Genomic DNA, 40597 nt, shown 5'->3' with positions numbered 1-40597 from the left:
CGAACATCGCCGCCGACAACCAGTCGGCCGCCCTCAACGACCACTCCGCGTGGTCGGACGCCCAGTCGCACGCCGCGCAGACCATCAGCGTCAAGCAGTAGCGCCGGCGCCGCGAGAACGGCCCCGGGGGCGGACCGCACCCATGCGCGGCGCGGTCCGCCCCCGGCGCCGTGCCGGGGGGGAAGCGGCGAGGACGTTGGGGGGGAGACCACAGATGACGGTGCTGGGAGACGGCACCTCCGCGCTCTACGACACCGGCCCGCAGCCCGGGCCCGGTGGCTGGCCGGTGACGTACGAGCAGGTGGCGACCGGCACCGTGCCGATCGTCGGGGTACCGGGCCGCCCGGTACCCCGGCTCAGCGCGGGACTGCGGCTGCACGGTGAGTACCAGGGTTCGGGCTTCACCGAGCCGAAGTACATCGCCCGTCGGGGGGACGGGCAGGTCGTGCAGCTGTCACGGCTGCTGTACCTCGTGGCGTCGTCCGTCGACGGCGTCCGGGACATGGACACGATCGCCCACCGGGTGAGTGCCCGGTTCGGCCGTGAGGTCAGCGGAGAAAACATCCGCTACCTGGTCGAGAACAAGCTCGAACCGCTCGGCGTGACCGTGCCCGAGGGGCAGGAGGGCGACGAGGTCGACGCCCCGCGCTCCGACCTGCTGCTCGCCCTCAAGGGCCACCGGGTGGTCTTCGACGAGCGGCGCACGGAGAAGATCGCACGGGCACTGGCCTGGCTGCACCGGCCGGCCGTGGTCGTGGCCGTGCTGCTGTCCGCCGTGGCCATGGACGTGTGGCTGTTCGGCTTCTTCGGGGCGATCGAACCGGTCCTGGAGGTCCTGGACCAGCCGCTGCTGATCCTGATCGTCTTCGTCCTCACCGTGGCCTCGCTCGTCTTCCACGAGTTCGGCCACGCCTCTGCCTGCAGATACGGCGGTGCCCGGCCCGGGTGCATCGGCTGCGGGCTCTTCCTCATCTGGCCGTCGATGTACACCGACGTCACCGACGTCTACCGGATCGGCCGCGCCGGCCGGATCCGCACCGACCTGGGCGGGGTGTACTTCAACGTCGTCTTCATGCTGGCCATGGCCGGGGCCTACTTCGCCACCGGGGCGCAGTTCTTCCTGGCCGCGGTCTACCTCGGGCACTTCGAGATCCTGGAACAGCTGATGCCGGCCGTCCGGCTGGACGGCTACTACATCCTGGGCGACCTCGCCGGAGTGCCGGACCTCTACGGCAAGATCAAGCCGATCCTTCTCTCCCTGATGCCCGGCGCCAAGGGGCGGGCGGCCCGAGCGGAGGTCGCCGGGCTGAAGAAGTCCGCGCGCACCATCGTCGCCACCTGGGTGCTGACGATGGTGCCGCTGATCGTCGGCGAGATGGGTTACGCGCTGTGGAACCTGCCGCGGATCCTCACCACGATGACGCGCTCGCTGACCGAGCAACTCCTCGGCACCGGCTCGGCGTTCGCGCACGGGCAGATCGTCGAGGGGCTCGTCGGGACCATCGGCACGATCATGCTGCTGTGCCCGATGGCGGGCGTCGTCTACCTGTCCGTGAAGATCGGCGGCCGGCTCCTGCGGGCCGCCAAGCGGTCCACGGCCGGGCGGCCCCGGCTGCGGCTGGCGCTGTCCGCCCTCGCCCTCGCCGGGCTGGCCGGGCTCAGTTACGCCTGGGTGTCCGGGATGACCCCGCAGCCGTTGCCCAAGAAGCCGCCGATCGCCCCGCTCCTGCAGCCCGGTGTGCCCACGCACGAGCCCGCGCCGCCCGACGCCTCGACGCCGGACACCGGCGGCGACGGCCCCTCGGGCCGGCCGGGCGCCGGATCCGGGTCGCCGTCGGCGGCTGCGGGGGCATCGGCACCGGGGACGTCCGCCGGGCCGTCGGGCGGGGCCTCGGACAGCGCCTCCGCATCGGCGTCGGCGTCCTCCTCCGCGCCGGGCGTCCCGGCCGGACCGACCGGTAGCGGCTCCCGGCAGCCCGAGTCCGCCGGCACCGGCTCGGCGGGAGCGTCTCCGCCGGCGCCGTCCGGACCGGCGCCCGAGCCCTCGCCGACGCCGTCGGAGAGTGTGCCGGTGTCGCCGCCGGCCAGTGTGTCGCCGCCGCCCAGCGAGTCACCGGCTCCGGTGTCGTCCTGACCCGGGCGCCCGCGCCCTCACCTCACTTCACCCTTCCTCAGGAGAGCACATGAGCAGTCATCGAAAGGAACGCTCCACCGGCCGCCCCTTCGTCCACCGCGTCGCGCGGATAGGGGTCTTCGCCGCCGGAGTGGCCGGAATGGCGACCGCCGTCCCGGCCCAGGCGGCAACCGGCCCGGCACACGCGGCCGTCGCCTCGGACCACGTGTTCAGCCACGCCGACCGGGCGCACCACACCGAGGCACGGGACTCCTTCACCGTCCGGCAGTTCGGCACCGTGAACGCCGTCGGGGTGCGCAACCAGGCCAACGCCGTCTCCGCCGGCTGTTCGGCGGACGACCACTGCCGCTCGGTCGCGCTGTCCTTCCAGATCGTCACGGTCGCCGGGGAACACACCCACCTGAACGCCGTCAACCTCAGCGACGCCGCCAACAAGGAGTGCACCGGCTGCCAGACCCTGGCCGGCGCCTACCAGTTCGTCGTCTCCACGCCGGCACCGTTCAGCCTGAACAGCGCCAGCCGGCACAAGCTGGACGACATCCACCGCAGGCTCGACGCGCTGAGCCGTTCCTCGCTGCCCGCCACCGAGCTGAGGACGCGCGTCGACGGGCTGGCCGCCGAGGTCACCGCCGTGCTGGACGACGCCGTCGCGCACGCCCCGAAGCAGCACGCGAAGCCGGCGGTCACCCTGCACCGCCACCTGGACGGCTGGCCCGGCCACTGACCCGAGCCCTGCCCGTCCCGGGCCGGCCGCCGGTTCCGCGAGCGCCCCGCCGCGGAACCGGCGGCCGGCCGTCACTCCACCCGGCGGCCGGCCGTCACTCCACTCGCTCATTGACATCGCATGTCCCCCGGCGCAGACTCGACGCCCGATCAGTGCAGAAAAGTTCACCTGGCGAACATCTGCGGGATGGCGCCCAGCCGGAGGGACAGACCGATGCGTACCACCGTCGGGATCATCGGAGCGGGGCCGGCCGGACTGCTGCTGGCGCGGCTGCTGCACCGCGCGGGCATCGACTCGGTCGTCCTGGAGAGCCGCGACCGCGCCCATGTGGAGCACCGCCAGCGCGCCGGGATCCTGGAGCAGGGCACGGTGGACGTGCTGCGCGCGGCCGGTGCCGGGGAGCGGATGGACCGCGAGGGGCTGCGCCACGACGGGATCGAGCTGCGCTTCGGCCGGCGCCGCCACCGCGTCGACTTTCCCGCACGCACCGGCGGACGGTCCGTCATGGTCTATGCCCAGACCGAGGTCTGCAAGGACCTCATCGCCCTCCGGTCGGCCGACGGCGGGCCGCTGCTGTTCGAGGCGGAGGCCCTGGCGGTCGAGGACGCGACGGGCGACCGGCCGCGCGTGCCCTTCCGGCACCAGGGCCGCGAGGACGTGCTGGAGTGTGACTACGTCGTGGGGTGCGACGGCTTCTGGGGCGTGGCCAGGAAGGCCTTCCCGGCCGCCGTCTCCCGGGTGTTCGAACGGTCGTACCCCTATGCCTGGCTCGGGATCCTCGCCGACGTCGCCCCCTCCCACGACGAGCTGGTCTACGCCCGCCACGAGCGCGGCTTCGCCCTCCTGTCCATGCGGTCCCCGTCCGTCTCCCGCCTCTACCTCCAGGTGCCCGCCGGGACCCGGGCCGAGGAGTGGACCGACGACGCGATCTGGTCCGAACTGGAGCGGCGCCTGGAGACCGACGACGACTGGACGCTGGAGCGCGGCCCCCTCACCCGGAAGTCGGTCACGCCCATGCGGTCCTTCGTGCACGAACCGATGCGCCACGGCCGGCTCTTCCTCGCCGGTGACGCCGCCCACATCGTGCCGCCGACGGGGGCCAAAGGGCTGAACCTGGCCGTCGGGGACGTCGTCACCTTCGCCCGGGCGCTCATCCACGCCGAGGAGACCGGCTCCGCGGACCTCCTCGACGCCTACTCGGCGACCTGTCTGCGCCGCATCTGGCAGGCGGAACGGTTCTCCTGCGACATGACGGTGCTGCTGCACTCCGCCCCGGACGCCACCGCCTTCGACGTCCGCCTCCAGCTGGCCCGGCTGGAGCGGATCGCCTCCTCCCGCGCGGCCGAGACCGACCTCGCCGAGGCGTACACGGGCTTCCCGCTCACCGTGGCCGGGAACAAGCCTTCCGCGTAGCGTGTTGCGCAGCACGGCGGGGGAAAGATCCTCCTCAAGTAGTATGCTCGATCCTTTGCCAATCCATTACTCTTGAGCCAAGGCTGCGCACGGCAGCCATGGAGGAGTGAAATGAGGAGCAGTAACCCGGTCTTCTCGCGACGGGGGTTCAGCCGCGACAACGGCTACGCCGGCTTCAACGCCGCACCGCAGGCCGGGTACGCACAGGGCAACCCCTACGCGCAGAATCCGTACGGGCAGAACCCTTACGCCCAGCAGGGTGTGCAGTACGGCGCTCCGCCGCAGGCCCCGGCCACCACCGACCGGATGACGATGGACGACGTCGTCATGCGCTCGGCCCTCACGCTCGGCACGGTCGCCGTCGGCGCCGTCCTCGCCTGGACGCTGCTGCCGGTCTCGGGGACCAGCTTCGGCCTCGCCTTCGGCGCCGCGATCGTCGCGATGGTGCTGGCGCTGGTGCAGAGCTTCAGGCGCACCCCGTCGCCCGCGCTGATCCTGGGTTACGCCGCCTTCGAGGGCGTCTTCCTCGGCGTCATCAGCGAGATGTACAACAGTCGCTGGAGCGGCGCCCCCTTCCAGGCCGTGCTCGGCACCCTGGCCGTCTCCGCCGCCACCCTGCTGGTCTACAAGGCCGGCTGGGTCCGCGTCACGGCCCGCTACGCCCGCATCGGTACGGCCATCGCCCTCGCCTTCGTGCTGGTCATGGCGGTCAACCTGTTGCTGGTCGCGTTCGGCGTCGCCGCGGACGGCGGCCTGCGCAGCTTCGGCCCGCTCGGCGCGATCGTCGGCATCATCGCCATCGTGCTCGGCGCGTTCTTCCTGACCCTCGACTTCAAGCAGATCGAGGACGGCATCGCCTACGGCGCCCCGCGCAACGAGTCCTGGCTCGCCGCGTTCGGCCTCACCATGACCCTGGTGTGGATCTACGTGGAGATGCTGCGACTGGTGGCGATCTTCAGCAACAACGACTAGCCGACGCGCCGGTCGTACGAGAGGGCCCCGGATTCGACCCGGGGCCCTTTCGGCGTCTCAGAGCAGCTTCCGGGCCGCCCTCCTCAGGTCGTATTCATGAACGATCGCCTTGGCGTGGCCGTACGCGAGGTCGTACTCGTGCCGGAGCCAGCTGACCTTCTCCTCGAAGCGGAACAGGGCGGGGCCTTCTTCTACGGTGCGCAGCCAGTCGGAGACTTCACGACCGGTGCAGTGCGGGATGCGGGCGAGCAGATTGCGGTGGGTCTCCTCGGAGAAGAGTTGGGACATCGGCGCCTCCGAACGCAAAGGGGATGTAAGCCGGTCCTTCACGTCACCGTGCCTGAGCGTTCGCGTATTGGCAACAGTGCGGCGCGTTACGCTCGGCGCGTGGTTGATACGACGCCCTTGACCCGAGCAGTGGAACACTTCGCCGACCGGTTGCGGGCCGCTCCGCAGAGCCGGCTGCAACGCGGCGCCGCCGCCGAGGCGCTGGCGCTGGCCAGGCAGTTGGCCCGGTGGACGCAGCGTGTGGAGGAGCCGGCCACCGAGCCGCGGGAGATGCCGGACGCGGGGATGTTCGCGGCCGCCGACCAAATTCTGGTGGCCGCGCACGACTTGGCGGTGGTGCTGGAGAGCGAGGATCAGGTCGCCGAGGCGGTGGTACTGGTGGAGGAGGCACGCAAGCGGGCGGGGGTCTGAGCGCCTCCCGCGGGTGCGGGGGCGCCGGTCGCGCCCATGCGGCGGATGCCGCGCCCGCACGGCGGGTGCCGGTGCGGCGGGGCCGCACCGTCCACGCGGCCTCGCGCCCCTTCCGGGGCGCGCTTCCCTACAGGGACGCTATGACGCGGTCCGCCAGGATGTAGACCGTCTCGTCTCCGCAGGTGAAGGTCAGGGCGTAGGCGCCGGAGATGCCCGAACCGCCGAGGAGGTACGGGGTTTCGCCCTCGCGCAGGGCCTCCGCCAGGCGCTCGGCCGTCTCACGGTGGCCCGGGGTCATGCACAGCGTGGTGCCGTCGGCGAAGACATAGACGTCGAGGGTGCCGAGGGGGCCGGGGCGCACGTCGGAGAGTTCGATCTGGTCGGCGGCCAGCTGCTCCAGCGCGGTCACCGTGCGCTCGTGGTCGTTGACGACCGGGGACTGCACCGGGACGAAGTCGGGGTGCGAGGGGTGGCGGCGGCGGGCCGCGGCCAGTTCGGCGGACTCCCCGGCGGGCTCGTCCGTCTCGGTCGTCGGCTCGGCGACCGGCTCCAGCGGCTCCAGGCCCGCGAAGTCGGCCTGGCGGGGCATGAAGGTGTCGGTGTCGGCGAGACCGAACAGCGTGGGCGCGTCGGAGGCGTCACGGGCCTCCTGGGCGGCCCAGAACGCGCGGGCCTCGGCCAGTTCCCGCTCCCGTTCCTCGGCGAGCGCCTCGGCCACGGCCGTGCGTATCTCGTCCGTGTCGGCGGCCCTGCGGGCCGCGGGCAGCAGCGCGCCCATGGCGGCCGCCTGGTTCTCGGCGAGCTGGGCCTGCAGGTCCGCGAGCTGGCGGCGCAGCTTCAGGACGGTGCGCAGGACGGCGACGCCCACGGCGCCCGTGGCGGCCGTGGTGAGCAGCAGGGCGATGGGCATGGCGCTCACTGACGTACTCCCAGGTTCAAAGTCGACCCCCGACTTCCTACATCAGCTTGAAGGGCGGACTAACCAGCTGTCAGTGCGTAACGTCACGAACCGGACAGGTCTTTGGTCTTGGCGTTCCCCCGCCCACGGCGCTGACCTGCATGGATGTCTCCGGTGAGGGAGATAGGTCACACCTTGAGGGAGATTGGATCACAAAAGGGCCCAGAACCCAGGAGTTTTCCGGGTTCCGGGCCGTTTGTGCACCTGCTGTGCCCGAGCCGCTACCGAGGGTGGATCAGCTGAGGCGCTCGATGACCATCGCCATGCCCTGGCCGCCGCCGACGCACATCGTCTCCAGGCCGAACTGCTTGTCGTGCCACTGCAGCGAGTTGATGAGGGTGCCGGTGATGCGGGCGCCGGTCATGCCGAAGGGGTGGCCGACGGCGATGGCGCCGCCGTTGACGTTCAGCTTGTCGAGGTCGATGCCGAGGTCGCGGTAGGAGGGGATCACCTGGGCGGCGAAGGCCTCGTTGATCTCGACGAGGTCGATGTCGTCGATGGTCAGGCCGGCACGGCGCAGGGCCTGCTTGCTGGCCTCCACCGGGCCGAGACCCATGATCTCCGGGGACAGGCCGGAGACGCCGGTCGACACGATGCGGGCGAGCGGGGTCAGGCCCAGCTCGCGGGCCTTGGTGTCGCTCATGATGACGACGGCGGCGGCGCCGTCGTTCAGCGGGCAGCAGTTGGCGGCGGTGACCAGGCCGTCCGGGCGGAAGACCGGCTTGAGGCCCGCCACGCCCTCCATCGTGACGCCGGCGCGCGGACCGTCGTCCTTGCTGACGACCGTGCCGTCGGGGAGGGTCACCGGGGTGATCTCGCGCTCCCAGAAGCCGCTCTTGATGGCCTCCTCGGCGAGGTTCTGCGAGCGGACGCCGAACTCGTCCATGTCCTGGCGCGTGATGCCCTTCATGCGGGCGAGGTTCTCGGCGGTCTGGCCCATCGCGATGTAGGCGTCGGGGACCAGCCCGTCCTCACGCGGGTCGTGCCACGTGGTGCCCTCCTGCTGGGCGACGGCGACGGTGCGGGCCTCGGCCTCGGCGAAGAGGGGGTTGTGCGTGTCCGGGAGGCCGTCGGAGCTGCCCTTGGCGAAACGGGAGACGGTCTCGACACCGGCCGAGATGAAGACGTCGCCCTCGCCGGCCTTGATGGCGTGCAGGGCCATGCGGGAGGTCTGGAGCGAGGAGGAGCAGTACCGGGTGACCGTGCAGCCCGGCAGGTGGTCCATGCCCATCTGTACGGCGACGATCCGGCCGAGGTTGTGGCCCTGCTCGCCGCCGGGGAGGCCGCAGCCGAGCATCAGGTCGTCGATGTCCCTGGGGTCCAGCTCCGGGACCTTGGCGAGTGCCGCCTGGATGATCGTCGCCGTGAGGTCGTCGGGGCGCAGGTCCTTGAGGGACCCCTTGCCGGCGCGGCCGATCGGAGAACGGGCGGTCGAGACGATGACGGCTTCGGGCATCACGGCTCCAGTGGCTTCCGGGGGTTTGCAGGACCGGTTGGGAAATTACCCGTCCGTACCTGCGAGGTCATCGGTGTCGGGGTGTGACACTGACCGCAATTGTCTAAGCGCTTGCTTGGCTCGTCCACCACTATTTTCCCACTCACCTCCCCGACCCGGTGGACAGACAGCCCCCACACGCCCTGGCCGAGCACCGCCCCCAACAAAAAGAGACGCACCACCAAGGCCGGGGAAGGGGACCGGGGGCGGGGGTTCGGTCCTCGCCTCTCGGCCGGGCGAGTCGGGTGGGTGGGTGGGCGGAGGGGTGAGTGAAGGGGGCCGGAGTCCCCGGGGTCAGGGGGACGGGGTGGCCGGCTCGGCCTCCGGCACGCGGCGCCGGCGGCGACGCTTCAGCAACGCCCACGGCCCCCGCGGCCCCGTCGGCATCGCCGCCGTGACCTCCGTACCCGCCTCGGACGCCGCCTCGGCCGCCGCACGGGCCACCGGCAGGAACCCCTCGCGCCGCGACACGTCCGGCCGCTCCTCCTCCGCCGGCCACAAGCCCAGCGCCGCACACACCGTCGGCAGCACCGCCATCGCCGCGGTCGCGTACCCCTCCGCCGAGGGGTGGTAGTTGTCCGGCCCGAACAGCTCCCGCGGATTCGCCTCGAACTCGGGCCCGAGCAGGTCCCCCAGCGACACCGTGCGCCCGCCCTGCTCCACCGCCCCGATGGTCTGCGCCGCGGCGAGCTGCCGCGAGGCCCGCCGGGCCAGCCACCGCAGCGGCTGCTGCACCGGCTCGATGGTGCCGAGGTCGGGGCACGTGCCGACGACCACCTCCGCCCCGGCCGTCCGCAGCCGCCGTACCGCCGCCGACAGATGCCGTACCGAACGCGTCGGCGGCATCCGGTGCGTCACGTCGTTCGCGCCGATCATGATCACGCAGACGTCGGGGGCGGCGAACGAGGGCGACAGGACCAGCGCCACCTGCCGGTCCAGGTCGTCCGACTGGGCTCCGGGAAGGGCGACGTTGCGCAGCTGGACCGGCCGTTCCGCCACGGCCGCGAGGCCCGACGCCACCAGCGCACCCGGGGTCTGGCCCGCCCGGTGCACCCCCTGCCCGGCGGCCGTGGAGTCGCCGAGCACGGCCAGTCTGAGGGGCGGTTCACCGGGGACGTCGTAGACATGGCCGTACACGCCGTCGGCCACCGGGACCCGGCCGCTGCTGCCGTTGCCCACATGGCGCCGGGCCATCTGCAGCTCGGCCAGCAGCAGGCCGACGGCGGCGGCTCCGGCCAGCCCGACCCCGCCGCCGCCGTACGCCGCACCGGCCGCGATGCGCCGGGCCACTCTCGCCCTGGACATGCTCGTCATGCCTCGCCGCCACCTCCTCGTAGCCGTACATCCACTCCTTGCCCCGTACTGCCCGTTCGTCAATCTCAACGGGGAGTGAACGCCCGCCCCGACGTCACCCGGGGGCCTTAGGCTGGCGGCACCACTACAACCACTGTTTTTGCAAGCAACCGGAGACAACGGTGCAATTCCACGACTCGATGATCAGCCTCGTCGGCAACACCCCGCTGGTGAGGCTCAACAGCGTGACCCAGGGCATCCAGGCGACCGTCCTGGCCAAGGTGGAGTACTTCAACCCGGGCGGTTCCGTGAAGGACCGCATCGCCCTGCGCATGATCGAGGCCGCCGAGGAGAGCGGAGCGCTGAAGCCGGGTGGCACGATCGTCGAGCCGACCAGTGGCAACACCGGTGTGGGCCTCGCCATCGTGGCCCAGCAGAAGGGTTACAAGTGCATCTTCGTCTGCCCTGACAAGGTGAGCACCGACAAGATCAACGTGCTGCGTGCCTACGGCGCGGAAGTGGTCGTGTGCCCGACCGCCGTGGACCCCGAGCACCCGGACTCCTACTACAACGTCTCCGACCGCCTCGTCCGCGAGACCCCCGGCGCCTGGAAGCCCGACCAGTACTCCAACCCCAACAACCCGCTCTCGCACTATCACTCGACCGGCCCCGAGCTGTGGGAGCAGACCGAGGGGAAGATCACCCACTTCGTGGCGGGCGTGGGCACCGGCGGCACCATCTCCGGCACCGGCCGCTATCTGAAGGACGCCAGCGACGGCAAGGTGAAGGTCGTCGGCGCCGACCCCGAGGGGTCCGTGTACTCGGGCGGCTCCGGGCGGCCGTACCTGGTCGAGGGCGTGGGCGAGGACTTCTGGCCCACCGCCTACGACCGGACCGTCGCCGACGAGATCGTCCCGGTCTCCGACAAGGACTCCTTCCAGATGACCCGCCGCCTCGCCAAGGAGGAGGGCCTGCTGGTGGGCGGCTCCTGCGGCATGGCCGTGGTGGCCGCGCTGCGGGTCGCCGAGCGGCTCGGCCCGGACGACGTCGTGGTCGTCCTGCTGCCCGACAGCGGCCGCGGCTACCTCAGCAAGATCTTCAACGACGAGTGGATGGCCGACTACGGCTTCCTGGAGGACGAGGGCCCCAGCGCCCGCGTCGCCGACGTCCTGAACGACAAGGTGCACGGCGCCATCCCCTCCCTGGTGCACATGCACCCGGAGGAGACCGTCGGCCAGGCCATCGAGGTGCTGCGCGAGTACGGCGTCTCGCAGATGCCGGTGGTCAAGCCGGGCGCCGGTCACCCGGACGTGATGGCCGCCGAGGTCGTCGGGTCGGTCGTGGAGCGGGAGCTGCTGGACGCCCTGTTCTCCCAGCGGGCCTCGCTGGAGGACCCGCTGGAGAAGCACATGTCGGCCCCGCTGCCCCAGGTCGGCTCCGGCGAGCCGGTCGGCGACCTGATGTCGGTGCTCGGTTCGGCGGACGCGGCGATCGTCCTGGTCGAGGGCAAGCCGACCGGTGTGGTCAGCCGGCAGGACCTGCTGGCCTTCCTGGCCAAGGGTGGGAAGCAGTAGCGAACGTGCGGTGAACGGCCCGTGCCGGCGGCGAACTTGCGGTGACCGCGGCCGTTCGTACCGTCGCGGAAGTGGTACGAGCGTGTCACGTGCGCGCAGCACCCGCTTAACACGGGTCCGGCACATTAGGGGGTGTCGGCAGGGCGGGAGCGGCTCCCCGCCCAGGCCGGCGCCGAACGGCGCCAAGGACCTCCGGAGCGGCTCCCGGACCTCCATGGACGCCATGGACGCGCAAGCCCGGCCCTGACCCGGCCCGCGTCCCTCGCGGGGACCGCCGTCGTCCCGCCCCCCGGCAACGGGGGTGCGGCGGTCCCCGCGCAACTCTTCTCAGCGGGCGGTGCTCGTCTCCCAACTGCCCAGCAGCGCTAGCCGCTCCGCCGTCTCCGAGCCGGGCTCGGGCGTGTACACCACGATCGTCTGCTCCGGGTCCCCCGGGACCGTCAGGGTCTCGTACGGCAGGGTCAGCAGGCCCGCCACCGGGTGCCGTAGCGTCTTCACGCCGTAGGCGCACTCCTTGACCTGGTGGTCCGCCCACAGGCGGCGGAAGTCCTCGCTCTTCAGGGAGAGTTCGCCGACCAGGGCGCACAGCTCGCGGTCGTCGGCGTGCAGGCCCGCGTTCAGCCGCAGGTGCGCCACCGTCTGCGCGGCGACCGCGGCCCACTCCGGGTACAGCTCCCGGCCCGCGGGGTCCAGGAAGACCTGCCGGGGCATGTTCCGCTCCTCCGGTGCCATGCGGCTGAAGCCGTTGACCGCGTCGCCGAGCGCGTTCCACGCCAGCACGTCCATCCGGCGGCCCAGCACCAGGGCCGGATGGCGTTCCATGCCGTCCAGCAGCGTCTGGATGCCCGGGCGCACCCGGGGCGTGCCGGACCGCTCGGACCGCCGCCGCCGGCGGGGGCGGGCCACCGTGCGCAGGTAGGTGTGCTCGGTCTCGTCCAGCCGCAGCACCCGCGCGATCGCGTCCAGCACGGCATCGGAGACGCTGGGTCCCCGGCCCTGCTCCAGCCGGATGTAGTAGTCCACGCTGACCCCCGCGAGCTGCGCCACCTCCTCGCGGCGCAGGCCCGGTACGCGGCGCCGCCCGTGCGCGGGCAGCCCTACTTCCTCGGGCCGTATCCGGGCGCGGCGTGAGCGCAGGAAGTCGCCCACTTCTCCTTCGGTCCAGTCCCCGTTCATGGGGCGATCGTAGGTCAGGGACGGGCCGCGGAACCTGGTACCGGCAGACCCAGGAAAAGCCGTTCCCTGGGTAGGACGGCCGGGCCCGGCGAAGGTGGTGTCAGCCGCCGGGGAGCCGCCCCGGCCACCGCACCAGGGGGAACACCCATGTCGTACGAGAACCTCTCGGGCCGTACCGCCGTCGTCACCGGAGCCGCCAGCGGCATCGGCGAGGCCGTCGCGCTGCTGCTCGCCGCGCAGGGCGCCCGGGTGGCGCTGTTCGCCCGGCGCGCGGACCGGCTGGAGACCGTCGCCGAAAAGATCCGGGCCGAGGGCGGCGAGGCGCTGGCGGTGACCGCCGACGTCACCGACGACGCGTCGGTCGAGGCCGCCCGCGATCTGGTCCACGAGGCCTTCGGGCCCGTCGACCTGGTCGTCAACAACGCCGGTGTGATGCTGCCGAACCCGGTCGACGACGGACGGCTGGACGAGTGGCAGCGGATGCTCGACACCAATGTGACCGGGGTGCTGCGGGTGATCCGCGCCTTCACCGCCGACCTGGTGGCCGCGGCCGCCGGGGGCCGCACCGCCGACCTGGTGAACATCTCCTCGGTCGGCGCCCACATGGTCTTCCCCAACTACGCGGTGTACGGCGCCACCAAGGCCGCCGTCACCTTCCTCTCGCAGTCCCTGCGCGCCGAGTTCGGGCCGCGCGACGTGCGGGTCACCAACATCGAGCCGGGGCTCACGGAGACCGAACTGAAGGAGCACGTCGACAGCGAGGAGCTGTCGGGGCAGCTGGACGGCATGGTGGAGGCGATCGGGACCCTCTCGGCGGCGGAAGTCGCGGACGTCGTCGCCTACGTGGCCGACCGCCCCCGCCACGTCAACCTGCGCCAGATCATGGTGCTGCCGACCCGGCAGGCCTGAGCCGGGTCACTTCTCCCAGTCGCCGTCCTGGGCGGCGGACCCGCGCCGCCGGGTGCCGAACAGGCCGGGGTGGGTGCGGGCGGCCTGTACGGCGTTGACGCCGACGATGCCGCCCCAGGTGACCAGCAGACCGGCGAGATGGGCGTTGTAGGCGCCGATCGCGGACAGCGGGACGGCCAGCACCAGCGAGACGATGGCGAAGCCGAAGCGCTCGGCCCAGGAGTCGGTGGCCTTCGGCGCACGGGAATCACGGGCGACCACCATCTGTGCCTCCGCCATCTGCCGCCGCACCCGCCGCTCGACCGAGCCGTCGATCCGCTGGTCGACCTTCTCCAGGAACGAGTCCACCAGGGCGGATTCGTACTCCTCGCCCAGCTCCCTGCGGGCCTGCAGGGTTGCGTTGAGTTCCTTCTTGAGGTCGGCGTCCCGCGCGTCCATTGCCGTCATACGCCTCACGTTAGAGAGTCGGGGCGCCCGCCGCACTGGGGATAGCCCCCCTGTTCGGGGTGGGGGCCGCCGGGAGGACGCCCAGTGACTCCAGCACCCGGCGGTGACCGTGCCCGACCCCGCTGATGCGGACCTCGACGCCCTGCCCGCGCAGCTCGGTGACCGCGTCCTTCAGCGCCAGTGCCCCGGTCGCGTCCACCGCCGTCAGCCCGGACAGCCTGAGGTCGACCGCCGAGACGCCGTCGTGCAGGTCGTCCAGGCTGCGCCGGAAGCGGTGAGCGGCGGCGAACAGCAGCGGGCCGTCGAACCGGTAGGCCACCGTGCCCGCCTCGCCCGGGAGTTCGTCGGCGGCGGCCGGGGTGAGCCGGGTGCCGCCGACCGCGGCGCGCAGCGCCAGCAGCACCGAGACGCCGAGCCCGATCAGCACCGCCCGCACCAGGTCCAGGGCGAGGGTGGCGCCGGCGGTGAGGACGAGCACCAGCGCGTCGCCGCGGGTGGCCTTCGCCATCGCCCGGACCGCGTCCCGCTCCACCATCCGTACGGCGGTCGCCAGCAGCACTCCGGCCAGTGCGGCCAGCGGGATGCGGCCCACCAGCGGGGCGGCGAGGGCCGCGATCGCGGCGAGGAACACGGCGTGCGAGAGCGCGGCCAGCCGGGAGGCGGCGCCGGTGCGGACGTTGACCGCCGTGCGCGCGATGGCGCCGGTCGCCGGGACCCCGCCGAACAAGGGGGCGGCGAGGTTGGCGATGCCCTGCCCGAACAGCTCCTTGGACGGGTCGTGCCGCTCGCCGGGCCGCAGCCCGTCGGCGACCGACGCCGACAGCAGGGACTCCAGGGCGGCGAGCGCGGCCACCGCGGCGGCCGGGGCGAGCAGGGAGGGGAGCCGGGACAGGTCCAGGAAGGAGAGGGAGGGCGCGGGCAGGGACGCCGGGAGCGTGCCGATGCGGGTGACGGGCAGCCGCAGTGCCTCGGCGGCGGCGGTCGTGGCGACGACGGCCACCAGGGAGAAGGGGACGGCAGGTTTCCAGCGGGCGCCGGCCAGCACGACGGCCGCCGCGCCCGCCGCGAGCAGCAGGGCCGGCCAGTGCGGTGCGCGCCCGAACTCGCGCGCCGCCCGCGCGGCGATCACGGCGACCTGCTCGCCGCGCGGGGTGGGCACGCCGAGCGCGGCGGGCACCTGCTGGAGGGCGATCACACCGGCGATGCCCAGGGTGAAACCGGCGATCACCGGTGCGGGGACGTACGCCATCGCGGCGCCCGCCCGGGCGAAGGCGAGGACCAGCAGCAGAACGCCCGCCATCAGGCCGACGGTGAGGACGCCGTCGGCGCCGTAGCGGTGCACGATCGGCACCAGGACCACGGTCATCGCGCCGGTCGGGCCGCTGACCTGGCGGGCGCTGCCGCCGCACAGCGCGGCCAGCGTCCCGGCGACGACCGCCGTGGTCAGCCCGGCGGCGGCGCCGAGTCCGGAGCTGACGCCGAAGCCGAGGGCCAGGGGCAGTGCGACGACCGCCACGGTGAGCCCGCACAGCAGGTCGCGGCGCGGGGCGCGGCCCATGGACCGCAGGTCGGCGGGGGAGGGCAGGACGGACAGGACTCGGGTCAGGTTCATGGCTTCTTCAGGTGCTGTGCGGGGAGGGGGGTCAGGGCAGCGGGGACACGAGCCCGGTGTCGAGGTCGAAGCGGGCGGCTGCGACATGGGCCGGGGCGAAGGCGGGGTCGGCGCGGATCGCGTCCCGTACCCAGGCGGTGTGGGCGCGCATGGTGTGCTCGGCCCAGTCGCCGGGCAGTGCGCGGGTGCGGCGGGCGGCGGGGACGATCTCGTCCACCAGCAGTTCCAGGTGGCCCGGCACCGGCGCGCCCGTGCGCAGATGCTCCAGTGTGGCGGCGACGGCCCCGCAGCGCTCGTGTCCGAGGACCAGCACGAGCGGGACGCCCAGCTCCTCCACGCCGTACTGGACGGAGCCCAGCACGGCCTCGTCCAGCACCTGGCCGGCGGTCCTTATGCACAGCAGGTCGCCGAGTCCCTGGTCGAAGACCAGCTCCGGGGGGACGCGGGAGTCGATGCAGCCGACGATGACCGCGAAGGGGTGCTGGGCGGCGGCCAGCAGACGGCGCCGCCCGGTGCTGTCGTGCGGGTGCCGGGGGCGGCCCGCGGCATAGCGCCGGTTGCCGGCGAGGAGTTCGTCGAGGGCGTCGTGCGCGGTGACGGGCGGGCGGGGACGGGGCGCGGCCGTCGCCGGGGCGGCGGCCAGTGCGGTGACGGCGGTGGCTGTCAGGAAGGCCCTGCGGTTGGAGGCCATGACGCGTCCTCAGGTGTCGTGCCAGTAGCGCCTTTTCACGGTATGCACTCGCCCGGTCACCGTCGGTTGCCGTTTAACGACACTTGGCTGATTCGTCGTCAGATCATCGCCGCGGCGATACCACCCCTTGAGTCCCTTGCCCGACTGCATAACGTCATGCAGAGTTCTTGGTGTCTGAATACTTTGTCCGTGCGAGGGGAGTGTGGGCCTGATGTCGTCTCGCACCATGGACGCGCCGGACTCCGTACGGTCCGCGGCGGTGCTCCTCGACGGGAGCGGACTCGGCGTCGAGGACGTCGTACGCCTCGCCGACGGGGCCGCGCGGCCGGCTCCCGGGGCCGACGCGATGCGGCGGGCGGAGGAGTCCTGGAACGCCGCCCGGCAGATCGCGGCCACCGGGCGCGTCTACGGCCGCTCCACCGGCGTGGGCGCCAACCGGAACGAGGACGTGCCCACCGAGGCCGCCGCCGGACACGGCCTGCGCCTGCTGCGCAGCCACGCCGGCGCCATAGGCGAGGAGCTCCCCGCCCGGCAGGTCCGCGCGATGCTCGCCGTCCGCGCCAACCAGCTGCTCGCCGGGGGTGCCGGGCTGCGGCCCAGCGTGGTCACCGCGCTGTGCGAGGCGCTGGAGGCGGGCGCCCACCCGGTCGTCAACGAGTTCGGCTCCGTCGGCACCGGTGACATCGCGGCGCTCGCCCAGACGGGTCTCGCGCTGGCCGGGGAGCACCCGTGGCGCGGCGCGGGCGCCCCCGAGCCGCAGCCCCTGGACAACAACGACGCCCTCGCCCTGATCAGCAGCAACGCGCTCACCCTCGGCCAGTCCGCGCTCGCCCTGCACGAACTGCGCGGGCTGATCGGCGCCACCCAGGTCGTCGCGGCGCTGTCCCTGCTCGCCGTCGACGGCTCCCACGAGGCGTACGCCGCCCCCGTGCACACCGCCCGGCCGCACCGCGGCAGTGCCGAGGTGGCCCGGCGGATGCGGGAGCTGATCGGCGCCGCCGACCGGCCGACCCCGCCGCTCGGCCGGATCCAGGACCCGTACGGCTTCCGCTGCCTGCCCCAGATACACGGGCCCGCGCACGACGCGGCGGACGCCCTGGACCAGGTCCTGACGGTGGAGATCAACGCGGCGGCGGAGAACCCGCTGATCGTCCCGGCGGACCTGGCCGCCTACCACCACGGCGGCTTCTACGCGGCCCAACTCGCCCTGGCCCTGGACCACTTCAGGCTCGCCGTGACACAGGTGGCCCGGCTGTCCACGTCCCGGCTGTCCACCCTCAACGAGCCCGCCTGCACCCGCCTGCGCCCCTTCCTCGCCGACCACGAGCCGGCCTCCTCGGGCGTGATGATCCTGGAGTACGCGGCCGGAGCGGCCCTCGGCGACCTGCGGGCCTTCTCGGCCCCCGCGTCGCTCGGCCACGCTGTACTCTCCCGGGGCGTCGAGGAACAGGCGAGTTTCGCCTCGCTCGCCGCACGCCAGACGCTGCGCGCCTGCGATGCGTACCGTCTGGTGGTCGGCTGCGAACTCGTCGCCGCCGTCCGGGCGCTGCGCCAGCGCGACCTGAGGCCCGACCCGGGGCTTCCGGCGGGCCGGGCGCTGGCGCTGGCCGAGTCGGTCCTCGACGACGACCCGGCCGACCGGCCGCTCACGCACGACGTGACGACGGCGGCCGCACTGCTCGACCGATTCACGGACATCTGGAGGGGGAGCACGGCATGAGCGTGGACAGGAGTACCGGGGTGACCTCCGGTGAGACGTCCGGCGGGACGTTCGGTGAGACACCGGGCGAGACGCACGGGGAGACGTTCGGCGTGGCGTCCGGTGTGGCGTCCGCTGTGGCGGACAGCCCGGCCACCCGGCTGCAGACGCTCTTCGAGGGGCACCGGCTCACGCCGACCCAGCGGCGCATCGCGCACAGCATGGTGCGGCGCGCCGCCGACGTGCCCTTCCTGTCCAGCGTGGAGCTGGCCGAGCTGGCCGGGGTCAGCCAGCCCTCGGTGACCCGGTTCGCGGTCGCCCTCGGCTTCGACGGCTACCCCGCCCTGCGCCGGCACCTGCGCGAGGTCGTACCCGCCGAACCCGCCGCGGAGGCGGGCTCGTACAACGAGTACCAGCAGGCCGTCGAGGCGGAGATCGAGAACCTGAAGCACCTCGCCGAGCTGCTCGCCGACCCGCGGCCGGTACAGAAGGCCGGCCGGATCCTGGCCGCCTCCCGCCCGCTGCCGGTGCTCGGCCTGCGCGCCGCCGCCTCGCAGGCCTACGGCTTCGCGTACTTCGCCGCCAAGGTCCACCCGGACGTCCGGCTGCTCAACGAGGGCGGCACGATGATCCACGACCGGATCGACGCCGCCGTCCGCGCGGGCGCCACGGCCCTGCTCTGCTTCGCGCTGCCCCGGCATCCGCGCGAGGTCGTCGACACCCTCGGCTACGCCAAGGAGGCGGGCCTGACCGTCGTCACGGTCGCCGACTCGGCCTTCGCCCCGGTCGCGCGGTACTCCGACCTGCTGCTGCCCGCCGCCGTGGGCACCGGGCTCGCCTTCGACACCGCGTGCGCGCCGATGCTGCTCGGGCGGGTGCTGCTGGAGGCGGTCTGCGACGACCTGCCCGACGCCCAGGCGAGGCTGGAGGAGTTCGACGCGAACGCGGCGGCCCGCGGGCTGTTCGTCGAGTGACCTGGCACGCTCTCAGACTCGTCTCACGTTCTGCCACTAGCGTCGTGCGGACGGACAGACGCTGGGTGGACACGTGACACGGGAGGCCGACGTGGCGCGCGCAGGACGCGGAGGACAGGGGCTGGCCCGGGTGGCCGTCGTCGTACGGGCCGGGGCCGCACCGCTGTGGTGGCTCGGGGTGTTCGCGGCGGGGACCGGTGTGCTCGTGCCCGGGGTGACCGGGCGCCGGATCGGGGTGCTCGCCGGGGCCGCCCTCTTCCTGGTCGCCGCGGCGTTCACGGCGCTGGTGCGGCGCGGGCGGTACGCCGCCCTCGCCCGCGGGGCCGCCCGCGCGGGCAGGTACGACGTCCTGCAGGACCGGGCGGTCACCGTGCGCACCTGGCGCCGGGGACACCGCTGGTGGCTGCTGCCGGCCTGCGCCGCCGCATTCGGCAGCTCCTTCGCGGTGCCCGCGGCCGGCGGCATGCTGCTCGCCGGGGCCGGCACCGGGCTCCGGCTGAAGGCCGCCTGGCTCGGGCGGCGCGAGCGGGCCGGGGACGAGCTGCTGTGGGTGCGGGTGGACTGGCTGGACCGGCGGGGCGGGAGGCCGGCGGGCAAGGCCGTGAAGGGTCTGCGCGGTACGGGCATCGCGGCCGGCGACGCGGCCCCGGGCGGGGCCCGCCGCCGCACCGCGGCACTCGTCTGACGCACCGGGCGCGCTCACCTGCGCCGATGGGGCACCGTTGCGCGGAGCCGGCCCGGTCCGCCGGGCAGGCCCTAGACCTCCAGGTCCTCCTCGATCCTCTTGAGCTGGTGCCGGGCCATCGCCAGGTTGGCCCGGCTCGCGTCCAGGACCAGGTAGAGGAAGAGGCCGTTGCCGCCGCGGCCCTTGAGCAGGCGGATCAGGTGGTACTGGTCCGACAGCGTGATCAGGATGTCCTCGATCTCGGCCTTGAGGCCCAGGTGTTCCATCGTGCGCATCTTGGCGCGGATGACGTCCGTGTTGCCTGCGGCGGCCACGTTCAGGTCGAAGCTCTTGCTGCCGCCCATCGTGCCCAGCGCCATTCCGCTGGTGTAGTCGACCAGTGCGACGCCGGTCGCGCCCTCGATCGAGGTGAGCGCGTCCTTGAGTGCGATCTCGGTGTTGGCCATGGTGGGTCCTCTCAACTGTCGGTTGCGGTGCGCGCCTCGGCGGCCGTGGTGCGTGGCGCGCGCGGGGTGCGGGTCCGTGCGGGTGTGGTTCTGGTGGCGGGGCGTGCGGCCTGCGCGGCGGCCTCGGCGGCGTCGAGCCGTTCCCCGATGCGGGCGCCGGCCCGGCGTCCCTCCAGGTGCAGCCGGCCGACGTTGACCCGGTCCTGGGCGAGCAGGGTCAGCACGGCGGTGCGGCCGGCCGCGTAGGTGGCGACGTAGCCGTTCTCGCCGCGCACCAGCAGCTCCCGGAAGCCGCCGTTGCCGGTGGCGTCGGCGACCCGTACGGCGACGCCGAGCGCCGCCGCGGTGAGTGCCGCGAGGCCTTCCGGGTCGACGCCCGGGGTGTCGTGGGCGACGACGAGTCCGTCGACGCCGGCCGCGAGCGCGCCGGTGAGCTGCGGGACCCGGGTCCGCAGCCGGCGCAGTTCGTCCAGGACGGTCTCCAGGTCCTGTTCGGGCACCATCAGCTCTCTCCTCTCGGCGGGGCGGTGCCGTTCAAAGCGCCTCCAGCGCATCTCTGAGCCTCTTCAGCAGCGCGATGTCGGGGTCGGTGACCGTGAGCGGGGGAGTGGGGGGCGGTGGGTCGGGCACCACGGACGGCGTGGACACCGGCCGGACGAGTCCGGCCGCGGCGAGCCGGCGCACGTCCACCAGCGTGTGGAACGCCTGCCTGCCCAGGTTGCGGGCGATGTCCGGGGCGGTACGGACGCCGTCCACCCGGTCCAGGACCGCCCGCCGGCGCGCGGTGACCGGCGCCGCGGCGACCGGGTCGGCGCGGATCAGCGGGGCGCTGTCGGCCGCCGGGTCGGGCCAGAGGCGGTGCAGCAGCAGGCGGCGCCGCAGCGTCTCGCGCTCCAGGGCGATGACCGGGACCGAGGGCAGCGGGCCGACGCGTGGCCCGCTGTCGTAGCGGAACCGGCCGGGGGTGCTGCTCGGTGCCAGCGCGAAGTACCCGGCGTCGTAGAGGGCGTCCAGGTGGCACAGTTCCAGGGCGCCCGCGGGCAGCAGCCCGGCCTCCAGCAGCAGACGGGTGGCGTCCGCGGTGCCGGAGGACCGCGCCGCCGCCCGCTGCCAGGCCGCCGCGGCGAGGGTGCCGTGGGCCGTGAGGAGCACGTCCAGGCCCGGGGAGAGCGGGCTCTCGGCGTGCACCACCCGGCCCTGGGCGAGGTGCAGGGTGCCGTGTTCGCGCACGAGCACCCCGGTGGCCTGCTCCTCGGCGAGCCGCCGCAGCATGGGCGACAGCGCGCCCGCCGTACCGTCCCCGTGGGCGGGTCTGTCCCGCACCGGCAGCGGGGGAGGTGTCCCGACCCTGGTCATCCCAGCACCAGCCGGGACGCCATCTCGCCGAGCCGGATCCGGGCGAGCGCGAGGTTGCCGTCCTCGCGGCCGAGCCACAGGTGGAGGAAGACGCTGCTGTCGAAGGACGTGTCCACGAACCGCAGCAGGTGGTAGCTGTCGCGGTTGCTGATGATCACGTCCTCCACGGGCGGGCGTCCGTCCGTGTCGTCGTCCCCGATCGTGAAGGCGCCGTGCTCGGCGGCCAGGCGGGCCAGTTCGGCGGCCTCGGCGGCGGTGGTCTCGTGGTCACCGCCGGGGGCGTCCCCGACCGTGCCCAGGGCCAGTCCGCTCGTCCAGTCCACCAGCGCGGCTCCCCGGGCACCGGGCAGCCGCATCGCCTCCAGTAGGCATTCGTCGATTCCGGGCACGCCGGTTCCCCTCCCCGCTGTACTCCGGTTGAGTGACAGGGACACTACGCAACGTGTGCGCGGGAGGTGAGGCCTTCGGCATTTTCCAGTGGAACATGCGTCCGGCGTACTAGTGTGGGTCAACTGACGCATGTTTCACGGCAGTTGAGTCATTTGTTCGAGAGGTGGCCGGGGTGTGTCAACGGCTCCCGGACGCGCGGAGCGTGGTGAGCGCGGACGCGTGCGCCCCGCCGGACTCGGCCACGACCTCCGCCACGGTCTGCGGCTCCCGCACGGTCGCGAAGGCGACCCCGCCGGCCCCGTCCGGCGCGAAGCCGTAGATCCCGGGCCGCGCCAGCGAGTTGTAGGCGTAGTGGTGGGCGAAGTAGTACGCGCCCGTGTCCAGCGCCGCCGCGTAGTCGCCCTGCTCCAGCCGGGGCAGCAGGCGCCCCTCGGCGAGCAGGTCGCCGGAGAAGCAGGCCGGGCCCGCGACGTCCTGCACCACCTCGGGGCCCTCCTTCGGCCGCCCCTTGGCGTCGTACGCGGCGATCCGCAGCGGCCATGCGCCCGGTGCGTACACGGTCCGCGTGGCCACCTGCACGCCCGCGTGCGTCACCGCGATCCGCCGCCCGCCGGAGCTCTTCGCGTACTCCACCCGCGCCACCACCGTGCCGCTCTTGGCCAGCAGCGACCGGCCGAACTCGGTCACCAGCCCGTACCGCCCCTCGAAAAGCCCCGGCGCCTGCTCGGCCAGCAGCCGCGCGTACTGCGCGTACGTCGGTGCCGTCGCCTCCGTGGTGAAGTCGACCGGCAGCCCGCCGCCGATGTCGAGCGTGTCGATCTGCGGCCGCCCGATCCGCGCGTTGATCTCCTCGGCGAGCGCGTACGCCTCCGCCGCGCCCCGCGCCAGCAGCGGCAGCGGAATGCCCTGCGAACCGGTGTGCGCGTGCAGCCGGGTCAGCCACGGCCGGTCCGCGTAGGCCTGTACGACCCACTCCCGGGCGCCCTCGTCGCGCAGCGCCACGCCGAACTTGGAGGTCTCCGTCGCCGTCGAGGTCGCCCCGATGCTGCCGCCGCCGATCTGCGGGTTGACCCGCAGGCCGAGCGGCGAACGGGTGGGTGCCGAGCGGACCAGGGCGTCGAGCCGGTCCAGCTCCTGCGGGTTGTCCGCGTTCACGGCGATGCCCAGCGCCAGCGCCTCGCGCAGCTCGGCCGGTGTCTTGGCGGGCGAGTCGAGCACCGTACGCTCCGGCGGCAGCCCCGCCGCCCGGGCCAGCGCCAGCTCGCCCGGGCTCGCCACCTCGGCGCCGATGCCCTCCTCGTGCAGCAGCCGCAGCACCGGCACCAGCGGGGCCGCCTTCACCGCGAAGGCGTGCAGCACCGGCGTCCCCGGCGCCACGACCGCGTCGAACGCCGTCCGCAGGGCCGCCGCCGTCTCCCGGATGCCGGTGACGTCCAGCAGTCCCACCAGGGCCGCGCCGGGCCCCAGCAGTCCCTGCTCCACCGCGCCGCGCACCGCCTCGTCCCGTCGGGCGGCGCGGCCGAGGGCCTCGCTGTCGATGTCGTGCTCCACGCCTTTCCCCCATTCTGTGGGCCTTCGCGGTCCTTCGTGTCCTTCCCTGTGTCTTCCAGCCAAACATCCCCGGCGCGCCGACGTGGGTCCGCCGATGTATTGACTAGTTCTATTCAGGAGGCCAGGATGTGAATAGAGGAAGCAACAGGAGGAGGCAGACGATGTCGGGACCCCGCCCCGTACGAGCACCGCGCGGCACGGAACTGAGCACCCTGGGATGGCAGCAGGAAGCCGCCCTGCGGATGCTGCAGAACAACCTCGACCCCGAGGTCGCCGAGCACCCCGACAAGCTCGTCGTCTACGGCGGCACCGGCAAGGCCGCCCGTGACTGGCGCTCCTTCGACGCGATGGTGCGCACGCTGAGGACCCTCAAGCAGGACGAGACCATGCTGGTCCAGTCCGGCCGTCCGGTCGGCGTGATGCAGACCCACGAGTGGGCCCCGCGCGTTCTCATCGCCAACTCCAACCTCGTCGGCGACTGGGCCAACTGGGAGGAGTTCCGCCGTCTGGAGGCCCTCGGCCTGACCATGTACGGCCAGATGACCGCCGGCTCCTGGATCTACATCGGCACCCAGGGCATCCTCCAGGGCACCTACGAGACCTTCGCCGCCGTCGCCGCGAAGAAGTTCAACGGCACCCTCGCCGGGACCATCACCCTGACCGCCGGCCTCGGCGGCATGGGCGGCGCCCAGCCCCTCGCCGTCACCATGAACGACGGTGTCGCCATCTGTATCGACTGCGACCCGCGCGCCATCGAGCGCCGCATCGAGCACCGGTACCTCGACGTCAAGGCCGACTCCCTCGACCACGCGCTCCAGCTGGCCACCGAGGCCCGCGACGCCCGCCGCCCGCTCTCCATCGGCGTCCTCGGCAACGCGGCCGAACTGGTCCCGCAGCTGCTCGCGATGGACGCGCCCATCGACATCGTCACCGACCAGACCTCCGCCCACGACCCGCTGGCGTACCTCCCGGTCGGCGTGGCCTTCGAGGACATGGCCGACGCCGCCGCCAAGGACCCGGCCGGCTTCACCACCCGCGCCCGGGAGTCCATGGCCAGGCACGTCGAGGCCATGGTCGGCTTCATGGACGCCGGCGCCGAGGTCTTCGACTACGGCAACTCCATCCGCGGCGAGGCCCAGCTGGCCGGATACGACCGGGCGTTCGCCTTCCCCGGCTTCGTCCCCGCCTACATCCGTCCGCTCTTCTGCGAGGGCAAGGGCCCCTTCCGCTGGGCCGCCCTGTCCGGCGACCCCGCCGACATCGCCAAGACCGACAAGGCGTTGCTCGACCTGTTCCCGGAGGACGAGTCGCTGGCCCGCTGGATCAAGATGGCCGGTGAGCGCGTCCACTTCCAGGGCCTGCCCGCCCGCATCTGCTGGCTCGGCTACGGCGAGCGCGACAAGGCCGGCGAGCGCTTCAACGACATGGTGGCCTCCGGTGAGCTGGCGGCCCCGCTCGCCATCGGCCGCGACCACCTCGACTGCGGCTCCGTCGCCTCCCCGTACCGCGAGACCGAGGCCATGCTCGACGGCTCCGACGCGATCGCCGACTGGCCGCTGCTGAACGCCATGGTCAACGTGGCCTCCGGCGCCTCCTGGGTCTCCATCCACCACGGCGGCGGTGTGGGCATGGGCCGCTCCATCCACGCGGGCCAGGTCACGGTGGCCGACGGCACGAAGCTCGGCGGCGAGAAGATCCGGCGCGTCCTCACGAACGACCCCGGCATGGGCGTCATCCGGCACGTGGACGCCGGGTACGACATCGCGGACTCCGTCGCGCAGGAGCGCGGGGTGCGGGTGCCGATGCGCGAGGGTGACCAGGCGTGACCTTCCACAGCATGTGGGCGGAGCTGCTGCCGATCGGCCGCAGCTCCGCCTCCGGCGGATACCGCCGCTACGCCTGGACCGGCGCCGACACCGACTGCCGGGCCTGGTTCCGGGAGCAGGCCGAGGCGCGCGGGCTCACCTACGAGGTCGACCGGAACGGGAACCAGTGGGCCTGGCTCGGGGACCCGGCCGCCGGGGACGCCGTCGTCACCGGGTCGCATCTGGACTCGGTGCCGGACGGCGGGGCCTTCGACGGGCCCCTCGGCGTCGTGTCCTCCTTCGCCGCGCTCGACGAACTGCGCGGGAGGGGGGCACGGTTCGGCAAGCCGCTGGCCATCGTCAACTTCGGTGACGAGGAGGGCGCCCGGTTCGGGCTGGCCTGTGTCGGCTCCCGGCTCACCGCCGGAGAGCTGACCGTCGAGCAGGCCCACCGGCTCACCGACGGGGAGGGGATCAGCCTCCCGCGGGCCATGGAGGCCGCCGGGTACGACCCCGACGCCATCGGAGCCGACCCGGAGCGGCTCGCCCGCATCGGCGCCTTCGTCGAGCTGCACGTCGAGCAGGGCCGTGCGCTGGACCTGTCCGGCGACCGGGTGGGCATCGCCAGTGCCATCTGGCCGCACGGCCGCTGGCGCTTCGACTTCCGCGGCGAGGCCAACCACGCGGGCACCACCCGCCTGGCCGACCGGCGCGACCCGATGCTGTCGTACGCGGAGACCGTGCTCGCCGCCCGCCGCGAGGCCGAACTCGCCGGTGCCGTCGCCACCTTCGGCAAGATCTCCGTCGAGCCGAACGGCGTCAACGCCATCCCCTCCCTGGTGCGCGGCTGGCTCGACTCCCGCGCCGCCGACCAGGAGACCCTGGACACGGTCGTCGGCGGCATCGAGAAGGCCGCCCGGGCGTACGCGGACGCCCACGGCATCGACCTCGACGTCGTCCGGGAGTCCTTCACCCCGGTGGTCGAGTTCGACCATGCGCTCCGTGACGAGCTGGGCCGCATCCTGGGCAAGGACACCGGCCTGAAGGTGCCCGTCCTCGGGACCGGCGCCGGACACGACGCCGGAATCCTCTCCGGCCGCATTCCGACCGCCATGCTGTTCGTGCGCAACCCCACCGGTGTCTCGCACTCCCCGGCCGAGTCCGCGGCCGAGGACGACTGCCTGGCCGGGGTGCACGCACTCGCCGACGTACTGGAAGGGCTGGCCTGCACGTGACGACGCAGACGACGCGGACGTACTGGCTGGAGCACGCCTGGCTCGGCACGAACGTCGAGCCGGGGGTGGCGGTGGAGGTGTCGGCCGGCGGCTCCGCCGCGGCCGCGGACGGCCGTATCACCGCCGTCCGCACCGGCGTGCCCACCCCGCCGCCCGGCGCCGAGATCTTGCGCGGCCTGACCCTGCCCGGTCTGGCCAACGCCCACTCCCACGCCTTCCACCGGGCGCTGCGCGGCACGGTCCAGGTCGGCTCCGGCACCTTCTGGACCTGGCGCGAGGTGATGTACTCCGTCGCCGACCGGCTGACCCCGCAGACGTACCACGCCCTCGCCCGCGCGGTGTACGCGGAGATGGCCCTGGCCGGCATCACCTGCGTCGGTGAGTTCCACTACGTGCACCACGCCCCCGGCGGCACCCCCTACGCCGACCCCAACGCGATGGGCGAGGCGCTGATCGCGGCCGCCGCCGAGGCCGGTGTCCGCATCACCCTGCTGGACACCGCCTACCTGTCGGCCGGCTTCGGTGCGGAACCCAACACCCACCAGCTGCGCTTCTCCGACGGCAGTGCGGAGGCCTGGGCCGAACGCTGTGCAGTTCTCAAGGACCGGGATCACGCACGGATCGGGGCGGCGATCCACTCCGTACGGGCCGTGCCCGCGGGCCAGTTGGCGACCGTGGCGCGCTGGGCCGAGGAGCGGCGGGCCCCGCTGCACGTCCACCTGTCCGAGCAGACGGCGGAGAACGACGCCTGCCGGGAGGCCCACGGCTGCACCCCCACGCGGCTGCTCGCCGACCACGGCGTCCTCGGACCGCGCACCACCGGTGTGCACAACACGCACCTCACCGACGAGGACATCGCGCTGCTCGGCGGCTCGGGCACCGGCACCTGCATGTGCCCGACGACCGAGCGCGATCTGGCGGACGGCATCGGCCCGGCCGTCGCCCTCCGGCGGGCGGGCTCCCCGCTCTCCCTCGGCTCCGACAGCCACGCCGTCATCGACCTGCTCGAAGAGGCGCGCGCGATGGAGCTGGACGAGCGGCTGCGCACCCGCACCCGGGGCCACTGGACCGCCGCGGCGCTGCTGCGGGCCGCCACCGCAGACGGCCATGCCGCCCTCGGCTGGGAGGACGCCGGCGCCATCGAGGCCGGCGCGCTCGCCGACCTGACGACGATCGCGCTGGACTCGGTCAGGACGGCCGGGACGCTGCCCAGGCTGGGCGCCGAGACGGCCGTATTCGCGGCGGGTGCGGCGGACGTACGGCACACGGTCGTGGGCGGTCGTCACGTCGTCCGGGACGGCGTGCATGCGCTCGTGCCCGACGTGCCGTCGGCACTCGCGGAAGCGATCGACGCCCTGCGCGGCTGACCGCCGCCGACCCCGCCGAACCCCACCCGGCCACCCGTGAGGACACCATGAGCAGCAGCACCGTCATCACCAACATCGCCACGCTGGTCACCAACGACCCCTCCCTCGGATCCGGGTCCCCCCTGGGCCTGATCCAGGACGCGGCCGTCGTCATCGACGGCGACCGCATCGCGTGGACCGGTGAATCCAGCAAAGCACCCGCCACTGACAACCGGGTCGACGCGGGCGGCCGGGCGGTGCTGCCGGGCTTCGTCGACTCCCACTCCCATCTGGTCTTCGCGGGCGACCGCACCCAGGAGTTCAACGCCCGGATGTCCGGCCGCTCCTACACCGCGGGCGGCATCCGCACCACGGTCGCGGCCACCCGTGCCGCGAGCGACGCGGACCTGGAGGCGAACCTCACCCGCTACCTGTCCGAGGCCCTCCGCCAGGGCACCACGACCTTCGAGACGAAGTCGGGCTACGGCCTGACGGTCGAGGACGAGGCCCGCGCCCTGCGCATCGCGGCCCGGCACACCGACGAGGTGACGTACCTCGGCGCCCACATCGTCTCCCCCGACTACGCCGACGACCCGGCGGCCTATGTCGCCCTGGTCACCGGCGAGATGCTGGACGCCTGCGCGCCGCACGCCCGCTGGATCGACGTCTTCTGCGAGAAGGGCGCCTTCGACGGCGACCAGGCCCGGGCGATCCTCACCGCGGGCCGGGCCAGGGGCCTGCACCCGCGCGTCCACGCCAACCAGCTCTCCTACGGCCCCGGCGTCCAGCTGGCCGTGGAGCTGGACGCGGCCAGCGCCGACCACTGCACCCACCTCACGGACGCGGACGTCGACGCGCTCGCGAGCGGTGACACGGTCGCCACCCTCCTGCCCGGTGCCGAGTTCTCCACCCGGGCCGAGTGGCCGGACGCCCGCCGTCTGCTGGACGCGGGCGCGACGGTCGCCCTCTCCACGGACTGCAACCCCGGCTCGTCCTTCACCTCCTCCGTCCCCTTCTGCATCGCCCTGGCCGTCCGCGACATGCGCATGACCCCCGACGAGGCGGTCTGGTCGGCCACGGCAGGCGGTGCGGCGGCCCTCCGCCGCACCGACATCGGCCGCCTCACCCCCGGCGCCTACGCCGACCTGACCCTCCTGGACGCTCCGAGCCATGTACATCTGGCATACCGGCCGGGCGTACCGCTGGTGAGCGGGGTGTGGCGCAGGGGCGAGCGGGTGGTGTGACCCGGCTCGCGGGCCGGTCCCGGCCCGCGAGCCACGGCGGTCCGGCGGGCGCTCACCCGCTCACTCCGCTCACCCGCTCACCCGCTCACCCCGTTCCGGCCCGCCACCGCTGGCCCGGCCCCCCGTTCAGCGGCTCCAGGACCACCCCGTCCCCGTCCCCGTCGTCCGGTGTCACCGCCGTCTCGATGGCGATGGCCGGGCGGATCGTGCCGTCGGGGTCGACGGTGAAGCGGAGGTTCTGGCCGTTGTGGCCGTAGACCGAGTCGCAGTCCCAGATGCCCACGCCCCGGTCGGTCGCACCGCGGCTGTCCAGGCAGAAGTCGGCGTCGGCGGCCGAGCGCAGGACCCCCTGGCCGGTGTCGACACGCCAGCGCTGGGTGGGGGAGGAGCCGCAGGGGGCCGTGACGACGTCGTTGCCCTGCGAGAGGTCGCCGTCGCGGATGTCGAGGCAGCGGCCCGAGGCGAGGTTCACCACCTGGGCGTAGGCGGCGCCCGGGGGCGAAGGGGCGGGGGACGGGCTCGGTGTGCGCCGGGGGGACGGTGACCTGGCCGGGGGATGCGAAGTCACCGTCGGGGACGGGGACTTGGTGGCGGGGGGAGGAACCGGGGCGGGTGCGGCGGACGCGGAGACCGTCGCCGTCACCGTCACCGGCGGGGGTGCCGGGGTCGCCGCCACGGGGTGCCGGCCGGCTCCGTCCTTCGAGGTCAGGAGGAACACCAGCAGCGGGCACAGGGCCACCCCCAGGGCCGCCGAGGCCAGCAGGTAGGGGCGCCGGGCCGGCCGGCTCCCGTGCGAAGCGGGGGGTTCGCGGCCCGGCAGCGGCGCCGCGGGGCGTATGTACGACGTCCCGCTCCAGGGCAGCAACCCCTCCGCGAGTGCCTGCCTCGGGGTGTCCCGCAGCGCGGTCAGGTCCTCGAAGGCGGCCGTGCAGTGCGGGCAGCGCGCCTTGTGGGCGTCCAGGTCGGCGCTGTGGCGTGGGCTGTCCGGCCGTACCGCCTCCTCGATCAGGCGGCGGAAGTCGGGGCAGCGCGGATCGTCCGAGGCGGCGAGGCGGTGTCTCAGGCAGGCCTGGGCCAGGGCTCTGAGGGCCTGCGGGGTGCCGTGGACCACGTCCGCACGGCTCAGGCCCAGGAAGGCGGCGGTGCGCTCCGGGGGCTCCTCTTCGAGTGCGCCGTACCAGATCAGACCCTGGGTGCGGGAGGGCAGCGTGCGGAACGCCGGGAGGAGGGGCGGCGTCGGGCCGCCGGGCAGGCCGCTGGAGTTCAGTACCAGGAGCAGGGCGGGGTCCACGCCCGCGGACCGGTCGTCGGTGGCCCAGGAGGCCGCCAGGCGCACGGTCAGGAGCAGCAGGTGGTGGCGGAGGGGGAGGTTCGGATCGATGCCGCGTGCCGTCTCCCGGGCCGCCGTGGTGAAGGTCTCCGCGGCCAGCCGGCGGGCGGCGGACTCGCTCGCGGCGCACCGGCGGGCGTGGGGGAGGGCGCAGGGATGGTGCCGGCGGCGCAGTTCCTGCAGCGCCGGATAGGCCGTCGGGGTCGGGGCGCGCAGCAGCTCGGTCAGCCGTGCGTCCGGTGCGTCAGCGAGGCCCGCGTGGCCCGTGTCCGGTGCGCTCGCATGGCCCGTGTCCCATGCGCCCGTGTCGCCTGCGTGACCCGTGTCCCATGCGCCCGCGTGGCCTGCGTGACCCGTGTCCCGTGCGCTCGTGCGTCCCGCGTCCGGTGCGCCCGCGCCCGCGTCCGCCTCGGTCGGGTCGCCGCCCTGAGCCATCCCGCACCCTCCGTCCCCGAGGTACCTGACGTACCAGCCGGTTTGGGGGCTCATAGTGGTGGAGGGACCCGGTTCGGGAAAGAGGTTTCCCCGGGTAACAGTGGCACGGGTTCGCGCGGCCGGGCGCGGGCCGGGCGCGGGTAGCGCGGTGCCCGGACACGGCGGAGCGGCCCGGCGTTGTCGGCCGGACCGCTCCATGCGGGTGACGGAGGGTCACTCCTCCGTGGTCAGCCCCTTGCGCAGCCGCACCAGCGTCCGCGACAGCAGCCGGGAGACGTGCATCTGGGAGATGCCGAGTTCCTCGCCGATCTCCGACTGGGTCATGCCCGCGACGAAGCGCAGGGACAGGATCTTCCGGTCCCGGGACGGCAGTTCGGCGATCAGCGGCTTCAGTGACTCGACGTACTCGATGCCTTCGAGCCCGTGGTCCTCGTACCCGATCCGGTCCGCGAGCGCGCCCTCGGTGTCGTCCTCCTCGGGCTGGGCGTCCAGGGAGGAGGCGGTGTAGGCGTTGGAGGCGGCCATGCCCTCGACGACCTCGTCGTTGGAGATGCCGAGGCGCTCGGCCAGCTCCGCGACGGTGGGCGCGCGGTCCAGCTGCTGGGCCAGCTCGTCCCCGGCCTTGGCCAGGTCGAGCCGCAGTTCCTGCAGTCGGCGCGGTACGCGCACGGACCACGAGGTGTCGCGGAAGAAGCGCTTGATCTCGCCGATGATGGTCGGCATCGCGAAAGTGGGGAATTCCACGCCGCGCGAGAGCTCGAAGCGGTCGATCGCCTTGATCAGGCCGATCGTGCCGACCTGGATGATGTCCTCCATCGGCTCGCTGCGCGAGCGGAAGCGCGAGGCGGCGAACTTGACGAGCGCGAGGTTCAGTTCGACGAGCGTGTTACGGACGTACGCGTAGTCGTGCGTCCCTTCCTCCAGCGACTCCAGCCGCCCGAAGAGCGTCTTGGACAGGGCCCGCGCGTCGACCGCGTCGACCTCGTCGAAGGGGGGGATCTCCGGGAGTCCCTCAAGGGGGTCGAGGGCATCCAGGGGATCGATGGGATGATCCAGCTGTTCCGGTGGGGGTGTCGACGTCGCCGTCCGGGTATGCGATTCGTCGAGCCGGGGTGACATGGGTGTCCTCCATCGTTCTCGGCATATGGCTGCCGAAGCCAGTACGTGCACTGCGGTGTGCGGCGCCTCCGAAGCCGGCGTGTAGGGATGTGTGTCCTACTAGCCCTACCCGCTCCACCGAGCCGGTCGCAAGTGCGTTCTGTAGTGATATGTCTGATAATGCGAGCTTGTTCGGGTGTCGGAGTGCGCATGGAAGGCGTAATGTTCGAGGGCATCAGCAGCCACGACCTCGGGAGAGAGACGGCATGGACCACGGGACAGTCGGCAGCGCACGGTCGGGCCGGCTTCTGGTGGAGGTGCGGGAAGAGGGCTCCAGCGCCGTAGTGGCACCGGCGGGTGAGCTCGATCACCACACCGCCGATCTTCTGCGCGAGCCGCTCGACGACCTCCTGGCAAAGGGGTTCTCACGGCTCGTGGTGGACTGTTCACGCCTGGAGTTCTGCGACTCCACGGGGTTGAACGTGCTGCTCGGCGCCCGGCTGAAGGCGGAGGCCGCCGGCGGCGGGGTGCACCTGGCGGGAATGCTGCCGGTAGTCGCTCGCGTGTTCGAGATCACCGGGGCGGAGGCGGTCTTCACCGTCCATGACTCCGTGGCGGCGGCACTGGCCGGAGAGGCCGACTGACCCCTCTCCCGGCCGTCCCCCGGGGGGGCTGGTGGCGTACGTCGCACCAGTCGTGCCCGATGCGGGGGTGTTCCGTCGGATCGGCCGGGCAGGAGAGATCCTGAACCCGTCGGCCGTCCGGCCGCCGGACCGCCCGGGAACCGGCGGACGGCTCGGGTGCGACGTACGTACGAAGGGCGTACGGCGTACGGACCGGCCGGCACCGACCGGTGCCGGACTTTTGAATCGTGAACTGGTGAATCGGTGAGGTGAAGCGCTGATGAGCACCACCCGGCCTTGCTCGCCGGGCGACCGCGGCCCGGAGCCCTGCGGCGCTTCGGGGGTGTCCGAGGGGGGTGTGCCGGAGACCGGTGCGTCCACGGGGGCCGCCGCGCCGTCCGTGCCGACCGAGGGGGTACAGGAGACCCCGGGACGGCAGGTCCGCAGGCTGCGCCTGGAAGGCGAGAGCGGGGTCGTCCCGCTCGCCCGTGACTACACCCGTCAGGCGCTGTACGCGTGGGGCTGGCTGCCCGCCGCCAACGCAGACCGGCGGGCCGCCGCCGAGGACGTGCTGCTCGTCGTGTCCGAGCTGGTCACCAACGCCTGTCTGCATGCCGACGGTCCCGAGGAGCTGTTCCTCACCTGCGACGGCAAGGTGATCCGGCTGGAGGTCTCCGACCTCGGCACCGGCCAGCCGGCCCCGCGCACCCCGCACCGCGCCGGCCGCCCCGGCGGTCACGGCATGTTTATCGTGCAACGGCTGTGCCTGGACTGGGGCGTCGTCCGGACCCCCGGCCGCTCGGGCAAGACGGTGTGGGCGGAACTGGGCGCACCTGCCTGACCGTTCCGGCGGCCACTCGCGCCACCGTCTCCACGGGAATCCCTCTTCCCGCACGCCGGATCGACACAACTCCGGCGTGTGCCGCGTCTTCCCTCCTCACGGCCCCCGGCGTACCTTGACGGCCAAATCTGATATGCCGTCAGGAATGAATGGGGTGGACCGAACGTGTCGTACCCGAAACGAACCGCCGCGCTCGCGTCCGCCGCCGCCCTGGCCGGCTCGGTGGTACTGCTGACCGCACCGGTGGCCCATGCCGACGTCGTCGACGTCAACTACCACTGCAAGACGCCGATCGGCGACAAGAGCGCCGTCTCGCCCATCGACATCAAGGGCGTCAGGAGCGGCAGCGGCTACCGGATCACCATGTCCTGGCAGAAGGGCGTCTCCTCCAGCCCGGTCGAGCTGGGCAAGGGCGCGATGAGCCCGAGCGCCACGATCAGGCTCGGCGGCGCCGACAGCGGCACCCTCGCCGTGACCGGCCCGGCCAACGCGGCCGCGATCCCGGCCAACACGCCCATCAAGATCAGCGACCTGAGCGGTACCTACACGCCCGGGAAGACCGGCAAGGTCACCTTCACGGCGGCCACGCTCACCATCAAGGCCCTCGGTACGACGACGAACTGTGCGCCGACCAACAACCCCGAGCCGTCCCTGACGCTGGACGTGACCGCGGCGGGCGGCGGCTCCTCGGGCACCTCCTCCGGCGGCTCCGCTTCGAGCGGTACCGGCTCCGCGGGCCAACAGCTCCCGCAGACCGGCCCCGAGGACTCCGCCGTCGCCCTCGGCACGCTCGGCGGCACGGTGCTCCTCGCGGGCACGGCGGGCGCCCTGTGGCTGACCCGACGGAACCAGGCGGTACGCCGCTGAGCCGCGGGCGCACCGCCGAACCGGCCGTACGCCGCTGAGCCGCGGGCGTACCGCCGAACCGGCCGTACTCCGCTGAGCCGCGGGTGCGCCGCCGAGCCGGCCGTACGCCGCCGACCCGGACGGGGTGCCGCCGCGCCGGCCGCACCCCGCCGAACCACAGGTCAAGACCGCTGGAGCCGCCCATGCCGTCCGCCGCCCGTGTCCTGTCCCGCACCCGCCGCCTGCCCCCGGCCCTCGCCCGGCCCGCGTTCCTGGGCGTGGTCGCGCCCCTGTGCCTGCTCGTCCTGCTGGGCGCCGCGCCCGCGGCCTCCGCCGCCCCGGGCTGGTCCGTCGCGCCCTCGGGAGGCGAGCGCCCGTCGTTCTACGCCGAGGGCCCGCCCGGAACGGTCCTGCGGGACACGGTGTCCGTCACCAACCCCGGGCGCGCACCCGTCGTCGTACGTCTGACCGGCACCGGCACCGGCACCGGCACCCGCACCGGCAGTGGCACCGGCACCGGCAGCGACGTCCGGATCGCCTTCGCCGAGCAGGGGGTACGCGTCCCCGCCCGCACCCGGGCCGACGTGCCCTTCACGGTGAGCGTCCCCGCGGGGGCCGAGCCCGGCGACCGCACCGGCTCGATCGTCGCGCGCGATGCCGACGGCTGGACGAAGACCGTACGCCTGCGCCTGCGGGTGGGCGGCCCGGCGCTCGCCGCGCTGACCGTCGAGCATGTCGCGGTGCACGGCGACCGCATCACCTACGAGCTGGTCAACCGCGGTACGACCGTCCTCGTGCCGAGGCTCGCGGTACGTGCGGACGGCGTCTTCGGCCGGGTCCTCGACCGCGCGCCGCGCACCCTCCCCGTCCGCCTGCCGCCGAGCACGCGCCTGAGACTGACCGAGCCCTGGCCGGACCGGCCGGCGCTGGACGCGGTCGACGTACGGCTGACGGTCACGGCGCCGGGCGCGGCGCGGGACTCGGCGCGTGCACAGGTGCGGTTCGTGCCCTGGGGCGCGCCGGCGGGCGGCGCCTGCGCGGTGGCCGCGGCGGCGGGCGCGGTGTGTGTCGTACGACGGCGGGGGAGCCGTACGGCGGACACCGGCCGGGCGGACGGCGGCCGGGCGGACGCGGGCCGGACGGGCAACGGTCGGGCGGACACCGGCCCGGGCGGCGCAGGCGCGGACGCGGACGCCCGTGCCGGCGCCGGTGCGGACGAGGCTGCCCGTGCCGGGGCCGGTGCGGAGGAAGCCGCCCGGGCCGGTGTCGGGCCGACGGCAGGAGTGGTGAAGTGAACGGCGGAGCAAGGATCCTGCGGCTGCCCGCGCTGGCGGCGGTGCTCGCACTGCTCCTGCTGCCGCTCGCCGCCCCCGCGGCCGCGGCGGGCGGACCCGCGGTGAAGCTGTCCGAGTCCCAGGCGGGCACGGGCGGTTCGATCACCGTCAGCGGCAGCGGCTGGCGGCCGCACACCCTGCTGATGATGCTGATCTGCGGGCGGTCCAGCCCCTCCCGGGGCGTGATCGGCGGCACCAACTCCTGTGCCAACGCCGACGGACGGGCCGTGACCACCGCTGCCGACGGCTCCTTCGCCAGGAAGCTCCCGATCGCCGAACCGCCCGTGCCGTGTCCCTGCGTGGTGCACGTGGCCACGGTGACCGGCGCGCAGGCCGAGGCGGACGCCGTCCTCCAGGTGGCCGGGCACCCCGTCGCCCCGCTGCCCGCCGAGACCTCGGGCGGCCGTCTGTCGATCCTCTCCGACACCCGGCTGACCGGATCAGGTTCCCTGCTGACCTGGTTCGGCGCGCCGCCGGGCCGCACCCTGGTCTTCACCGTCGGCAACAGCGGCTCGGCCGCCGTCAAGGACCCGGTCTTCCGGGTCGGCACCGCGCACGGCGTCTTCGCCCCCGAGTGGGACGAGCAGCAGTGGCGCGGCACCCTCGCGCCCGGCAAGAGGGCACAGATCAAGCTGCCCGTCGAGCTGTCGGCCGGGGCGCACGGCGACTACACCGTGTCCTTGCGGTACGACGGCAAGGTCCTCGCCGAGCAGCCGTGGGGCGTGGGCCGCCCCTGGGGCGTGACGCTGTTCTGGCTCCTGCTCTGCCTGGTCGTGCCGGCCGCGGTCTTCCGCGCCGGGATGGCCGTGGTGGACCGGGTGCGGCCCCGCCGGCCGGGCGGCGTCCGCCACCGGCGGCTCGCCCGGCCGGCGTTGCGCCTGCCCCGCTCCCGTACCTCCGGGCACCTGCCCGAACCGACTCCGACCCTGCCGTGGTTCGCCCCGGACTCCGTTCCGGGCGGCCCGGCCGGCCGGCTCTCCGCACCGCACGACGACAGCCCGACGAGTCCTACGACTCCCACCAGGAAGGGACCCACGTGAGCATGCGAAGGAGAGGCACACCGGCCCGAAGGACGGGTGCCGCGGGCGCCGCACTGGCGCTCTGCTCGGCCGGCGTGCTGCTGGGCGTGGCCGCCACGCCCGCGCAGGCGGCCGAGGTGTCGTTCGCGACCCACTGCGTGCCGCCCGCGGGCATCGACCCGGTCGACGGCACCACGAAGGTCGAGATCACCGCGCCGGCCACGGCCAAGGTGGGCGACACGGTGGACATCGTGTGGAAGTTCGTGCAGGCCGCCTCCAAGAACCCGAACATCATCGACCTGCCCGCCAATTCGGTGCAGCCGTCCGGCGTGCTCAAGGCGGCCGGCGCACAGACCGCCGACATCGCCCTGCAGGGACCGCGCCAGAACCCGGCGATCCCCAAGGGCGGCGACATGGTGCTGTCGGACATGAAGGGCAGCCTGAAGCTGACGGCGGCCGGCGAGGTGACGCTGACGCCGGACGCGTACACGGTCAACGCGATGTCGACGGACACCAAGTGCACGCCGAAGGAGACCGTGCAGAAGGCGGCGACGATCCAGGTGGCACCGGGGGACGGGGGCGGCTCCAGCACGACTCCGACCCAGTCGACGACCCCGACCGGGTCGACCACGCCGACGAGCAGTCCCACCGCCACGGCCACCGCCACCTCGACGGCGACCGGCGGCAGTGGCCAGACCGACTTCCCCGGCAAGGAGGTCCAGGTGCCCTACGCCTGCAAGACGCCGATCGGCGACAAGAACGCCACCTCGCCGGTGCAGATCAACGCCAGGAAGAACGGCGGCAGTTACGACCTCACCGTGCAGTTCAAGAAGTCGGTGATGGACAGCCCCGCCGACATCCCCAAGGACTCCGTGAAGCCGTCGATGGAGGTGGCGCTGGGCGGCGCGGACAAGGGCACCGTGCATGTGGAGGGCCCGACGAACGCCAACCCCATCAAGTCCGGCGAACCGATCGAGATCCCGGACCTCACCGGCAGCTACAAGCCGGGCGCGAACGGCACCTCGACCCTGTCCCCGGGGGTGCTGACCATCAAGGCCCTGGGCACGACGACGACCTGCACGCCGGCCAAGTCGGAGGTCTCGCTCACCCTGGACACCACCCAGCAGCCGGGCGGCGCCTCGGGCGGCACCTCGACCTCCGGGGGTTCGTCGTCCTCGGGCGGCAGCAGCGGCAGCAGCAGTAGCGGCGCGGGCGGCCTCGCCGAGACCGGGGCGAGCGACCACGGCGGGCTCAAGGCCCTGGGCCTGGTCGCGGGCACGGCGATCCTGCTGGGCGCCGCGGTGTTCACGTTCATGCCGAAGCGCCGGACGCGGTAGTCCCGGGACAACGCAAGAGGGCCACCGCATCGTCAGGGATGCGGTGGCCCTCTCGCGTCGGCCGGGCTACGTCAGCGGACGTCGCCCATCAGCTTGTTGACCTTGCTGCGGTACATCCACACCGCGACACCGGCGATCACGGCGAGCACGGCCTCCAGGACGACGAAGCCCATCTTGTCGAGGTTCACACCGCCGACGGCCGGGTTGGACAGCAGCGCGGTGATCGAGTCGCCCGCGGTGACCGCGAGGAACCAGACGCCCATCATCTGCGAGGCGTACTTCTTCGGCGCCATCTTCGTGGTCACGGACAGACCCACCGGCGACAGCGTCAGCTCACCGACCGTCTGGACGAAGTAGATCGCGACCAGCCACATCGCCGCGGCCTTGTGACCGCCCTCGGCGATCGACAGCGGGGCGAGGAAGAGGAAGAAGGACGCGCCGACCAGGACCAGACCGGAGGCGAACTTCACGATCGTGCTCGGCTCCTTGCCGCGCCGGTTCAGCCACAGCCACAGCCAGGCGAAGACGGGCGCCAGGGCCATGATCATGACCGGGTTCACCGACTGGTACCAGGAGACCGGGAACTGCCAGCCGAAGACCGTGTTCTTGGCCGACTCGCTGGCGAAGATCGACAGGGTCGAACCGCCCTGGTCGTAGATCATCCAGAAGACGGCGGCGGCGACGAAGAACCAGATGTACGCCGACACCTTCGAACGCTCGGCCGCGTCCAGGTCCTTGTCCCGCCGGATGCGGGCGATGACCACGATCGGCACGATCAGACCGATGATGGTCAGCGGGATCAGCGCCCAGTTCAGGGTGAAGTGGCCGGAGAAGCCGACGGCGGCGTAGAAGACCGCGGCGATCGCCAGCCAGGTCAGGCCCTTGCGCAGCGTGGCGGACTTCTCGTCGGCCGACAGCGGCGTGGGAACGACACTGCTCTTCTCGCTCAGGTGGCGGCTGCCGAGCAGGTACTGGGCAAGACCCAGCGCCATGCCGAGCGCGGCCATCGCGAAGCCGAGGTGCCAGTTGACGTTCTCGCCGACGGTGCCGATGGCCAGCGGAGCGGCGAAGGCGCCCACGTTGATGCCGATGTAGAAGAGGGTGAAGCCACCGTCACGGCGCGGGTCGTCCGGGCCGCTGTAGAGGTGGCCGACCATCGTGGAGATGTTGGCCTTCAGCAGACCCGAACCGATGGCGACGAGGCCGAGACCGGCGAAGAAGCTCGCGGACGCCGGCAGCGCCAGGCACAGGTGGCCGAGCATGATGATCAGGCCCGCGACCGCCACCGTCTTGCGGGGACCGAGGAAGCGGTCCGCGACCCAGCCGCCGGGCAGGGCGAGCAGGTACACGAGCGACACGTACACCGAGTAGATCGCGGTCGCCGTGCCCGCGTTCATGTGCAGGCCACCCGGGGCCACCAGGTACAGCGGGAGCAGGGCCCTCATGCCGTAGTAGGAGAAACGCTCCCACATCTCGGTCATGAAGAGAGTGGCCAGTCCGCGGGGGTGGCCGAAGAAGGTCTTCTCGGACCCGGGGGTGCCCGGGCGGACCGAGTCCTTCGTCAGGCTGGACGCCATGGTCGTTCCTTGCTGGTCGGGACGCGCGTTTGGAGCGTCGCGCGCCCGGTGGGGGTGCGGCCGGCACCGGCAGATCGGTCGTCCACCCCCACGCCCGGGGGGAGTCCGCTCCGGATCACGGTGCGGCGGACGGCGACCACCGGGATCCACGCCCCGGCGACGCGTCGGTGCGTCCGGAGCCCGGCCAGAGGTCATTCCTTTCAAGGCTGGTCTGGACCAGCCCGTACACAAAAGAGACCTTCAGCGTCAGGTGCCCGCCGAAGGTCCCGGGTGTACTACAGGCGTTCAGGTCACCATACGGCAGGACACTGCCGGATATGGAAGGACTTGAGACGCGGATCACAGGTGTCGGCGGAACCGCACGACCGCTTTCGAAGGTCCCTCTACCATCGCACCTCGGGGGCGATGGTTCGTACCACCGGGGCGGCAAGGTAAGAAGCCCTGGTGGCGATCACACCCCAGCACTGTGTGCGGGCGGTCTACCATCACTGCATGACCCGTGTACTGCTCGCCGAGGACGACGCGTCCATCTCGGAGCCGCTGGCCCGCGCCCTGCGCCGGGAAGGTTACGAGGTCGAGGTGCGCGAGGACGGACCCACCGCGCTCGACGCCGGAATGCAGGGCGGCGTCGATCTGGTCGTACTGGACCTGGGTCTGCCCGGCATGGACGGCCTGGAGGTCGCCCGCCGGCTGCGTGCCGACGGCCACACCGTGCCGATCCTCATTCTGACCGCGCGGGCCGACGAGGTGGACACCGTCGTCGGTCTGGACGCGGGCGCCGACGACTACGTCACCAAGCCCTTCCGGCTCGCCGAACTGCTCGCCCGGGTGCGGGCGCTGCTGCGGCGCGGTGCGGCCGAGCCGCAGCAGCCGCCGGCCACGCACGGCGTGCGGATCGACGTCGAGTCGCACCGGGCGTGGATGGGCGACGAGGAACTCCAGCTGACCGCCAAGGAGTTCGACCTGCTGCGGGTGCTCGTGCGGGACGCCGGCCGTGTCGTCACCCGGGATCAGCTGATGCGCGAGGTCTGGGACACGACGTGGTGGTCGTCGACCAAGACGCTGGACATGCACATCTCGTGGCTGCGCAAGAAGCTGGGCGACGACGCGGCGAACCCCCGGTACATCGCGACGGTGCGCGGCGTGGGCTTCCGGTTCGAGAAGAGCTAGCCGCCGGCGGGGCCGGACGAGGGACCGGGGGCGGGCCGGTCGTGCCCGTTCACGCGCACGCCGGCGGGGCCGGACGAGGGACCGGGGGCGGGCCGGTCGTGCCCGTTCACGCGCACGCCGGCGGGGCCGGACGAGGGACCGGGGGCGGGCCGGTCGTGC

37 protein-coding genes are annotated in these 40597 nt (G+C 73.1%); 21 read left to right on the top strand and 16 right to left on the bottom strand.

Going from position 1 to position 40597, the window contains the following annotated elements:
* Positions 1-214: 214 nt before the first annotated feature.
* The 4 genes from ACZ7P3_RS26990 (at position 215) to ACZ7P3_RS26975 (ending at position 5243) form a co-directional block, all read left to right on the top strand.
* Entirely contained in the window at positions 215-2134 is a 1920-nt protein-coding gene (locus ACZ7P3_RS26990; RefSeq protein WP_472085631.1) for a zinc metalloprotease, read from the top strand.
* Between the two features lie 49 nt (positions 2135-2183).
* A complete protein-coding gene (locus ACZ7P3_RS26985; RefSeq protein ID WP_472085630.1) occupies positions 2184-2858 on the top strand; it encodes a hypothetical protein in 675 nt (224 codons plus the stop codon).
* 213 nt (positions 2859-3071) lie between these two features.
* Positions 3072-4271 carry a 4-hydroxybenzoate 3-monooxygenase gene (locus tag ACZ7P3_RS26980; protein ID WP_472085629.1) on the top strand — a complete coding sequence of 400 codons (1200 nt, stop codon included), beginning with the start codon at positions 3072-3074 and terminating at the stop codon, positions 4269-4271.
* 111 nt (positions 4272-4382) lie between these two features.
* On the top strand, positions 4383-5243 hold the full coding sequence (locus ACZ7P3_RS26975; protein WP_472085628.1) for a Bax inhibitor-1/YccA family protein: 861 nt from the start codon (positions 4383-4385) through the stop codon (positions 5241-5243).
* A gap of 57 nt (positions 5244-5300) precedes the next feature.
* Here ACZ7P3_RS26975 and ACZ7P3_RS26970 read toward each other — a convergent pair whose 3' ends face one another.
* Entirely contained in the window at positions 5301-5531 is a 231-nt protein-coding gene (locus ACZ7P3_RS26970) for a DUF4287 domain-containing protein (RefSeq protein ID WP_020940491.1), read from the bottom strand.
* Between the two features lie 99 nt (positions 5532-5630).
* Here ACZ7P3_RS26970 and ACZ7P3_RS26965 point away from each other — a divergent pair, with 99 nt between their 5' ends.
* Positions 5631-5942, top strand: a complete 312-nt coding sequence (locus ACZ7P3_RS26965) for a hypothetical protein (RefSeq protein ID WP_472085627.1) — start codon at positions 5631-5633, stop codon at positions 5940-5942.
* Between the two features lie 127 nt (positions 5943-6069).
* On the opposite strand, the gene ACZ7P3_RS26960 is transcribed toward ACZ7P3_RS26965, so the two are convergent.
* From ACZ7P3_RS26960 to ACZ7P3_RS26950, 3 genes are all read right to left on the bottom strand, one after another.
* Positions 6070-6852 carry a hypothetical protein gene (locus ACZ7P3_RS26960; protein WP_472085796.1) on the bottom strand — a complete coding sequence of 261 codons (783 nt, stop codon included), beginning with the start codon at positions 6850-6852 and terminating at the stop codon, positions 6070-6072.
* Between the two features lie 283 nt (positions 6853-7135).
* On the bottom strand, positions 7136-8356 hold the full coding sequence (locus ACZ7P3_RS26955; RefSeq protein ID WP_472085626.1) for an acetyl-CoA C-acetyltransferase: 1221 nt from the start codon (positions 8354-8356) through the stop codon (positions 7136-7138).
* Positions 8357-8689: 333 nt separating this feature from the next.
* Positions 8690-9709: an SGNH/GDSL hydrolase family protein gene (locus ACZ7P3_RS26950; protein ID WP_472085625.1), complete on the bottom strand. Its 1020-nt coding sequence runs from the start codon at positions 9707-9709 to the stop codon at positions 8690-8692.
* Positions 9710-9870: 161 nt separating this feature from the next.
* Here ACZ7P3_RS26950 and ACZ7P3_RS26945 point away from each other — a divergent pair, with 161 nt between their 5' ends.
* Positions 9871-11262, top strand: a complete 1392-nt coding sequence (locus ACZ7P3_RS26945) for a cystathionine beta-synthase (RefSeq protein ID WP_472085624.1) — start codon at positions 9871-9873, stop codon at positions 11260-11262.
* Between the two features lie 327 nt (positions 11263-11589).
* Here the strand turns inward: ACZ7P3_RS26945 and ACZ7P3_RS26940 are convergent, their stop codons facing one another.
* Entirely contained in the window at positions 11590-12438 is an 849-nt protein-coding gene (locus ACZ7P3_RS26940; protein ID WP_472085623.1) for a helix-turn-helix transcriptional regulator, read from the bottom strand.
* A gap of 147 nt (positions 12439-12585) precedes the next feature.
* Between ACZ7P3_RS26940 and ACZ7P3_RS26935 the strand changes: the two genes are divergently transcribed.
* Positions 12586-13347 (top strand): SDR family oxidoreductase, encoded by a 762-nt coding sequence (locus ACZ7P3_RS26935; RefSeq protein WP_472085622.1) that lies wholly within the window; start codon positions 12586-12588, stop codon positions 13345-13347.
* 6 nt (positions 13348-13353) lie between these two features.
* On the opposite strand, the gene ACZ7P3_RS26930 is transcribed toward ACZ7P3_RS26935, so the two are convergent.
* The 3 genes from ACZ7P3_RS26930 to ACZ7P3_RS26920 are packed head-to-tail and all read right to left on the bottom strand — an operon-like array spanning position 13354 to position 16097.
* Entirely contained in the window at positions 13354-13785 is a 432-nt protein-coding gene (locus ACZ7P3_RS26930) for a hypothetical protein (RefSeq protein ID WP_472085795.1), read from the bottom strand.
* 19 nt (positions 13786-13804) lie between these two features.
* On the bottom strand, positions 13805-15406 hold the full coding sequence (locus ACZ7P3_RS26925; protein WP_472085621.1) for a SulP family inorganic anion transporter: 1602 nt from the start codon (positions 15404-15406) through the stop codon (positions 13805-13807).
* A gap of 31 nt (positions 15407-15437) precedes the next feature.
* Positions 15438-16097, bottom strand: coding sequence for a carbonic anhydrase (locus ACZ7P3_RS26920; RefSeq protein ID WP_472085620.1), 660 nt, complete (start codon positions 16095-16097; stop codon positions 15438-15440).
* 211 nt (positions 16098-16308) lie between these two features.
* Between ACZ7P3_RS26920 and ACZ7P3_RS26915 the strand changes: the two genes are divergently transcribed.
* The 3 genes from ACZ7P3_RS26915 (at position 16309) to ACZ7P3_RS26905 (ending at position 19455) form a co-directional block, all read left to right on the top strand.
* Positions 16309-17817: an aromatic amino acid ammonia-lyase gene (locus ACZ7P3_RS26915; RefSeq protein ID WP_472085619.1), complete on the top strand. Its 1509-nt coding sequence runs from the start codon at positions 16309-16311 to the stop codon at positions 17815-17817.
* On the top strand, positions 17814-18770 hold the full coding sequence (locus ACZ7P3_RS26910; RefSeq protein ID WP_472085618.1) for a MurR/RpiR family transcriptional regulator: 957 nt from the start codon (positions 17814-17816) through the stop codon (positions 18768-18770). Before ACZ7P3_RS26915 ends, ACZ7P3_RS26910 begins: the two co-directional genes overlap by 4 nt.
* Before the next feature lie 91 nt (positions 18771-18861).
* Positions 18862-19455 (top strand): hypothetical protein, encoded by a 594-nt coding sequence (locus tag ACZ7P3_RS26905; RefSeq protein WP_472085617.1) that lies wholly within the window; start codon positions 18862-18864, stop codon positions 19453-19455.
* A gap of 71 nt (positions 19456-19526) precedes the next feature.
* Here the strand turns inward: ACZ7P3_RS26905 and ACZ7P3_RS26900 are convergent, their stop codons facing one another.
* The 5 genes from ACZ7P3_RS26900 to ACZ7P3_RS26880 form a co-directional block, all read right to left on the bottom strand.
* Positions 19527-19901, bottom strand: coding sequence for a roadblock/LC7 domain-containing protein (locus tag ACZ7P3_RS26900; protein ID WP_472085616.1), 375 nt, complete (start codon positions 19899-19901; stop codon positions 19527-19529).
* 11 nt (positions 19902-19912) lie between these two features.
* The gene (locus ACZ7P3_RS26895; protein WP_472085615.1) at positions 19913-20404 is read right to left on the bottom strand and encodes a roadblock/LC7 domain-containing protein; all 492 of its coding nucleotides are present in this window, start codon (positions 20402-20404) and stop codon (positions 19913-19915) included.
* Positions 20405-20435: 31 nt separating this feature from the next.
* Positions 20436-21257: a transcriptional regulator gene (locus tag ACZ7P3_RS26890; RefSeq protein ID WP_472085614.1), complete on the bottom strand. Its 822-nt coding sequence runs from the start codon at positions 21255-21257 to the stop codon at positions 20436-20438.
* A complete protein-coding gene (locus ACZ7P3_RS26885) occupies positions 21254-21646 on the bottom strand; it encodes a hypothetical protein (RefSeq protein ID WP_472085613.1) in 393 nt (130 codons plus the stop codon). Before ACZ7P3_RS26885 ends, ACZ7P3_RS26890 begins: the two co-directional genes overlap by 4 nt.
* Positions 21647-21824: 178 nt before the next feature.
* Positions 21825-23198, bottom strand: a complete 1374-nt coding sequence (locus tag ACZ7P3_RS26880) for a type III PLP-dependent enzyme domain-containing protein (RefSeq protein WP_472085612.1) — start codon at positions 23196-23198, stop codon at positions 21825-21827.
* Positions 23199-23359: 161 nt separating this feature from the next.
* Between ACZ7P3_RS26880 and hutU the strand changes: the two genes are divergently transcribed.
* Genes hutU through hutI form a run of 4 tightly spaced genes read left to right on the top strand, consistent with a single transcriptional unit; the run spans position 23360 to position 28828 of the window.
* Positions 23360-25024: a urocanate hydratase gene (gene hutU / locus ACZ7P3_RS26875; protein ID WP_472085611.1), complete on the top strand. Its 1665-nt coding sequence runs from the start codon at positions 23360-23362 to the stop codon at positions 25022-25024.
* The gene (locus tag ACZ7P3_RS26870; RefSeq protein ID WP_472085610.1) at positions 25021-26238 is read left to right on the top strand and encodes an allantoate amidohydrolase; all 1218 of its coding nucleotides are present in this window, start codon (positions 25021-25023) and stop codon (positions 26236-26238) included. Before hutU ends, ACZ7P3_RS26870 begins: the two co-directional genes overlap by 4 nt.
* Positions 26229-27605, top strand: a complete 1377-nt coding sequence (locus tag ACZ7P3_RS26865; RefSeq protein ID WP_472085794.1) for a formimidoylglutamate deiminase — start codon at positions 26229-26231, stop codon at positions 27603-27605. Before ACZ7P3_RS26870 ends, ACZ7P3_RS26865 begins: the two co-directional genes overlap by 10 nt.
* A 47-nt stretch (positions 27606-27652) precedes the next feature.
* Positions 27653-28828 (top strand): imidazolonepropionase, encoded by a 1176-nt coding sequence (gene hutI / locus ACZ7P3_RS26860; protein ID WP_472085609.1) that lies wholly within the window; start codon positions 27653-27655, stop codon positions 28826-28828.
* Between the two features lie 85 nt (positions 28829-28913).
* Here hutI and ACZ7P3_RS26855 read toward each other — a convergent pair whose 3' ends face one another.
* Together ACZ7P3_RS26855 and ACZ7P3_RS26850 are read right to left on the bottom strand one after the other, a co-directional pair.
* Positions 28914-30593, bottom strand: a complete 1680-nt coding sequence (locus ACZ7P3_RS26855) for an RICIN domain-containing protein (RefSeq protein WP_472085608.1) — start codon at positions 30591-30593, stop codon at positions 28914-28916.
* Between the two features lie 213 nt (positions 30594-30806).
* Positions 30807-31712, bottom strand: a complete 906-nt coding sequence (locus tag ACZ7P3_RS26850) for an RNA polymerase sigma factor SigF (protein WP_472085607.1) — start codon at positions 31710-31712, stop codon at positions 30807-30809.
* A gap of 245 nt (positions 31713-31957) precedes the next feature.
* Here ACZ7P3_RS26850 and ACZ7P3_RS26845 point away from each other — a divergent pair, with 245 nt between their 5' ends.
* From ACZ7P3_RS26845 to ACZ7P3_RS26820, 6 genes are all read left to right on the top strand, one after another.
* Positions 31958-32335 (top strand): STAS domain-containing protein, encoded by a 378-nt coding sequence (locus ACZ7P3_RS26845; RefSeq protein ID WP_472085606.1) that lies wholly within the window; start codon positions 31958-31960, stop codon positions 32333-32335.
* Between the two features lie 259 nt (positions 32336-32594).
* Complete coding sequence (locus ACZ7P3_RS26840) at positions 32595-33155, top strand: ATP-binding protein (RefSeq protein ID WP_472085605.1); 561 nt, start codon at positions 32595-32597, stop codon at positions 33153-33155.
* A 165-nt stretch (positions 33156-33320) separates the two neighbouring features.
* The gene (locus ACZ7P3_RS26835; RefSeq protein ID WP_472085604.1) at positions 33321-34022 is read left to right on the top strand and encodes an LPXTG cell wall anchor domain-containing protein; all 702 of its coding nucleotides are present in this window, start codon (positions 33321-33323) and stop codon (positions 34020-34022) included.
* Positions 34023-34204: 182 nt separating this feature from the next.
* On the top strand, positions 34205-35296 hold the full coding sequence (locus ACZ7P3_RS26830; protein ID WP_472085603.1) for a COG1470 family protein: 1092 nt from the start codon (positions 34205-34207) through the stop codon (positions 35294-35296).
* On the top strand, positions 35293-36375 hold the full coding sequence (locus ACZ7P3_RS26825; protein WP_472085602.1) for a hypothetical protein: 1083 nt from the start codon (positions 35293-35295) through the stop codon (positions 36373-36375). Before ACZ7P3_RS26830 ends, ACZ7P3_RS26825 begins: the two co-directional genes overlap by 4 nt.
* A gap of 2 nt (positions 36376-36377) precedes the next feature.
* Positions 36378-37691, top strand: a complete 1314-nt coding sequence (locus ACZ7P3_RS26820; RefSeq protein WP_472085601.1) for a hypothetical protein — start codon at positions 36378-36380, stop codon at positions 37689-37691.
* Between the two features lie 71 nt (positions 37692-37762).
* Here the strand turns inward: ACZ7P3_RS26820 and ACZ7P3_RS26815 are convergent, their stop codons facing one another.
* Positions 37763-39268, bottom strand: coding sequence for an oligopeptide:H+ symporter (locus ACZ7P3_RS26815; protein ID WP_472085600.1), 1506 nt, complete (start codon positions 39266-39268; stop codon positions 37763-37765).
* Positions 39269-39760: 492 nt separating this feature from the next.
* Between ACZ7P3_RS26815 and ACZ7P3_RS26810 the strand changes: the two genes are divergently transcribed.
* Positions 39761-40438 carry a response regulator transcription factor gene (locus ACZ7P3_RS26810; protein WP_020940464.1) on the top strand — a complete coding sequence of 226 codons (678 nt, stop codon included), beginning with the start codon at positions 39761-39763 and terminating at the stop codon, positions 40436-40438.
* Positions 40439-40597: the final 159 nt, after the last annotated feature.

The organism is Streptomyces sp. NPDC107581, assembly GCF_055657175.1.
The sequence above is the reverse complement of the archived record's forward strand: the minus strand, read 5'-3'. Positions and strand labels throughout refer to the sequence as shown.

Bases quoted from the DNA above. Each gene is read 5' to 3' on its own strand.
- ACZ7P3_RS26955 (WP_472085626.1), bottom strand. From the start codon at position 8,356: ATGCCCGAAGCCGTCATCGTCTCGACCGCCCGTTCTCCGATCGGCCGC.
- ACZ7P3_RS26975 (WP_472085628.1), top strand. From the start codon at position 4,383: ATGAGGAGCAGTAACCCGGTCTTCTCGCGACGGGGGTTCAGCCGCGAC.
- ACZ7P3_RS26940 (WP_472085623.1), bottom strand. From the start codon at position 12,438: ATGAACGGGGACTGGACCGAAGGAGAAGTGGGCGACTTCCTGCGCTCA.
- ACZ7P3_RS26915 (WP_472085619.1), top strand. From the start codon at position 16,309: ATGTCGTCTCGCACCATGGACGCGCCGGACTCCGTACGGTCCGCGGCG.
- ACZ7P3_RS26900 (WP_472085616.1), bottom strand. From the start codon at position 19,901: ATGGCCAACACCGAGATCGCACTCAAGGACGCGCTCACCTCGATCGAG.
- ACZ7P3_RS26920 (WP_472085620.1), bottom strand. From the start codon at position 16,097: ATGGCCTCCAACCGCAGGGCCTTCCTGACAGCCACCGCCGTCACCGCA.
- ACZ7P3_RS26810 (WP_020940464.1), top strand. From the start codon at position 39,761: ATGACCCGTGTACTGCTCGCCGAGGACGACGCGTCCATCTCGGAGCCG.
- ACZ7P3_RS26990 (WP_472085631.1), top strand. From the start codon at position 215: ATGACGGTGCTGGGAGACGGCACCTCCGCGCTCTACGACACCGGCCCG.
- ACZ7P3_RS26855 (WP_472085608.1), bottom strand. From the start codon at position 30,593: ATGGCTCAGGGCGGCGACCCGACCGAGGCGGACGCGGGCGCGGGCGCA.
- ACZ7P3_RS26890 (WP_472085614.1), bottom strand. From the start codon at position 21,257: ATGACCAGGGTCGGGACACCTCCCCCGCTGCCGGTGCGGGACAGACCC.
- ACZ7P3_RS26935 (WP_472085622.1), top strand. From the start codon at position 12,586: ATGTCGTACGAGAACCTCTCGGGCCGTACCGCCGTCGTCACCGGAGCC.
- ACZ7P3_RS26845 (WP_472085606.1), top strand. From the start codon at position 31,958: ATGGACCACGGGACAGTCGGCAGCGCACGGTCGGGCCGGCTTCTGGTG.
- ACZ7P3_RS26830 (WP_472085603.1), top strand. From the start codon at position 34,205: ATGCCGTCCGCCGCCCGTGTCCTGTCCCGCACCCGCCGCCTGCCCCCG.
- ACZ7P3_RS26910 (WP_472085618.1), top strand. From the start codon at position 17,814: ATGAGCGTGGACAGGAGTACCGGGGTGACCTCCGGTGAGACGTCCGGC.
- ACZ7P3_RS26950 (WP_472085625.1), bottom strand. From the start codon at position 9,709: ATGACGAGCATGTCCAGGGCGAGAGTGGCCCGGCGCATCGCGGCCGGT.
- ACZ7P3_RS26960 (WP_472085796.1), bottom strand. From the start codon at position 6,852: ATGCCCATCGCCCTGCTGCTCACCACGGCCGCCACGGGCGCCGTGGGC.
- ACZ7P3_RS26850 (WP_472085607.1), bottom strand. From the start codon at position 31,712: ATGTCACCCCGGCTCGACGAATCGCATACCCGGACGGCGACGTCGACA.
- ACZ7P3_RS26985 (WP_472085630.1), top strand. From the start codon at position 2,184: ATGAGCAGTCATCGAAAGGAACGCTCCACCGGCCGCCCCTTCGTCCAC.
- hutI (WP_472085609.1), top strand. From the start codon at position 27,653: ATGAGCAGCAGCACCGTCATCACCAACATCGCCACGCTGGTCACCAAC.
- ACZ7P3_RS26925 (WP_472085621.1), bottom strand. From the start codon at position 15,406: ATGAACCTGACCCGAGTCCTGTCCGTCCTGCCCTCCCCCGCCGACCTG.
- ACZ7P3_RS26820 (WP_472085601.1), top strand. From the start codon at position 36,378: ATGCGAAGGAGAGGCACACCGGCCCGAAGGACGGGTGCCGCGGGCGCC.
- ACZ7P3_RS26970 (WP_020940491.1), bottom strand. From the start codon at position 5,531: ATGTCCCAACTCTTCTCCGAGGAGACCCACCGCAATCTGCTCGCCCGC.
- hutU (WP_472085611.1), top strand. From the start codon at position 23,360: ATGTCGGGACCCCGCCCCGTACGAGCACCGCGCGGCACGGAACTGAGC.
- ACZ7P3_RS26895 (WP_472085615.1), bottom strand. From the start codon at position 20,404: ATGGTGCCCGAACAGGACCTGGAGACCGTCCTGGACGAACTGCGCCGG.
- ACZ7P3_RS26815 (WP_472085600.1), bottom strand. From the start codon at position 39,268: ATGGCGTCCAGCCTGACGAAGGACTCGGTCCGCCCGGGCACCCCCGGG.
- ACZ7P3_RS26980 (WP_472085629.1), top strand. From the start codon at position 3,072: ATGCGTACCACCGTCGGGATCATCGGAGCGGGGCCGGCCGGACTGCTG.
- ACZ7P3_RS26930 (WP_472085795.1), bottom strand. From the start codon at position 13,785: ATGGACGCGCGGGACGCCGACCTCAAGAAGGAACTCAACGCAACCCTG.
- ACZ7P3_RS26840 (WP_472085605.1), top strand. From the start codon at position 32,595: ATGAGCACCACCCGGCCTTGCTCGCCGGGCGACCGCGGCCCGGAGCCC.